The organism is Lysinibacillus sp. CTST325 (genome assembly GCF_054665055.1).
On record NZ_BAAFHO010000005.1, the window covers coordinates 1 to 56,355 of the forward strand.

General features: G+C 34.6%; 68 protein-coding genes and 5 pseudogenes (1 of these 73 only partly in view). 23 read left to right on the top strand and 50 right to left on the bottom strand.

The window, feature by feature from the left end:
- Window positions 1-147: 147 nt before the first annotated feature.
- Window positions 148-819 (bottom strand): DUF4085 family protein, encoded by a 672-nt coding sequence (locus tag ACYQ73_RS13200; protein WP_460012914.1) that lies wholly within the window; start codon window positions 817-819, stop codon window positions 148-150.
- Window positions 820-917: 98 nt separating this feature from the next.
- Window positions 918-2,135, bottom strand: coding sequence for an ROK family protein (locus ACYQ73_RS13205; RefSeq protein ID WP_460012915.1), 1,218 nt, complete (start codon window positions 2,133-2,135; stop codon window positions 918-920).
- A gap of 284 nt (window positions 2,136-2,419) precedes the next feature.
- On the opposite strand from ACYQ73_RS13205, the gene ACYQ73_RS13210 reads away from it, so the two are divergent.
- Together ACYQ73_RS13210 and ACYQ73_RS13215 are read left to right on the top strand one after the other, a co-directional pair.
- Window positions 2,420-3,238 carry a purine-nucleoside phosphorylase gene (locus tag ACYQ73_RS13210; protein ID WP_460012916.1) on the top strand — a complete coding sequence of 273 codons (819 nt, stop codon included), beginning with the start codon at window positions 2,420-2,422 and terminating at the stop codon, window positions 3,236-3,238.
- Window positions 3,239-3,471: 233 nt separating this feature from the next.
- Window positions 3,472-4,719 carry a nucleoside permease gene (locus tag ACYQ73_RS13215; protein ID WP_460012917.1) on the top strand — a complete coding sequence of 416 codons (1,248 nt, stop codon included), beginning with the start codon at window positions 3,472-3,474 and terminating at the stop codon, window positions 4,717-4,719.
- Window positions 4,720-4,827: 108 nt separating this feature from the next.
- Here ACYQ73_RS13215 and ACYQ73_RS13220 read toward each other — a convergent pair whose 3' ends face one another.
- The 3 genes from ACYQ73_RS13220 to ACYQ73_RS13230 form a co-directional block, all read right to left on the bottom strand.
- On the bottom strand, window positions 4,828-5,328 hold the full coding sequence (locus ACYQ73_RS13220) for a hypothetical protein (RefSeq protein ID WP_460012918.1): 501 nt from the start codon (window positions 5,326-5,328) through the stop codon (window positions 4,828-4,830).
- Between the two features lie 73 nt (window positions 5,329-5,401).
- Entirely contained in the window at window positions 5,402-6,067 is a 666-nt protein-coding gene (locus ACYQ73_RS13225; RefSeq protein WP_460012919.1) for an HAD family hydrolase, read from the bottom strand.
- Between the two features lie 32 nt (window positions 6,068-6,099).
- Entirely contained in the window at window positions 6,100-6,288 is a 189-nt protein-coding gene (locus ACYQ73_RS13230) for a transmembrane Fragile-X-F protein (protein ID WP_460012920.1), read from the bottom strand.
- 223 nt (window positions 6,289-6,511) lie between these two features.
- Here ACYQ73_RS13230 and ACYQ73_RS13235 point away from each other — a divergent pair, with 223 nt between their 5' ends.
- From ACYQ73_RS13235 to ACYQ73_RS13250, 4 genes are all read left to right on the top strand, one after another.
- On the top strand, window positions 6,512-7,666 hold the full coding sequence (locus ACYQ73_RS13235; protein ID WP_460012921.1) for a hypothetical protein: 1,155 nt from the start codon (window positions 6,512-6,514) through the stop codon (window positions 7,664-7,666).
- Between the two features lie 510 nt (window positions 7,667-8,176).
- Window positions 8,177-9,322, top strand: a complete 1,146-nt coding sequence (locus ACYQ73_RS13240; protein WP_460012922.1) for a hypothetical protein — start codon at window positions 8,177-8,179, stop codon at window positions 9,320-9,322.
- A 355-nt stretch (window positions 9,323-9,677) separates the two neighbouring features.
- Complete coding sequence (locus ACYQ73_RS13245; RefSeq protein WP_402873391.1) at window positions 9,678-9,866, top strand: hypothetical protein; 189 nt, start codon at window positions 9,678-9,680, stop codon at window positions 9,864-9,866.
- Window positions 9,867-9,945: 79 nt separating this feature from the next.
- A complete protein-coding gene (locus ACYQ73_RS13250) occupies window positions 9,946-10,257 on the top strand; it encodes an RNHCP domain-containing protein (RefSeq protein WP_460012923.1) in 312 nt (103 codons plus the stop codon).
- A gap of 75 nt (window positions 10,258-10,332) precedes the next feature.
- On the opposite strand, the gene ACYQ73_RS13255 is transcribed toward ACYQ73_RS13250, so the two are convergent.
- Entirely contained in the window at window positions 10,333-10,770 is a 438-nt protein-coding gene (locus tag ACYQ73_RS13255) for a hypothetical protein (protein ID WP_460012924.1), read from the bottom strand.
- A 164-nt stretch (window positions 10,771-10,934) separates the two neighbouring features.
- Here ACYQ73_RS13255 and ACYQ73_RS13260 point away from each other — a divergent pair, with 164 nt between their 5' ends.
- On the top strand, window positions 10,935-11,180 hold the full coding sequence (locus tag ACYQ73_RS13260) for a YkuS family protein (RefSeq protein ID WP_132358618.1): 246 nt from the start codon (window positions 10,935-10,937) through the stop codon (window positions 11,178-11,180).
- Window positions 11,181-11,395: 215 nt separating this feature from the next.
- On the opposite strand, the gene ACYQ73_RS13265 is transcribed toward ACYQ73_RS13260, so the two are convergent.
- The 4 genes from ACYQ73_RS13265 to ACYQ73_RS13280 are packed head-to-tail and all read right to left on the bottom strand — an operon-like array spanning window position 11,396 to window position 12,940.
- Entirely contained in the window at window positions 11,396-11,590 is a 195-nt protein-coding gene (locus tag ACYQ73_RS13265; protein ID WP_460012925.1) for a chorismate-binding protein, read from the bottom strand.
- Complete coding sequence (locus ACYQ73_RS13270) at window positions 11,584-12,228, bottom strand: AMP-binding protein (protein ID WP_460013217.1); 645 nt, start codon at window positions 12,226-12,228, stop codon at window positions 11,584-11,586. Before ACYQ73_RS13270 ends, ACYQ73_RS13265 begins: the two co-directional genes overlap by 7 nt.
- On the bottom strand, window positions 12,225-12,452 hold the full coding sequence (locus tag ACYQ73_RS13275; RefSeq protein ID WP_460013218.1) for an AMP-binding protein: 228 nt from the start codon (window positions 12,450-12,452) through the stop codon (window positions 12,225-12,227). The genes ACYQ73_RS13270 and ACYQ73_RS13275 overlap by 4 nt, the downstream gene beginning before the upstream one ends.
- A complete protein-coding gene (locus ACYQ73_RS13280; protein WP_460012926.1) occupies window positions 12,449-12,940 on the bottom strand; it encodes a hypothetical protein in 492 nt (163 codons plus the stop codon). Before ACYQ73_RS13280 ends, ACYQ73_RS13275 begins: the two co-directional genes overlap by 4 nt.
- A 301-nt stretch (window positions 12,941-13,241) precedes the next feature.
- On the opposite strand from ACYQ73_RS13280, the gene ACYQ73_RS13285 reads away from it, so the two are divergent.
- The 5 genes from ACYQ73_RS13285 (at window position 13,242) to ACYQ73_RS13305 (ending at window position 19,509) form a co-directional block, all read left to right on the top strand.
- Window positions 13,242-13,829 carry an MptD family putative ECF transporter S component gene (locus ACYQ73_RS13285; protein WP_460012927.1) on the top strand — a complete coding sequence of 196 codons (588 nt, stop codon included), beginning with the start codon at window positions 13,242-13,244 and terminating at the stop codon, window positions 13,827-13,829.
- The gene (locus ACYQ73_RS13290; RefSeq protein WP_460012928.1) at window positions 13,830-14,540 is read left to right on the top strand and encodes an energy-coupling factor transporter transmembrane component T; all 711 of its coding nucleotides are present in this window, start codon (window positions 13,830-13,832) and stop codon (window positions 14,538-14,540) included.
- Window positions 14,537-15,961 carry an ABC transporter ATP-binding protein gene (locus tag ACYQ73_RS13295; RefSeq protein WP_460012929.1) on the top strand — a complete coding sequence of 475 codons (1,425 nt, stop codon included), beginning with the start codon at window positions 14,537-14,539 and terminating at the stop codon, window positions 15,959-15,961. Before ACYQ73_RS13290 ends, ACYQ73_RS13295 begins: the two co-directional genes overlap by 4 nt.
- Before the next feature lie 70 nt (window positions 15,962-16,031).
- Window positions 16,032-17,765: an ABC transporter ATP-binding protein gene (locus tag ACYQ73_RS13300; RefSeq protein ID WP_460013219.1), complete on the top strand. Its 1,734-nt coding sequence runs from the start codon at window positions 16,032-16,034 to the stop codon at window positions 17,763-17,765.
- The gene (locus ACYQ73_RS13305; RefSeq protein ID WP_460012930.1) at window positions 17,758-19,509 is read left to right on the top strand and encodes an ABC transporter ATP-binding protein; all 1,752 of its coding nucleotides are present in this window, start codon (window positions 17,758-17,760) and stop codon (window positions 19,507-19,509) included. Before ACYQ73_RS13300 ends, ACYQ73_RS13305 begins: the two co-directional genes overlap by 8 nt.
- Before the next feature lie 74 nt (window positions 19,510-19,583).
- Here ACYQ73_RS13305 and ACYQ73_RS13310 read toward each other — a convergent pair whose 3' ends face one another.
- The gene (locus ACYQ73_RS13310; RefSeq protein ID WP_460012931.1) at window positions 19,584-19,883 is read right to left on the bottom strand and encodes a YfzA family protein; all 300 of its coding nucleotides are present in this window, start codon (window positions 19,881-19,883) and stop codon (window positions 19,584-19,586) included.
- 56 nt (window positions 19,884-19,939) lie between these two features.
- Complete coding sequence (locus ACYQ73_RS13315; protein WP_460012932.1) at window positions 19,940-20,131, bottom strand: hypothetical protein; 192 nt, start codon at window positions 20,129-20,131, stop codon at window positions 19,940-19,942.
- A gap of 79 nt (window positions 20,132-20,210) precedes the next feature.
- On the opposite strand from ACYQ73_RS13315, the gene ACYQ73_RS13320 reads away from it, so the two are divergent.
- Window positions 20,211-20,555 carry a tubby C-terminal domain-like protein gene (locus ACYQ73_RS13320; RefSeq protein ID WP_460013220.1) on the top strand — a complete coding sequence of 115 codons (345 nt, stop codon included), beginning with the start codon at window positions 20,211-20,213 and terminating at the stop codon, window positions 20,553-20,555.
- 197 nt (window positions 20,556-20,752) lie between these two features.
- Here the strand turns inward: ACYQ73_RS13320 and ACYQ73_RS13325 are convergent, their stop codons facing one another.
- The 4 genes from ACYQ73_RS13325 to ACYQ73_RS13340 all read right to left on the bottom strand — a co-directional run bounded on the left by ACYQ73_RS13325 (window position 20,753) and on the right by ACYQ73_RS13340 (window position 23,959).
- Window positions 20,753-20,980, bottom strand: a complete 228-nt coding sequence (locus ACYQ73_RS13325) for a hypothetical protein (RefSeq protein WP_460012933.1) — start codon at window positions 20,978-20,980, stop codon at window positions 20,753-20,755.
- A gap of 258 nt (window positions 20,981-21,238) precedes the next feature.
- Window positions 21,239-21,994, bottom strand: coding sequence for a hypothetical protein (locus ACYQ73_RS13330; RefSeq protein WP_460012934.1), 756 nt, complete (start codon window positions 21,992-21,994; stop codon window positions 21,239-21,241).
- 275 nt (window positions 21,995-22,269) lie between these two features.
- Entirely contained in the window at window positions 22,270-23,205 is a 936-nt protein-coding gene (locus ACYQ73_RS13335) for a PD-(D/E)XK nuclease family protein (protein ID WP_460012935.1), read from the bottom strand.
- 13 nt (window positions 23,206-23,218) lie between these two features.
- On the bottom strand, window positions 23,219-23,959 hold the full coding sequence (locus ACYQ73_RS13340; RefSeq protein ID WP_460012936.1) for a sulfite exporter TauE/SafE family protein: 741 nt from the start codon (window positions 23,957-23,959) through the stop codon (window positions 23,219-23,221).
- Between the two features lie 91 nt (window positions 23,960-24,050).
- Between ACYQ73_RS13340 and ACYQ73_RS13345 the strand changes: the two genes are divergently transcribed.
- Window positions 24,051-24,548, top strand: a complete 498-nt coding sequence (locus ACYQ73_RS13345) for a DUF1648 domain-containing protein (protein WP_460012937.1) — start codon at window positions 24,051-24,053, stop codon at window positions 24,546-24,548.
- Between the two features lie 102 nt (window positions 24,549-24,650).
- Here ACYQ73_RS13345 and ACYQ73_RS13350 read toward each other — a convergent pair whose 3' ends face one another.
- From ACYQ73_RS13350 to ACYQ73_RS13390, 9 genes are all read right to left on the bottom strand, one after another.
- A complete protein-coding gene (locus ACYQ73_RS13350; protein ID WP_460012938.1) occupies window positions 24,651-25,514 on the bottom strand; it encodes a hypothetical protein in 864 nt (287 codons plus the stop codon).
- Window positions 25,480-25,998: an RNA polymerase sigma factor gene (locus tag ACYQ73_RS13355; RefSeq protein ID WP_460012939.1), complete on the bottom strand. Its 519-nt coding sequence runs from the start codon at window positions 25,996-25,998 to the stop codon at window positions 25,480-25,482. Before ACYQ73_RS13355 ends, ACYQ73_RS13350 begins: the two co-directional genes overlap by 35 nt.
- A gap of 122 nt (window positions 25,999-26,120) precedes the next feature.
- Window positions 26,121-26,744, bottom strand: coding sequence for a hypothetical protein (locus tag ACYQ73_RS13360; RefSeq protein WP_460012940.1), 624 nt, complete (start codon window positions 26,742-26,744; stop codon window positions 26,121-26,123).
- Between the two features lie 8 nt (window positions 26,745-26,752).
- Window positions 26,753-26,920 carry a hypothetical protein gene (locus tag ACYQ73_RS13365; protein WP_460012941.1) on the bottom strand — a complete coding sequence of 56 codons (168 nt, stop codon included), beginning with the start codon at window positions 26,918-26,920 and terminating at the stop codon, window positions 26,753-26,755.
- Window positions 26,913-27,098 carry a helix-hairpin-helix domain-containing protein gene (locus ACYQ73_RS13370; RefSeq protein WP_460012942.1) on the bottom strand — a complete coding sequence of 62 codons (186 nt, stop codon included), beginning with the start codon at window positions 27,096-27,098 and terminating at the stop codon, window positions 26,913-26,915. Before ACYQ73_RS13370 ends, ACYQ73_RS13365 begins: the two co-directional genes overlap by 8 nt.
- 578 nt (window positions 27,099-27,676) lie before the next feature.
- The gene (locus ACYQ73_RS13375) at window positions 27,677-28,285 is read right to left on the bottom strand and encodes a CPBP family intramembrane glutamic endopeptidase (protein ID WP_460012943.1); all 609 of its coding nucleotides are present in this window, start codon (window positions 28,283-28,285) and stop codon (window positions 27,677-27,679) included.
- A gap of 344 nt (window positions 28,286-28,629) precedes the next feature.
- Window positions 28,630-29,031 (bottom strand): hypothetical protein, encoded by a 402-nt coding sequence (locus ACYQ73_RS13380; protein ID WP_460012944.1) that lies wholly within the window; start codon window positions 29,029-29,031, stop codon window positions 28,630-28,632.
- 62 nt (window positions 29,032-29,093) lie between these two features.
- Window positions 29,094-29,522 carry a GNAT family N-acetyltransferase gene (locus ACYQ73_RS13385; protein WP_460012945.1) on the bottom strand — a complete coding sequence of 143 codons (429 nt, stop codon included), beginning with the start codon at window positions 29,520-29,522 and terminating at the stop codon, window positions 29,094-29,096.
- 15 nt (window positions 29,523-29,537) lie between these two features.
- Entirely contained in the window at window positions 29,538-29,978 is a 441-nt protein-coding gene (locus ACYQ73_RS13390) for a GNAT family N-acetyltransferase (protein ID WP_460012946.1), read from the bottom strand.
- A gap of 113 nt (window positions 29,979-30,091) precedes the next feature.
- Here ACYQ73_RS13390 and pdxR point away from each other — a divergent pair, with 113 nt between their 5' ends.
- Window positions 30,092-31,483 (top strand): MocR-like pyridoxine biosynthesis transcription factor PdxR, encoded by a 1,392-nt coding sequence (gene pdxR / locus ACYQ73_RS13395; protein WP_460012947.1) that lies wholly within the window; start codon window positions 30,092-30,094, stop codon window positions 31,481-31,483.
- A gap of 76 nt (window positions 31,484-31,559) precedes the next feature.
- Here the strand turns inward: pdxR and ACYQ73_RS13400 are convergent, their stop codons facing one another.
- The 4 genes from ACYQ73_RS13400 to ACYQ73_RS13415 form a co-directional block, all read right to left on the bottom strand.
- Window positions 31,560-31,760 carry a hypothetical protein gene (locus tag ACYQ73_RS13400; RefSeq protein ID WP_460012948.1) on the bottom strand — a complete coding sequence of 67 codons (201 nt, stop codon included), beginning with the start codon at window positions 31,758-31,760 and terminating at the stop codon, window positions 31,560-31,562.
- Window positions 31,747-32,970, bottom strand: coding sequence for a GNAT family N-acetyltransferase (locus ACYQ73_RS13405; RefSeq protein ID WP_460012949.1), 1,224 nt, complete (start codon window positions 32,968-32,970; stop codon window positions 31,747-31,749). Before ACYQ73_RS13405 ends, ACYQ73_RS13400 begins: the two co-directional genes overlap by 14 nt.
- Window positions 32,967-33,698, bottom strand: a complete 732-nt coding sequence (locus tag ACYQ73_RS13410; protein ID WP_460012950.1) for an AAA family ATPase — start codon at window positions 33,696-33,698, stop codon at window positions 32,967-32,969. The genes ACYQ73_RS13405 and ACYQ73_RS13410 overlap by 4 nt, the downstream gene beginning before the upstream one ends.
- Window positions 33,699-34,325: 627 nt before the next feature.
- Window positions 34,326-35,348, bottom strand: coding sequence for a trypsin-like serine peptidase (locus tag ACYQ73_RS13415; RefSeq protein ID WP_460012951.1), 1,023 nt, complete (start codon window positions 35,346-35,348; stop codon window positions 34,326-34,328).
- A gap of 422 nt (window positions 35,349-35,770) precedes the next feature.
- On the opposite strand from ACYQ73_RS13415, the gene ACYQ73_RS13420 reads away from it, so the two are divergent.
- The 3 genes from ACYQ73_RS13420 (at window position 35,771) to ACYQ73_RS13430 (ending at window position 38,610) form a co-directional block, all read left to right on the top strand.
- On the top strand, window positions 35,771-35,986 hold the full coding sequence (locus ACYQ73_RS13420) for a hypothetical protein (RefSeq protein ID WP_370083458.1): 216 nt from the start codon (window positions 35,771-35,773) through the stop codon (window positions 35,984-35,986).
- A 381-nt stretch (window positions 35,987-36,367) separates the two neighbouring features.
- The gene (fumC, locus tag ACYQ73_RS13425; protein ID WP_460012952.1) at window positions 36,368-37,759 is read left to right on the top strand and encodes a class II fumarate hydratase; all 1,392 of its coding nucleotides are present in this window, start codon (window positions 36,368-36,370) and stop codon (window positions 37,757-37,759) included.
- Between the two features lie 335 nt (window positions 37,760-38,094).
- Window positions 38,095-38,610, top strand: coding sequence for an Ig-like domain-containing protein (locus ACYQ73_RS13430; protein ID WP_460012953.1), 516 nt, complete (start codon window positions 38,095-38,097; stop codon window positions 38,608-38,610).
- 40 nt (window positions 38,611-38,650) lie between these two features.
- On the opposite strand, the gene ACYQ73_RS13435 is transcribed toward ACYQ73_RS13430, so the two are convergent.
- The 9 genes and pseudogenes from ACYQ73_RS13435 to ACYQ73_RS13475 form a co-directional block, all read right to left on the bottom strand.
- Window positions 38,651-39,004: an aconitate hydratase gene (locus tag ACYQ73_RS13435; protein ID WP_460012954.1), complete on the bottom strand. Its 354-nt coding sequence runs from the start codon at window positions 39,002-39,004 to the stop codon at window positions 38,651-38,653.
- A gap of 28 nt (window positions 39,005-39,032) precedes the next feature.
- A pseudogene (gene tnpC / locus ACYQ73_RS13440) lies at window positions 39,033-40,156 on the bottom strand (IS66 family transposase); the annotation flags it as partial.
- A 387-nt stretch (window positions 40,157-40,543) separates the two neighbouring features.
- Window positions 40,544-40,786: pseudogene (locus ACYQ73_RS13445) on the bottom strand (P27 family phage terminase small subunit); the annotation flags it as partial.
- Between the two features lie 125 nt (window positions 40,787-40,911).
- Window positions 40,912-41,214, bottom strand: a complete 303-nt coding sequence (locus ACYQ73_RS13450; RefSeq protein WP_460012955.1) for an HNH endonuclease — start codon at window positions 41,212-41,214, stop codon at window positions 40,912-40,914.
- Between the two features lie 5 nt (window positions 41,215-41,219).
- Window positions 41,220-41,483: a hypothetical protein gene (locus tag ACYQ73_RS13455; protein WP_460012956.1), complete on the bottom strand. Its 264-nt coding sequence runs from the start codon at window positions 41,481-41,483 to the stop codon at window positions 41,220-41,222.
- Window positions 41,484-41,583: 100 nt separating this feature from the next.
- Entirely contained in the window at window positions 41,584-41,805 is a 222-nt protein-coding gene (locus ACYQ73_RS13460) for a hypothetical protein (RefSeq protein ID WP_460012957.1), read from the bottom strand.
- Between the two features lie 224 nt (window positions 41,806-42,029).
- Window positions 42,030-42,401 (bottom strand): hypothetical protein, encoded by a 372-nt coding sequence (locus ACYQ73_RS13465; RefSeq protein WP_460012958.1) that lies wholly within the window; start codon window positions 42,399-42,401, stop codon window positions 42,030-42,032.
- Between the two features lie 249 nt (window positions 42,402-42,650).
- Entirely contained in the window at window positions 42,651-42,821 is a 171-nt protein-coding gene (locus tag ACYQ73_RS13470; RefSeq protein ID WP_460012959.1) for a hypothetical protein, read from the bottom strand.
- A 237-nt stretch (window positions 42,822-43,058) separates the two neighbouring features.
- On the bottom strand, window positions 43,059-43,322 hold the full coding sequence (locus tag ACYQ73_RS13475; RefSeq protein ID WP_460012960.1) for a hypothetical protein: 264 nt from the start codon (window positions 43,320-43,322) through the stop codon (window positions 43,059-43,061).
- A gap of 476 nt (window positions 43,323-43,798) precedes the next feature.
- Here ACYQ73_RS13475 and ACYQ73_RS13480 point away from each other — a divergent pair, with 476 nt between their 5' ends.
- Together ACYQ73_RS13480 and ACYQ73_RS13485 are read left to right on the top strand one after the other, a co-directional pair.
- Window positions 43,799-44,512: a tyrosine-type recombinase/integrase gene (locus ACYQ73_RS13480; RefSeq protein WP_460012961.1), complete on the top strand. Its 714-nt coding sequence runs from the start codon at window positions 43,799-43,801 to the stop codon at window positions 44,510-44,512.
- Between the two features lie 106 nt (window positions 44,513-44,618).
- Window positions 44,619-45,125: pseudogene (locus tag ACYQ73_RS13485) on the top strand (site-specific integrase); the annotation flags it as partial.
- A 52-nt stretch (window positions 45,126-45,177) separates the two neighbouring features.
- On the opposite strand, the gene ACYQ73_RS13490 reads toward ACYQ73_RS13485, so the two are convergent.
- Window positions 45,178-45,531: a hypothetical protein gene (locus ACYQ73_RS13490; RefSeq protein WP_460012962.1), complete on the bottom strand. Its 354-nt coding sequence runs from the start codon at window positions 45,529-45,531 to the stop codon at window positions 45,178-45,180.
- A 315-nt stretch (window positions 45,532-45,846) separates the two neighbouring features.
- Here ACYQ73_RS13490 and ACYQ73_RS13495 point away from each other — a divergent pair, with 315 nt between their 5' ends.
- Complete coding sequence (locus ACYQ73_RS13495; RefSeq protein ID WP_460013221.1) at window positions 45,847-46,008, top strand: exonuclease domain-containing protein; 162 nt, start codon at window positions 45,847-45,849, stop codon at window positions 46,006-46,008.
- Window positions 46,009-46,441: 433 nt separating this feature from the next.
- Here ACYQ73_RS13495 and ACYQ73_RS13500 read toward each other — a convergent pair whose 3' ends face one another.
- A complete protein-coding gene (locus tag ACYQ73_RS13500) occupies window positions 46,442-47,191 on the bottom strand; it encodes a hypothetical protein (protein WP_460012963.1) in 750 nt (249 codons plus the stop codon).
- A gap of 304 nt (window positions 47,192-47,495) precedes the next feature.
- Here ACYQ73_RS13500 and ACYQ73_RS13505 point away from each other — a divergent pair, with 304 nt between their 5' ends.
- Window positions 47,496-48,089, top strand: a complete 594-nt coding sequence (locus ACYQ73_RS13505) for a YdeI/OmpD-associated family protein (protein WP_460012964.1) — start codon at window positions 47,496-47,498, stop codon at window positions 48,087-48,089.
- 164 nt (window positions 48,090-48,253) lie between these two features.
- Here ACYQ73_RS13505 and ACYQ73_RS13510 read toward each other — a convergent pair.
- The 5 genes and pseudogenes from ACYQ73_RS13510 to lepB form a co-directional block, all read right to left on the bottom strand.
- Window positions 48,254-48,480: pseudogene (locus ACYQ73_RS13510) on the bottom strand (transposase); the annotation flags it as partial.
- Window positions 48,386-48,637 (bottom strand): hypothetical protein, encoded by a 252-nt coding sequence (locus ACYQ73_RS13515; RefSeq protein ID WP_460012965.1) that lies wholly within the window; start codon window positions 48,635-48,637, stop codon window positions 48,386-48,388. The pseudogene ACYQ73_RS13510 and the gene ACYQ73_RS13515, both read right to left, overlap by 95 nt.
- A gap of 429 nt (window positions 48,638-49,066) precedes the next feature.
- A complete protein-coding gene (locus ACYQ73_RS13520; protein ID WP_053482180.1) occupies window positions 49,067-49,261 on the bottom strand; it encodes a helix-turn-helix transcriptional regulator in 195 nt (64 codons plus the stop codon).
- The gene (locus tag ACYQ73_RS13525) at window positions 49,227-49,922 is read right to left on the bottom strand and encodes a DUF6773 family protein (protein WP_460012966.1); all 696 of its coding nucleotides are present in this window, start codon (window positions 49,920-49,922) and stop codon (window positions 49,227-49,229) included. The genes ACYQ73_RS13520 and ACYQ73_RS13525 overlap by 35 nt, the downstream gene beginning before the upstream one ends.
- A gap of 70 nt (window positions 49,923-49,992) precedes the next feature.
- Window positions 49,993-50,583 carry a signal peptidase I gene (gene lepB / locus ACYQ73_RS13530; protein WP_460012967.1) on the bottom strand — a complete coding sequence of 197 codons (591 nt, stop codon included), beginning with the start codon at window positions 50,581-50,583 and terminating at the stop codon, window positions 49,993-49,995.
- A 127-nt stretch (window positions 50,584-50,710) separates the two neighbouring features.
- Here lepB and ACYQ73_RS13535 point away from each other — a divergent pair, with 127 nt between their 5' ends.
- Window positions 50,711-50,803, top strand: coding sequence for an IS3 family transposase (locus ACYQ73_RS13535; RefSeq protein ID WP_460013222.1), 93 nt, complete (start codon window positions 50,711-50,713; stop codon window positions 50,801-50,803).
- 54 nt (window positions 50,804-50,857) lie between these two features.
- On the opposite strand, the gene ACYQ73_RS13540 is transcribed toward ACYQ73_RS13535, so the two are convergent.
- From ACYQ73_RS13540 to ACYQ73_RS13560, 5 genes and pseudogenes are all read right to left on the bottom strand, one after another.
- Entirely contained in the window at window positions 50,858-51,493 is a 636-nt protein-coding gene (locus ACYQ73_RS13540) for a TetR/AcrR family transcriptional regulator (RefSeq protein ID WP_460012968.1), read from the bottom strand.
- Window positions 51,494-52,072: 579 nt separating this feature from the next.
- Complete coding sequence (locus ACYQ73_RS13545) at window positions 52,073-52,885, bottom strand: helix-turn-helix domain-containing protein (protein WP_460012969.1); 813 nt, start codon at window positions 52,883-52,885, stop codon at window positions 52,073-52,075.
- Between the two features lie 33 nt (window positions 52,886-52,918).
- A pseudogene (locus tag ACYQ73_RS13550) lies at window positions 52,919-54,431 on the bottom strand (aldehyde dehydrogenase family protein).
- A gap of 14 nt (window positions 54,432-54,445) precedes the next feature.
- Window positions 54,446-54,973 carry a hypothetical protein gene (locus tag ACYQ73_RS13555; RefSeq protein ID WP_460012970.1) on the bottom strand — a complete coding sequence of 176 codons (528 nt, stop codon included), beginning with the start codon at window positions 54,971-54,973 and terminating at the stop codon, window positions 54,446-54,448.
- A gap of 39 nt (window positions 54,974-55,012) precedes the next feature.
- Window positions 55,013-56,355, bottom strand: partial view of a primary-amine oxidase gene (locus ACYQ73_RS13560; protein WP_460012971.1) — the 3' portion only. It continues 604 nt past the right edge of the window; only the last 1,343 of its 1,947 coding nucleotides appear in the window; its start codon lies off the right edge, out of view; its stop codon occupies window positions 55,013-55,015.

Genomic DNA, 56,355 nt, shown 5'->3' on the forward strand with positions numbered 1-56,355 from the left:
AATCAAAGGAAATACGGTACCGTAAGGATTTTGAGTTATTAGTTGCCTCAGTCAAAGGTTATAGTAAAAAAATGGATGTTTACTATCTCTACTTTAGTATCTTTTATTTTCTTCAAAAACGGAAGGAAAAGAAAACAGAAAATTCAATTAAAATTCGTGCGACGTTAGTGATACTGTCTCAATCTTTAATTCCCTAGCCTGTATCATTAATTCACAGAGTGGACAGTCAAATAATACGTGTAATTCAAACCCTGTTTCAGTTTTATAGATTTCATCATATAGCCACCAAGAACCTTCTAATTGTTCTGGAATCAAACATTTCTCGACATCACTAAAAGTTAGTTTTACATTTGTGCCATACCAACCTACTCCTGTTCCAGCTATAATAAGCGTAATTGTAGATTCAGTTGAAGAGAAAGATAATACTTCTCCATCGTGCAATGATTTTGTATGTATTTCAAGAACTTGAGATGGGAGCTGCTCTTTTATTTCTTCAAATTGTTCCATATACTGTTTACTTAAATCGTGACTACGACTTCGATGATTTTCATTCCACTCTTCAGCCATTTTTCGTAATTCTTTTGATGGATATTCAGTTTTTAAAGAGCCATCTAAAATATATGGATGAAATGGCGCTGGAAGAAATGTTAATAAATCATCTTTTCGCCATTCCAACTCTGCTTGTAACATTTCAATATAGCTCGTCCCATCTTCGTTTTCCCAATTTAAACTTTCTTCCCAATCTTCTCTAGAGTCAGGAAAAGTTAAAAAACCCTCGACTTGCATTTCACGATACCAATTTTGAGTGAAATATTTCACTTTAAAATCCCCCATTCGTACATTTCTTACTAATCTTTATCTTGACCTCTAAGAAAAGCTAAAGAGGTGATTTTTAGAACTCCTAGCACTTCCACTATTTAAGTCAGTAGCTCTTCAGTGAAATAATCCAATACCATACACCCTGCTCCTTGAGCAACGATATTGTAGGCTGTTGTTGATTTAATAATCTGGACATTACTATTTGGATAGTGCATTAGTCGATTTTGTGCTGTTTCAGAAGCCACTTCGTAAAAAAGCGGTTTTGGTACTAAGGTTCCTCCACAGATGACTATATCTGGACGCATTAAGAAAATTAAATTGCTAAGCCCGATGCCAAAATAATAAGCCGCATCCTTCACTATCTCTAAACAAAGTGGATCTTCTTGCTCTAAAGCATTTAATATATGGTGAAAATCGATATTTTCTACATTATTAACCTTTTCTTGAAGAGATGAAAAATTACCACGCTTCAAACGATGTACTACTTCATTACGAATGGCTGGCAAACTGCTATATGCTTGGAGACAGCCATATGCCCCACACGAACAAAGTCTCCCATGTATATCAACGATAACATGTCCAAAAGCGTCGGCCATTTCGTTTTTATTACTAACCAATCTCCCCTGTAAAATTGTCCCGCAGCGAATCCCCATATCACTTGAGACAAAAATTAAATTATCTGTTTTATTCCAATAGTTATTACGGTATTCAGCTAATGCTGCCAAATTTGTTCCATTATCTAAAAATACATGGGTAGCATTTTGTTGTTGTAAATAGTCGACAATGTTTAGATGATCCCACCCTCCCGCGGGAAACAAATGAGAATTTATAATAGCTCCGCTCTCTTTATCAATTGAATCAATGACCCCTACTCCGATTCCTAGAAGTTTATCTGTTGGAATGTTGTATTTAGCTAATAACTCATTAACGCATCGAGTTACAAAATTCAACGTGTACTCTCCCGTACAATGTAATTCCATCTTCAATTTTTCGACATCTATAATATTTAATTTTAAATCTAGGAGCAATACCGTGGTGTATAAACTAGTTATTTCTACCCCAATTAAACAGTATTTATCCGAATTAATGACGTACATTAATGGCTTACGTCCACCACTTGACTCACCAATTCCACTATCATATATAAGTCCTTCCTGTACAAGCTCATCTAATAATCGTGTACACGTTACGTGTTTATATCCCGTTAATTCAGTAAGTGTGTTTATTCTAACTGGCCCTAACTTACGGACTAAGCTATATAAAAGTTTTAGACTTTTTGTTTTCGGTGATGTTAAACCTTCAAATTGCTTTAACATATACTCCTCCAAAAAATGAATTTATCAATCACCTATATTTTATCTGATTTCTTGCTAAAGAAGAAGTTAGATAATCCAGGCTTTTTTCATTATATATAAAAAGAGCTGAGTATATCGACTATTTACCGCATACTCCAACTAAATTACTTTACACTTTTTTTCAAAATGATTTTAAGTTATTTACATTAGCTATTTTATCGATTACACTGTGTTTAATAGATTGTTATTCTAAATGGAAGATTAGTAACAATTTATAAAGAAGTTTATCTAAGGAGGAATATTAAATGCATAATTCACAGAATATTGCGGAAACTAAAGATTTTATCATGAGTAAAACTGACTATCGTCCAACAATCGGTTTGATTTTAGGTTCAGGGTTAGGAGCTCTTGCTGATGAAATTATAAACCCTTACAAAATTCCTTATAGCGAAATTCCTCACTTTGCAAAATCTAACGCAATCGGTCATGCAAACGAATTAATAATCGGAGAATTAATGGGAAAGAAAGTGGTGGCAATGAAAGGCCGCTTCCATTATTATGAAGGTTTTACTTTAGATGAAGTCACTTTCCCAGTACGTGTAATGAAAGCGCTGGGAGTAGAAAATCTTATTATTACGAATGCCTGCGGTGCCATTAATACAGACTTTTCCCCAGGTGATTTAATGTTAATTACTGATCATATAAATTTAGTCGGTACAAATCCATTAATTGGGCCAAATAATGATGAATTAGGAACTCGTTTCCCTGATGTTTCTCAAGTATATAATCTTGATTTACGCAATATTGCTTCTGCAGTATCTAAAGAACAAAACATTAACTTACAAGAAGGTGTTTATGCTTGGTGGAGTGGGCCAGCATATGAAACTCCAGCAGAAATTCGTATGATACGTACATTAGGCGCAGATGCGGTAGGGATGTCAACAGTACCGGAAGCTATCGTAGCTATTCACGGAAACATGAAAGTGCTTGGCATTTCCTGTTTAACAAATATGGCGTGTGGAATTTTAGATCAACCATTAAGTCATGATGAAGTCATTGAAGTGGCAGCTTTAGCAAGAGACAAATTTATTAAATTAGTAAAAGAAACTATTTCAAGAATGTAGTTCTTATATTTTTTTGGTTCATCACCAAAGGTTAAAACGTTGGTCATTAATTGATTCAAGTGAAAGCAAGCGAGATTCACGTCTTCAAAAAACGCCATGCTAGAACGAAAATCAACCCCACATTATGGTGATGAGCCTTTTTATGCTACCCTTTTTTTCTAAATGATAAGAAAAGTTAATTAAAGTCAAAACTTAAAATGGGCTTCATCACCTTTATCAGGAGGGGTAAAAAAATGGGAATCAAATCACGTCTTAGAATAATGATTTTTCTTCAGTTTTTTATTTGGGGTTCTTGGCTTGTTACACTTGGTGCTTACATGATCAATACGTTGAGCTTTACTGGCGCACAAGTTGGACTCGTTTATAGTTCAAAAGGTCTTGCTGCAATCCTTATGCCAAGTCTTATCGGTATTGTGGCTGATCGTTGGGTAAAAGCAAATATTTTATATGGAATTTTACATTTCCTTGGAGCGATTGCATTAGTTACAGCTGCTCAAATTTCAGACCCTTCTATTATGTTTTGGATAATGTTTTTTAATTCATTAGTTTATATGCCAACGCTTGCTTTATCGAATACGATTTCTTATGTTTCCTTAGAAAACAAAGGGCTCGATATAGTAAAGGACTTCCCACCTATTCGTGTTTTCGGGACGATTGGTTTTATTCTTGCGATGTGGATTATTAGTCTAGCAAAAATTGAATTGAGCAATATTCAGCTATACATAGCTGGGGGTGCTTCGATATTGCTTGCACTGTATTCATCTATGCTTCCCGACTGCCCAACTTCAAAGATAAAAAAGGACAAGTCGTTGGTAAGTCTTTTAGGATTAGATGCCTTTGTTCTTTTTAAACAAAAGAAAATGGCGATGTTTTTCGTTTTTGCAATGTTATTAGGTGCTGCATTACAAATTACGAATACATTCGGCGATCCATTTTTACATGACTTCGCGTTGAACCCTGACTATAAAGATAGCTTCGCTGTTAAATATCCAGCTATTTTATTATCAGTGTCACAAATGTCAGAAGTAATCTTTATTCTTACCATTCCATTCTTCTTACGTAGATATGGAATTAAAAGAGTAATCCTAATCAGTATGCTCGCATGGACGTTACGATTTGTATTTTTCGGATTCGGAAATCCAGCCGGTGTAGGATTCCTCTTGTTAGTACTATCGATGATTGTTTACGGTTGTGCCTTTGATTTCTTTAATATTTCAGGGGCCATTTTTGTAGAAAAAGAAGTAGATCCTCGAATTCGTGCGAGTGCTCAAGGCTTATTCAGCACTATGGTTAATGGGGTAGGTGCCTATGCAGGAGCTATTATTAGTGGAAAAGTAGTCGATTATTTCACTGTAGATGGTGTGAGGGATTGGCAAAATATATGGTTAACTTTTGGAGCGTATACACTCGTTCTTGCGATAGCGTTCGCGATAATTTTTAAATATAAGCATGATAGTGATGCAATGAAAGATGTAAGTTAATTTTAATAAAGCGGGGTTTTTATATCTCCAACTAAATAATGTTCCTTGCAGTTAAAAGATATAACGAAAAGGCCAGTATTCAATATTTTGAATCACTGGTCCTCCCCATTATCTCATAGAATTAATTATTTTCACCATGCCATCAACGGTAATAGCGTTTGCACTGACTTCATCAACAATAAAAGTGTATTGAAAATCATTTTTCACGATATTAAAAATGACAAAATCTAAGCTTTTATAATAAACCATTTCATTTCCATCAGGTAATTTCACTGCCCTAGCCCCCTTTGGAAATGAACGTTCATATTCATTGTCGGTTATTTCTATCATATAATGTGTTCGACCTGCATCCTCTACCAAATATCGGATGGATAGTTGAGGATGTTTATGATTAAATGATCCAAAAACATGAGTGAAAGTAATAGGTGGAAGTCGTGTTGGTAAAGGTATATCACGTTTAAAAACTGCTTCACTTTCTTGAATTGCTTTATTAACTTCTGTATACTCTCCACCTTCTAAATAGATTTTTTCTAAATCAGTAGTAATTGCTTCCGCTTGATTTATTTGAAAACATAGAAGGAGTAAAAGACATACACTCATTTTCCTCAATTGATTTTTAACCTCCTGATTTCATGTTCCTTTACTTTCTCCTAAATCAGAAGATATATGAGTTTTAGTCTTTTCAAGTCCTTTGTAAAACCTTTAAAATATCTTGAATTTCTATTAAATTATCAATGATATAATTTGCTTCAACACTTTGCCATGCATCATTTCGTTTCCAAATAGTCGTCATCCCTACTTTTTTAGCAGCTTCCACATCATTAAATGGATGATCACCAACGTAAATACTTTCATTAGCTGTTACTTCTAGCTTAGATAACGCTCGATCAAATATTTCTGCATCCGGTTTTTTGATGCCCTCCCATTCAGAGATAAGAATCACATCAAAATCATTTTCAATTCCTAACGCACGTATATTATCTAATTGAAATTGCCCATAACCATTTGTAATCATCCCAAGTTTTAAGCCTTGCTTCTTCAAATTGTGCAACATGCTATGTAAGTTAATAAATGGAATACAACAATGCTTAAATTCCTGCAGGTAATCCTCTAACATGGTTTTTGAAGATAACTCAATCGATAATTCTTCGATTAATTGTTGATAGACTCTATCTTTCCATACATAGCCATGATTATCCAGCTCAATAAAGCGTTGAACATAGTTCTCCTTTAAAATGTGTGATAGATTCGGCTTTAATCGCTCGTATTGCTGTTCAATAAATGAAAGAATTGAACGATCACGATCTAACAATGTTCCATCTAAATCAAAAATCACCGCTTGAATCATTAATATGCATCCCCTTTATTTAAATCTCCATTCTACAACTCTTTTCGTTTTTTCACTGCCACTACCGCTATCATTATCATTACTAACTTCATCACCAAAATAAATGCGTAAATGCTAAAGGATATGATTGCTGGCAAAAGCACTAACCACCAAGACCATGCGATAACATCCGTTAGCTTTAATACTATAAAGACAATTGTTAATACTTCAGCGATTCCCATATTCACACCACCATACACCTGATTTTCATCATACCGAAATTAGTTTCTTGTCGTTAATTCTTCTGAAGCATCAAACTTTATTGTTATACAACTATTTAAACACTTTACTTGAAATATTTAAAACTTTTTAACTTTTATTAAAATTGACGAACTTTCACAACTGGTAATTCGTCTAATTATTGGAAACTTTAAATTCCAGAGTAGAAAAAAAGGAGAAATGATCATGAAAAAACCGATTAAAAGAACTTGGATGATTGCTTCAGCACTAACAATAGGTATGGCTGTTCTAACACCACTTCAAGCAGGAGCTACAGCACTAGAACCAACAAATGGTGTTACTGTTCAAATCGAACAACAAGTTACAGGAACGATTAAAGGAATCAGTGATGACGGGATTTATCTAAAAGGTAGAGAAGGTAAAAATTACTATATCAACTTCTATAAATTTTCTGAAGAACAAATAGCAAAAATGAACCTAGTAGAAGGACAGGAAATCACAGTTGAAGGCAGCGCAGTAGAGGATTATTCAGATTTCTATACATTCGAAGTTTATAAAAAAGAATTGCCTAAAGAGGTAACAAATGAAGATTTAACAAAATTAGAAAAAATGTTTAACGAAGCGAAGAAGCTGCAAAAAGAAGCTACAAAAGCGGATGAAAATAAAGCGATTGAAGAGGCAGAAAAGAAATATGAAGAAATGCATAAAATTTATTTAGACATGGGTAAAATTATTAAGCCATATTATTTAGCTACTTGGCAACCTGAATCATTTGAAGAGTATATAGAAAATTACGGATTTAGTGAAAAAAATATAGTTATAGATGAAAATGATAAAAAACAGCTTAAAGCCATTTATGAAGAATGGATAAAGCTTGAAAAAGATAGTCAAGAGGAAATGGCTAACGAAAAAATGAATGAGTTTCGCAAAATTCTTCAACAGTATTTTGATAAACTTTATCCAACTCCAACATTTGAAGCGTTTATCGAAAGATTTGAGTTAGATATCCCTGCTGAAGATTTTGCAAAACTAAAAAATATTTATGATAATGCTCAAAAAGCAGAAAAAGATGACAATGCTGATGTGTCTGTAAAACTATGGGAAGAATTCTATTACATCATTGATCAATTCATAACGCCTCAAACATTTGAAGAATACATGGCTGACTATGAATTCAAAGTTAGCGAAGCGGATAGCAAGCAATTAAAACAGCTTTATGAAGAAATCTTAAAGCTAGATATAAAAGAAGACAAAGCAAAAATTGAAGAGAAATGGGAAGCATTTAACAATATTTTAGACCCCTATTTCAAAGCAAATAAAGATATTCTAATTTCACCTTCTAAACTAACAGTTAACGGTCAAGAATATCTTCCACAATAAGTAAAAGAATCGAGGAATCCCAACGATCATTTAAGATGATTGTTGGGATTCCTCTTTTTTATTCGACAATAATATTTAGGGATTTTTCCCAAAGTATATACCATACTGCAATCAGTTTACTTCTATAGAAAAGATATAAGAAAATCTTCCTTTTGCCCCTCTTCCGATATAAATCCCCTTCTCTTTTGAAACAGAGAAAACATTACCTTGTACTTTTACATCACCTCGATAGATAGTTTCTTAAATCTAATTTTAATTTCACTTTGAGGTAAAACAGAACAGTTCTTTTCAAATAATTTCTGGTGGTAGAATTTTATCAACACATTCATTGTTTATAATATTTCTCCAATAATATGTACCTTGTACTGTTTGTGCTTTATTTAATCAGACTGCTCAAACTCTAATGCTATGTTTTAAAATTTTTTTAAAAATAATGAACCTTTTTAACTGGAAATCCGTCTAAATATTGGTAACGTTAAGTTCCAGAGTAAATAAAAGGGAGAAATGATTATGAAAAAACCGATTAAAAAAACTTGGATGATTGCTTCAGCTTTAACAATAGGAATGGCTGTTTTGACGCCACTTCAAGCAGGAGCTACTGCAGTAGCCCCAACAAATGGTGTTACTGTTCAAATCGAACAACAAATTACAGGAACGATTAAAGGCATCTTTGGGGATGGGATTGATTTAAAAGGCAGAGATGGTAAAAACTACTACATCAGCTTTTATAAGTTTTCTGATGAACAACTAGAAAAAATGAACTTTGTAGAAGGACAGGAAATCACAGTTGAAGGTAGCGTAGCAGAGGATTATTTAGACTTCTATACATTTGAAGCTTATAAAAAAGAATTGCCTAAAGAGGTAACAGAAGAAGAGCTAACAAAATTAGAAAAATTGTTTAATGAAAAGAAAAAGCTGCAAAAAAAATTGTCAAATGAAATGACAGAAGAAGAATATGAAAAGATATTTGAAGAAATCAGTAAAATCTACAGAGAAATGGATAAAATTACAAATCCATATATATTAGCTAATTGGCAACCTCAAACATTTGAAGAGTTTATAGCAGATTTCGGATTTAATGAAAAAAATATAGTTATTGAAGAAAATGATAATAAACAGCTTAAAGGTATTTACGAAGAATGGGTAAAACTTCAAAAAGAGGGTCAAGAGGAAAAGGCTAACGAAAAAATAGATGAATTTTACAAAACACTTCTACCATATTTAGATAAACTTTATCCAACTCCAACATTTGAAGAATTCATGGAAAGATATGAGTTAGATATCCCTGCTGAATCTTTAGCAAAATTAAAAGATATTTATGATAAAGCTCAAAAAGCAGAAAAAGATGACAACGCCGATTTGTCTGAAAAACTATGGGAGGATTTCTATTACATCATTGATCAATTCATAACGCCTCAAACATTTGAAGAATTCATGGCTGACTATGATTTCAAAGTTAGCGAAGAGGATAACAAGCAATTAAAACCGCTTTATGAAGAAATCTTAAAGCTAGATAAAAAAGAAGACAAAGCAAAAATTGAAGAGAAATGGGAAGTATTTAATAATATTTTAGAGCCCTATTTTAAAGCAAATAAAGAAATTCTAATCTCTGCTACTAAAGTAATAATTAACGGCCAAGAATATACTCCACAATAAGTAAAAAATTCGAGGTGTCTCAACGATTGTTGGGATTCCTCTTTTTGTTAAATCCACAATAATTTTCCGAGATTTTTTCCAAAGTCTATTCCATAGTGCAATAAGTTTACTTCTATAGAAAAAATATAAGAAGAACTTCCTTTTACCCATCTTCGGGGGTGTCTCAACAATCATTGAAAATGATTGGTGGATTCCCCTTTCTTTAGACTCAAAGTAAAACTTCGTCGCAAAAATAAACTATTTAAATAATTCGATAAATTTGATAACCTTTAAATGTTTAATACGAATGCTTATATGAAAAGGAGTGATGAATTGACATTTTATCTAGCCAAAACAATTGCTCGTTAGGGGACGAATGCCGAAGTCAGTGATTATAGGAGAACACCTACTAGTGGAAGATGGAGCTGTCCGTCTTACAGTGGTTGGCACAAATATACAAAATCAATCGTGGTCCGGATCAAAAGATGAAATAAGTCTTTGTGAAGCAGGAACTAGAAGTAATCGTTTTGAAGAACAAGACGGTGAATTGGTTCATTCCCTATAAAAGCCTGATACTACTATTGTAGAAAAAGAAAACGGAACCATTTCTCCAATGTTGAAATAATATATTGGAGGAAGAGCAATTGAGTAGAAAAAATGAGAATACAGCATTTCAATGTGAAAATTGCAGTACGATGGTTGAACCATTAACCAACGGAAGTTTCAGAAATCATTGTCCAAACTGTTTATTTTCTAAACATATGGATCATGTTCCCGGAGACAGAGCGAGTACTTGTAAAGGTTTGATGAGACCAATTGGAGTCGATTATACAGGAAAAAAAGGCTTTCAACTTATCCATCAATGTACAAAATGTCAAAAGATTAGTCGAAATAAAATAGCTGTTGATTCCATTCAAGAGGATCAAGTTATTCAATTTATGCAATCAATCGTATAGTGAAGTAATTTATTATTCGAAGACACATTGGAAATTAACCTTCAATGTGTCTTTTACTATTTAAAATCAACCTATTCATTTTACCTCTATAGCAAAAATATAAGAAGAACCTCCTTTGTCCCATCTTCCAGAAATACTATATATATAAGTCCCCTTCTCTTTCGGTACAGAGAAAACATTATCTTTTACCTTTACTAGCTTAATCTCATCGCTGCTCAACCATTTATCTACTTCTATCCCATCAATCGGTGGTTTCTTAAAACTAATTTTAATTTCACTTTGTGGTGAAACAGAAAATGGGACAATTTTTTTATTAGCAATAATTTCAGGTGGTGGAATTTTATCAACACATTCATTATTAATAATATTTTGCCAACAATATGTACCTTGTACAAAAGGTACCTCTTTGCCTTCCAACAATACAACAGGCTTTGGTGGTCCAGCATTAAGTAATATAATCATCCAGATAAATGCGATAATAAATAACATGCTAATTATCTTTAGACTTCTCATTTAAAATCTCTCCTATCCAGCATATATGACTGCTAATATCATTTCATTGCAGTGGAAATTAAATTTTACTAACCCGCCATTTACATTATGTATAACAAAAAAATGAATTAAGTGAATAATTAGCAAGCCTATATGACACATTACATATAGGAGGTGGAAGAGTAATGTCTAAAATAATTGGTGTGGAACAATCATTAACAAACGTTGAAGATGCTTTAAAGGCAAAAGGTTATGAAGTTATTCAACTTCGTACTGAAGAAGATGCAAAAAAATGTGATGCCTGTGTAATCACTGGGCAGGACAGAGATATTATGGGAATTAGCGATCCTATCATGGCAGGACCTGTTATTGACGCTGACGGTCTTTCTGCTGACGAAGTACTTCAACGTGTCGATAAATATTTCCACTAATAAATGACTTGGTGCTGTCGCTGTAGTTTTTGGACTATGGAGCAGCACCTTTTACTATTTATGTGATTATAGAGTGCTCATTATTAAATTCGCCAATTCAGGTCTTTTACAATTTCTATGCTTGGATTCTTACAAATTTTATCTATTTTTTTCATAAGCTCTTACTACAAACAAAATCTTGTTGTGCTTTTTTAGAATACTTTATTTGCATCATTTTAATTCTCTTTTAGCCCCATTGCATCTAACATTGTTGTGAATTTAGCAGAGATCTCATTGAATTCACTATCCTGTAATGAACTATTAACAATTCCCGCTCCCGCAAATAATGTAATATCTTTATTATTTATCTCTGCACAACGAATGGTGATAACCCATTCCCCATCACCATTACTGTCCATATACCCTACCAAACCTGTATATAATCCCCTTTTAAATGGCTCTGTTTCCTGTATACACGCAAGGCAATGATGCCACTTTTCGGAAAAACAGATGAACACTGTTTAATCATTTTAGGTGGTACCCAATCACCAGATAACAAAATGGTTTTCATTGTATCGATATTTATCTGCTCTATTTCATCAACATTTAGAAGCATTTTCATAAGTGCTGGTACTGTATTCCACAGTGTTATCTTCTTCGTTTTGATACACTCTAGCCAGTGATCAGCATCATATAGGTGTCCTTGTTCAGGATAAACAATCGTACCACCAACGGATAATAAACCAAAAATGTCATAGACTGAGAGGTCAAAATTGAGTTTTGATAATGCCAGAACACTATCATTACTCGTAATACAAAATCGTCTATTAATATCTTCAATTGTATTCATAGCTGAGGCATGGGACATGGCTACACCTTTTGGTTCTCCGGTTGAACCAGAAGTGAAAATAATGTAAGCGAGAGCGTCTGAATCCCCTTCATAAACTTCATATAATGATGTTTCAACTTCTTCAAATTGATTGTAGAGTATTAGTTGTTCCTTTAAGCTGCCATATAGTGGATCTGGTCCATCAACTAAAATGGCCGTTACTTGACTTTGATCGATTATTTTTTTATTCGCCTAATCGGCTGTGCCTTATCAATTGGAACATAGACTGCGCCTAAAGATAATAGTGCTAACACACTAGTAACTTGATATACAGATTTATCGGAGATGATCGCTACTTTAGTGCCTTCTTTCACCTGATACTGCTGAAGTAAGGTTCCCAATTTATACACCATGTCGCGCAGTTCTTGATATGTATAATGATGATCACCATCGATAATCGCTATTTTATTTGGCTGTAGCGATGAAAATGGATATGTTTAGGCCTTTGAGGTGAACTATACGCTGAAACAACAAAAGGTAATTCCCTAGGAGACATGGAGAAAAATCCGTAAGTTACAATTTCTCCTGTCGGCTTCTTCCTCCTACCGTTCAGCACTTTAGAAGTTCTAATTCCTAAATTATTTATTTCTTTCCTAACTACCTGTAAATTATCTTGCTTAGCTATATCTTCTTTATATCCTTCTAAAGCAAAATCTATTAAGCCTTCCCGTTGATCCATCCATTTCATCCAACGCTCGTGCATCGAATTTCCATAAATGATACCTAGAGGAACACTAATAGGTGACATAAACCATTTCATTTCAAACAATTCAATAAAAGGACCTTGTTCAAACCATATAAAAGCATTAAGTGAATTTTTAGGGTTCCTCCCCCACTCAACTTGAAATCCAGCCTTTTCGAAATTACTAACAGCCTTTTTAATATTGTTCACTCTGCATTGGATATGACTGATTTTTAACAAATAAATTCCACACTTTCTAATATATTTTAGAATATGGTAAACTTAACAAACTAATTGATAATGAATATCATTTTCACTAGTTTGTATTAAATACTAAAATATTCTAAAAATAATTACAATAGTATATATTAGTTATTTTTGTTAACTATTTTCCATTTTTATTATTAGTTGACATTGATAATCATTATCAAATATACTCGATTTGGATATACCCTAAATATTCCAAATAACAAATCAATTTTTATTTCTTATTTTGAAAGGAGTAATTACTATGCAAAAAAAAATTGCATTACGGACAGAAGACTTTATGACAGTTGGAATTTATACGAGTATTTATTTCGTTATTCTATTCGCAATCTCGTTACTAGGTTACATGCCCATTTTTAATGCTATCTTACCTGTTCTAATTGGCATTTTTGGTGGAGTTCCATTTATTTTGTTTTTAGCAAAATCTGAAAAGTTCGGCATGATTACCTTAAGTGGGGTTATATGTGGATTAATTATGATGTTGATGGGTGGAAATGGTTTCTATCCTCTTCTAGCTGGGCTGATCTGTGGCCTTATTGCTGACGTACTTTTTATAAAGCTTAGATCAAATTCTTTCACTATGTCTCTCTCATATGCTGTGTTTAGTTTATGGACAATTGGCATGTACCTTCCTATTTACATTCATAGAACAACTTATTTTTCTAATATTACCGCTCAATATGGTGTTGAGTATGCAAATACATTAAACAGTTACATTCCCGATTGGACATTATTTCTTTTCGTTTTTGTGACATTTATTGCAAGTCTTATAGGAGGCGCAATTGGTACGAGACTTTTATCAAAGCATTTTATGAAATCGGGGATTGTATAAATGGAACGAAGCAGCTTTCAGATAGATCCAAGGACCAAATTATTGTTGACACTTACTATCAACATTGTCACAGTGAGTGCTCCCCAAATCGGTTGGTTCCAATACATACTTCCAATCTTATGGTTTATTCCAGTTATTTTATTGTTCATTTATCAAAAATATAAGGTAGCATCTTATTATCTGATTTTACTGTTGTTTGTATCAATCTTTCAGTTTACTATTGCTCCTTATTTACATGGTTTTATTTTTTATTTGTCACTAGGGATAATCTCCATTTCCTTACGATTACTTCCCGGTATCATGATGGGCTATTTTTTATTGACTACTACGTCTATAAGTGAGCTTATTGCAGCGATGGAGACATTACATTTCCCTAAAGGTTTAATTATTGCACTATCTGTTATGTTTCGCTTTTTCCCCACACTCAGTTATGAGTATCTATATATTCAGCAGGCAATGGCATTCCGTGGGCTGACAGGACCCTCCGTGTTATTTCATCCCATAAAAGCAATGGAATATCGTCTCATTCCGCTCATGGTGTCCGCCTCAAAGATTGGGAATGAATTAACGATGACATCATTAACACGTGGATTATCCGCGCCAGTAATGAGAACAAATGTATGCCAGCTTCATTTTTACGCGCAAGATTTTTTGTTGATCTTCATAAGTACTTTAATATGGTTAGTATTCTTTTGGGAGGTCCTTTTATGATTCGACTCAAGAATGTTTCATTTCAATATAGCAATCAAACAAAAATGACATTACGAGATATTAATTTAAATATCTCACAAGGCGAAGTAATTGTACTATGTGGTAAATCCGGTTGCGGAAAAACAACAATTACAAGATTATTGAACGGTCTTATCCCCCATTACATAGGTGGACATTTGGAAGGTTCAATACTTTTGGATAATGAAATCATTCAAGATTTGGAGATTCATGAAATTGCTAAACGCACCGGTTCAGTCTTTCAAAATCCTAAAACACAATTTTATAACATCGATACCGATAGTGAGCTTGTCTTTACGGTAGAAAACTTTGGATTGCCGTCAGAGAAAATACTCGATAGAAAAGCTGCAATCGTTGAACAGCTTGGCCTACATCCTCTTTTAAAACGGAATTTGTTTCATCTATCAGGTGGTGAAAAACAGCTTATAGCATGTGCTTCTGTTGCTATTCATGATCCCCCAGTTATCATCCTTGATGAACCCTCAGCGAATTTGGATGATGAAGCAACAACAAAACTAAGAGAGATGATTGGTTTTTGGAAACGTCAAGGTAAGACCATTATTATATCTGAACATCGACTTCATTACTTAAAGACACTCGCTGACCGATTTGTTCTAATGGAAGAAGGTAAAATTAAACATATCTTTCTACAAAACGAGTTGCTCAATATGTCTAATGAGGTGCTTTATCAGCTTGGTCTTCGAGCTATTCATCTAGAAGAATTGGTATCTCAACAGACTTCCCCTTTCAATCAGAGCTCACATTTTAAAGCTGATGCACTCACTCACTTCAATCATGATTTTCAACTTAATATAAAAGAGTTCGATCTTCCGTTTCCAACAATATTTGCTGTTACTGGTCACAATGGAGCAGGTAAATCAACGTTTGCTAAATCTTTAACAGGCCTCTACAAGAAATCCTCTCCTAGATTTCAAATAAACAAAATGACTTATAAGAAAAAACAGTGCCTTAAAGCAAGTAGTATTGTGATGCAGGATGTACATCATCAATTATTTACAGAAAGTGTTTTATCAGAAATCCTTCTTTCCATGCCTGAACCTAATGAAAGCCAGGCGCTTGAGCTGTTGTCTCTACTGGATGTCATTCAATTTAAAGATGCTCATCCTATGTCGCTATCTGGTGGTGAAAAACAGCGTGTAGCCATACTTTCAGCAATTGCAGCAGATAAACAACTGATTATTATGGATGAACCGACAAGTGGACTCGATTATCATCATATGAAACAATTTGCTGATTGCATGAACGTTTTACGAAATCAAAACAAGCAAGTATTCCTTATAACCCATGACCCTGAGATGATTTCGCTCTGTTGTGATGGAACAATTGAATTGGCTCATGGCACTATCAAGAAAATAACAATATTCAACGAACAAAGGATGTGAAACCTTGGAACATAATGAAAAAAAAGAACATTGGATAAAGTCAATCATTCAATTTGCAGGTAGTTCCAAAATGCCCCTGACCCAATCTGTGATATTAGCTATTATTAGTGTAATTGGCGGGCTTGTTCCATATGTAGCAGTTTATCAAATACTTACACATTTAATTGATGGAACACAAACGATGCAAGTCATTTTCCTCTGGATTGCGATTGCAACAATAGGTTACTTTGCTCAAACATTATTTCATGCAATATCAAGTTATTTCTCACATCGAGCCGCTTATAATATCCTTGAAGAAATACGTCTACAGCTTGCTGAAAAATTATTACGAGCACCCCTTGGCGATATCCTTAACCAATCCGTTGGAAAGACCAAAAATGTCATCATCGACCGGGTTGAAACACTGGAATTGCCACTTGCTCATATTATTCCAGAAGGCATCTCAAACTTATTATTGCCAATTGGTGTCTTCATCTATATGCTAACAATCGATTATCGGCTAGCACTAGCGTCACTAGTAACAGTTCCAATTGCTTTTATCGTTTACGCCTTCATGATGAGGAACTTCAACACGCAATATCAACATTATATGGATGCTAGCAATCATATGAATAGTATCATTGTAGAATACGTTGAAGGAATCGAGGTTATCAAAACATTTAATCAGACAAATGCTTCTTATGAAAAGTTTTCCAATACCATTATAGACTTTAAAAATTATACGATGAAATGGTTCCACAGTACATGGCCATGGATGACATTAGGTAATGCTATTTTACCTTCTACCCTTGTCGGAACTCTTCCAATCGGCTTATGGCTTTATCATAGCAATGCCATTGACCCAGCACAGTTAATTATTTGTCTTATTTTATCAATGGGACTTATTTACCCGCTTATGAAGTTTACCGTTTTCGTCAATGATTTCAAAGCAATTGAATATGCGATTGATGACACAAAAGCATATTTAAATCTAGAATCGCTTCCTATTGTTGATAAGGAACTTGCTGCAACTCCAACAAATTATGATATTGCGATTAACGATGTATCATTTGCGTACGATGATAAGCGGAAAGTGATTGAAAACCTGTCATTAACTATACCTGAAAGAAGTTACACCGCACTTGTCGGCCCGTCAGGAAGTGGTAAATCAACCATCGCCAAACTGCTTGCACGCTTCTGGGATGTGACAGATGGCGGTATTACCATTGGAAATAAAAACATTAAAGATATTCATCCAAATAACCTTTCAACACTGATTAGCTATGTTGCTCAGGATAACTTTTTATTTAAAACAAGCCTTTTAGAGAATATTCGAATGGGTAATCCGCATGCTAGTGATGAAGAAGTTTACAGAGCAGCACGCCTAGCAAAATGTGATACATTTATTTCTCGTTTAGAAAATGGCTATGATACTGATTCCGGTGAAGCTGGCAATAAACTGTCTGGCGGTGAAAAACAGCGTATTGCTATTGCCCGAGCTATCTTAAAAGACGCACCTATTATTATACTTGATGAAGCAACAGCTTTTACAGATCCTGAAAACGAATCAGAAATTCAAAAAGCTTTTAATGAGCTTGCGAAAGATAAAACGCTTATCGTTATTGCTCACAGATTATCAACTATTAAGCATGCTGATCAAATTGTTGTCTTACAAGATGGTAGTATCCAAAGTATTGGTACTCATGAGGAACTGCTCTCAAATAATGAACTTTATCGAAAATTATGGAAGGCACATATCGGTTCTAAGGAGAACGGGCTCCTATCTGAATCGGTTCACTCGCAGGAGGTATCACCAAATGATTAAAATTATAAAGCGAATCATTCATTGGGTTGGTCCATATAAAAAACGTTTATATTTAGGTTTTGTTTTCTCATTTTTCCATTCTATTTGTATTGCCCTTCCTATCGTCATCACCGCTACTGGTTTGCAATTTATGCTTAATGATTATTACGGAATAAAACCGTTAGAAATAAACACTATTTGGTTCCTTTTATCTTTTTTAATACTAGCAATTATAGGTCGATTTATCTTCGCCTATATAAAAGCTATTTACCAGGAAAGTATCGGATATGAGATAACAGCCGACCATCGTATTAAAATGGGAAATACATTGAAGAGAGTTTCTCTAGGATTTTTTCATAAACATCGGACAGGTGACATTAATAGTGCGGTTACAACGGACCTATCATTTTTTGAAATGATGGGCATCAAAATGATCGATGTTGTAGTGAATGGATATATTATGACATTCACGATGATTCTTTTCTTACTACTTTATCAACCAATTATGGCTTTAGTTGCTATTAGCGGTGTTGCCGTCTCTTCTCTCTTCTTAAAACGAATTCAAAATCATAGTAGAAAAAATGCTGTTTATCATCAAAAAAGTCAACATCAACTTGTGAGCGCTACATTAGAATATTTACGTGGGATAGCAGTCATTAAAAACTTTAATCAAGAAGGAATTGCATCTCGTAATGTACAGGAAGCCTTTCGCAATAGCAAACAAATCAATTTGACGATTCAGAAAGGCTTTGGCACTTTCAACGTTGGACATCGAATGGCTCTGAAGTTTTCTTCCGTACTTCTCGTATTTGTTGGAGCCTACTTGGTTACAAATGGGGAAATGGTTCTAGCTGATATGTTTTTAATTACACTGTTTTCATTTGTGATGTTTGATAGCATTGAACCAATTAGCGATGCTATACATGTTCTAGAAACAATAGACAATACACTTGATAAACTTGAAACAATTGAAAACACGACATTCATTGACGAGAAAGGAGAAAATATTAATCTTAAACACTATAATATTCAGTTTGATAAAGTTTCCTTCGCATACGATGAAAGACCCATCATTCAAGATGTAACTTTTACTATTAAAGAAGGGACAACCACTGCGATTGTCGGCCCATCAGGCTCAGGTAAAACGACTTTGTGCAATTTGATTGCTCGTTTTTATGATGTGAATAAAGGTTCTATATCTATTGATGGTATCAACATTCAAACGATAAAGCTAAATAACCTATTATCATCCGTCAGCATGGTATTCCAAAAGGTATATTTGTTCAACGATACCATTTATAATAATATTCTTTTCGGAAATCCGAATGCTTCGAAAGTCGAAATCATTGATGCAGCGACAAAAGCACAATGCCACGACTTTATTATGTCACTTGAAAACGGTTATGATACAGTTCTCACTGACGGTGGCTCTTCTCTATCAGGGGGTGAGAAACAGCGAATCTCTATTGCACGTGCTATTTTGAAAAATGCACCCATTATTATATTAGATGAAGCGACTGCAAGTCTTGATCCTGAAAACGAAACGCTCCTTCAAGCTGCACTAGATGAATTGATTCAAGGAAAAACAACAATCATCATCGCTCACCGTCTATCCACGATACAAAATGCCAATCAAATTATTGTCATTGAAGACGGTAAAGTTATCCAAAAAGGGACGCATCATTCACTTATTAAAGAAGAAGGTGTGTATCGTCATTTTATTAATATTCGACAAGCTGCTGAGAATTGGAGGCTTTCAACATAGTTTATAGAAGGGGCTGTCTACCGACAGCCCCTTTAATGGGTGAATGCTCTATTTATGTTGTCACTAGCCTTTACTTATGTAGTTCTTGGTGAAAAAACGTTTTTTATCGCACCAATTATTCCCGGCATGAGAAATACGACACCAAAAAAGATAGTTAGTAAATTAAAATGTTGTGTTTCATAAAAAGAAAACCACTCTCTGAAAATTGACGCTTCAGTAATTCTTCCAAATAATGTTCCACTAAAATCTCTATAATTAGGTATCCACCCTGTTACTTCAAATGTAATAAAGATGATTTGTGACAATACGAATACACCAATAGAAGATACCCAAGGTCTTTTCAAAAATGAAATATGATGTTGTTTTTTAGCCATGTAATCCCCCTCCTCCATTTCTTCAAAAAAGACGTCAAAATGAAATATAACTAGTATTACTCTGAAAACCCATCTCTAAGATATTCCAGTATTTCTTGGCCAAAAAACGAAACAGTCAACAGAATCAAAATTAGGAAAATAGCTAAACCACCGAAAATAAACGAGAACACTATTCCCCATTTTTTATCATTCAATAAAACCTCTCCTATTCCAGCATTTTGTTCCTCGATAAAAAAGACATCTTTCATTTAATAATACCTCAAATCAGATGCATTTGCATAAATATTTCCATTTATACACAACATTTGAAGAGACTTCTGTTAATTGTTGAATCAAAATGAGTTACATTTCCTGCATCGAATCAATTGCATATTTACAGGTATTCGTTATACACTATATAGCCGAAATGCAATGGAGAAGGTTTCAATTATACAAAAGCGTGTGCAATTAATTGAAAAGGTGCAAACTTTTCTGATCAACGGGGACGTATACCAATTTGAGAAAGATTACACTAATTTAGGAACCTTAACGTTAAATGGTGAAAAGATTGCTGTAATTAAAAATTTAGATAGTTCAAATACAAATTTAACGAATCGTATTCACATTGAAGCAATCAATAATGACATCGCATCTCTAACTGCTATAATGTATCAAACATTTGTACGTAAATAATATTTGATAGCAAAAGTTTAATATTTCAATGAGCCTTGTGCTTCAATTTATGAAAAATCAAAAAAAGACAGAATTAAATCTACAAAAATTTGTAGATTTATCCTGTCTTTATTTTTTAACAGCAACATATTTTTAGAAAACAACCTTTTTTAATGCTAAAAAGCCACACCAAGTTAGATGTCCCTTCATACATTTGATTAATCAAATTCTAAAATATTTTTTTCTACTACTACTTGATAAACTTCTTTAGTACTAATTAAAATCGATTTATAATGTTCTGTTTCAGTAAATGAATACCAAGACTTCTCATTGAAACCATTAGAAAGTTCTTCTGTAAATGTTTCTTGTTCAATATTATTTTTGATTTTATATTCTTCTTCACGGCCTTCGTCAAAGTAAAACTTTACTTTATATTCATACTCCATAAATCAACACCTCCCATCTACTTATATAATGGGTTGTAAGTACAAAAATTATGAAACATAATAAAAAGCCACACCTAGTTAGGTATGACATTCTATCTTCTTCATTTTCTGCTCAATTCTGCATACATTCTCAAAATCCACAAAGTTCCAGCTAAGCCCAAGTCATCATCAAACATCCTGTTCGCATATCAACTAACCATAAAAAATAGCCCTCTTAACAAATATTTATTAAGAGGGCTTTATATAATTCCTAATCTATCACTTATCTCCAACTGGCTTTAATAAATTCATCGGAAGCCAAACAGCACTATCGTGTCTTCCTTCTAAGTTATCGACTACATAAATATAACCATTAATTTCATTATACCATGAATAAACAATACTTCCCTTTTTCATAAATCTTTCAGTTTTAGATTCTTTTAATGGAACGCCTTTCCCTTCTGCATCTCCTGTTAGTTCATAAAGTACACCTCTTTCTCTCGATATTGTCTCAGCAATTTTAAGGTCTGTACCAGGATACTCATAACAAAATTCGTAAGTACCATCACCACTGTCGCAATACTTCAGTAGTTGACCATTATTTGTATCCTTGAAATAAATACCCCATAATCCTTCTTGTCTGAAGTAACTTCCGTAACTATGAGCAATACCATCACGATTAATATAAATATAAGTTGGATTGTTATAGAAAGATGAACGAATTTTTATTGGTACTTCTTTGAAAACTACCAAATCCGTTGCTTGTACGCGATATTGCCCCATCTGGTAAAATGTTTTGCCATCATATTTTTCAATATCATACGTTCTAAAGAAGTTATTTCGCTTTACGACTAACGAATCAAACGTACCATTTGGATTTTTCTTGTATACCTTAATGTCTTTTTTAAAGGTTATTTTTCCCGTTTGCCCTTTTACAACTTCTGCTCCATCATATATCACTTTTGCTTCTGATTTTGCTGGGTTTACTACAGCTAATACAAATGCTGCTAGTAACACAAGAAATAATTTTTTCATTATTCTCCTCCTACTCAGCTTTATTATAGAAAACACAATTTCTTAGTATAATATATTAACAATCCAATATCCTACCAATTAAAAAATGATGATGGAAGTGTTTTAACAAAATTAGAGTGTTTTTCCTTAAAATAATTTCTTATCTCTAGGTACTCTGATATGAAAATGATGGTTTACATTTAAAGACTTTTAACTAGTAAAGATATAAGCTAGTGACTATTTTGATGACTTCATTTAGTTGGTCACTTTTTTTGATTACTTACTCCATTTTCTGCTCAATTCTGCACACATAACTCTTTAAAATTACACCCTTTACAGTGCCATTTTTCAAGGGTTTGCTCAAAATCCTCAAAGTCCACGGGTTCATTGGAGAAAATATCTGCTTGATACTTTTTCATTTCTAGTACACTTCGCTGAAACGTATGTAAAATATTGTCCATATCAAATGCTGTAAAGGCATATTTTTTTCGTTTGCCTGTCAATAAATATTCATTATAGACATCAATTTGGTCAAGAGATACGCGATATTTCTGCTGAATATAGTATGCGTAGAGCGCTAATTGCTGTCGATCATCATCGGACTCTCCGCCTGTTTTCCAGTCGATAATAATCCACTTGTCTGCTATTTCATCATAATAATGGAAATCCATTACGACGAAAACTTGTATCCCCTCTATTTTCATGGAACGAAATTGTTCAGGCTCACCAATTCTTAGGGAGCCTTTTTGAGCGGTAATTTGCTGGAAAGTTTCACTGTTAAGAAAGTTGTCAAAGACTGCGGTCATTCGCTCCTTATAGTCCTGTACAAGTTCAGGATTTAACTGCCCTTCGTAATAAATATCCTGCATCATATAAAATTTATTCGGCTTATGTCTCCATAAATCTATATGGCGTGTAGAATCGATAAAAGCGGCATTAAGCTGGCCACGTGCACGGTTTACTAGTTCATCAACAGTCGGCGCTTTGCCGGTTTGCAAATAATCATTGATCGATTGCTCTATTAAATGATGGACAATTTGCCCAAATAAAATCGGCATAGATTGCAGCTTTTTTAGGCGATAGACATGTTGATGATACGGCTCCACATTGTAACTTAGCCAGCCATTATGAGAAAAATAATATTCATAGCCATATTTTCGCGCACAGCTTGTTAATGTTTTATGACGTGACAGAGACCACGAAAAAGATGGAAAAGGTGTGATTTCAAACATGGATATCGCCTCCCTATATCTGTTTGATAAAATCATATATGAGTTGTACTATTAGCACAATGGTTACAATACGTAGTAATAGCTTTACTTGATTTGCTTTAACCTTTCTTGCAAGGATAATTCCTATTTGCGCACCAATGACAGAACCAACCATTAAAACAATGGTCAATGGCCAATCAATTTTACCTGTGGCAATATACGTAATTGCGGCTCCTGAGCACATCGCAAAAACACCTACACGTGACAGACCTACAGCTTTCATGTAAGAGATTTTCTCATGAGCATATGTATAAAGTGCCAGCGTGCTGCTTCCAGGACCGAACATCCCATCATAAAAACCAACACCAAGAAGTATTGGACCGTTTTTGCGATTCATTGTAAAGCTTTCTTTTTCTCCAAATTCAGCCCCACCTATAAAGGACATAATAAGGGCAAAGCCTAATAAAATAATCGCGATGAACGTCAATGTTTGACTGCTCATAAACGATGCAAACAGCCCCCCAAGGGTACCACCTATTAGGGAAACAAGTAGTACTGAACGCATTTCCGACCATGACAGTTCTTTTCTTTTATAAATCGTGTAGAAGCTTGAAAAGGCGCTGACCATATTTGAAACCTTATTCGCACCGATCGCTGAATGGACCGGTATCCCCATTAACATCATAGTCGGTAATGTAATTAACCCACCACCTCCAACTAATGTTCCAATGACGTTGCCAGTGATGCCTATTAGTAAAAACAACAAGTATTCCATCTCATCCTTCTTTCTATGACACACATGATGGTATTCATATGATACAGTATAACAGACTGCTACTTTTTAAGAAAAACTACGAGGTGAACGAATGCTTGAACAACAAAAAACACTTACACCGCGTTTTTGTAAGCCACTAACGCTTATTGTCGCGACCATTTTTTTAGCTGGCATTACGGCAACGCTTATCCAATACAGTAAGCTCCCCGCAACTATACCCGTTTTGCAAAGCTTTACAAGTGAACATGCGCAATTTGGTCCGAAAATCGCTATTTTTTATTTACCCTTTATTGCCTTCATGCTATTTTTACTTTTACAATACTTAGAGATTAGAGCTGCTTATCCTATCCCACGTAAAAATAAGGCTACCTTATCTCATACAGAGCGACAAAATGGGATCATTATTTTTTGTCTCATCAAAAATAGTATACTACTGTACTTTACATATTCACTTTTCAATGACTTAACAGTAGCTTTAGGCCATAACCGTATTTTACAGCAGTGGCATGCTTATTTATTTCTATTTGTACTGTGTACTATATTAATCATGGGAGTCGTTCGTGGGATTTTATTGAATAAAAAGGAATAGAGCATACCTCGTTCCTAAACTGTGTTGATGGGTAATTAAAACCACCTATACCTTTGCAATTGTCTCTTATGCAAAAGGTATACGTGGTTATTATTAAATCAATTAATAAAGCATAATAATTAAAACAAGTGTTGCACTAATAATACTAATTTTTATTGTTTCTACTTTATATATGGAATATGTCTGTACCTCTCGCTTTAGATTAAGCCAAATAATGAAACCATATAAAAATGCAAACATAATCATTAATGGTTTATACAATGGACCGACCCATGTTGCCCAAGCAAAAATGCTTGAAAGCATCGCAAGTACAAGTACTAACAGCCACCAAATACGCTTAGATGGTTTAGATCCTTGTAGATTATGACGTTTATAATAGTACATAGAGAATATATTTACAGATACCATAATAAGTGGCAGGATATATATCCATGGTATTGTTTCTACAGAGTATAATGTTTGAAATACTTCATCATACATGTCAGAATTCCCAATAAAAAACTGGCCCGAATCAACATTTAGCATGCCTGTATCTGAAATCTGATAGCGCTCTTCCCGATGATCTTTAACAACGACTACATCTGCAATATGATTACCTAACTTTCCATCTGCCTTTTCGACATACTGTGTTAAGTCTTCCAAAAAGCTATAAACTTTTATATCTTCAACCTTCTTTATAGAAATATACAAACTTGAACTTCGCGCAAAGAATTTCCCTTCTTTTCCTCCGAAATGCTTATAAATTGCTTGGATGGATTGATTATCAGCAGTTTGAGGTGGTGATGAATTTTGTGGGATTAAAATTAAAAATAGAGCAATCATGGCAATCGTTAGTAGTAAAAAACTTTCCTTCCATAACGTTAAGCCATTTCTTTTCTTATGGTGAATGTGTTCATAAATACGGGCCTTTACAGCCTGATCCTCTGGTAATTTATTGAGTTCCTTCAGTCGATTGTTTAAATCCAAATTCATCACCCCCAAGTATTTTCTCTAAAGCCTTCATAGCATTTCGCTGTGTATTCGCTATTTTTACTGTAGACCACCCTAAAATTTCACTAGTTTCGGCTAAATTCAACTCTTCAATTTTTCTGTAAATAAGAACCTCTCGATATTCAGGCTTTAATAATTGGATTGCTTCATATAATAGCCGACGCTCCTCAGACTGCATAATCCAATCATGCGGTACATATTGTGTCTCCCTTTTTTCATGTTCTTTTTGAAATGGTAGCCATTTAATAAGTGCTTTTTTTCTATATGTATCATAGACAAGGTTTCGTGCAATTCTCCTTATATAAGTGCCCATAGAAGCCTCATTTCTAAACTGTCCTTTATAAACACGGATAAAGGTTTCCTGCGTTAAATCCTCCGCTAAACCTGGATCCGAGACCATATAGTAAATAAATTGATAAATGCATTGAAAATATTGTTCATAAAGCTCATCAAACTCCATCTTCTCACCTCTCTTACTTCATTAGACGAATGAGTAAACAAGATTTGTATGTTTAAGTGTAAATTTACTAAGTTAAAAAATAGGCTACCTGACACCATATAGTATCAAGTAGCCTAAATTTTTTAAAGATCCGTTTTCATATTTTCAAATGTATGTATTAACACATATTTTTGTACACCACGAGCCATTTCAATGCTTTCCTGGGCATGATGATGAAGGGCTGTTTCATTCTTTATTTTGTATGCATAAACCGCTTCAATTGCTGGCTGCATCCACGGCTGTGTAAGCTGATCACTTCGCATGTCTGTTGTTCGTCCTTCAAATGCTGCGATATAACATTTTGCATAGCTAGTTAAAGGCTCTTTATTTATTTTATTAGCCGCATCTTTTGCTTCCTCTAAATTCTCTTCCATGATTGCCTTTATAAATTTACAGTTATACTTCATTGCTGGCTGCTTATATTTTACGATGGCTGTTTCTAATGAATGAAGCTGGTCTTCACTTGTACCATATGCAACAGCGTAAAGATAGGCAAAAAACGGATCATTTTTACGATTTTTTACTAATTTATCTACCATCGTCATATTATTTGTCCTAAATAAAATATGTATATGTCTATAAATCATTACGATCACAATAAGAGCAATAATGCCGATTGTAATGGATAGGCGAACTCCTGCTAATGATAGTAATAATGTTAAAATAAAAATGAACAAATAAAATATGGTTAGTTTTATAATTTTCATAATTCCTCCTACTGTAGTTTCTTCCGCATTTTTCGAGAAAAAATAAAGCCAGCTCCAAGGAAAAATACTAACGCCATAAACTTCATGAGAGGAATAATAAATAACTTACTAATTACGAGAACAACAAGGATATAATAAACCACCATTGCCACTAATAATAATGTTAGTTTATTCACTGTTCTCCCTACTTTCATTTAATGCTGCTTCAATGGCCGTTAATGCTTTCGGTCCCATCCCGTGTAATTTTTTTAACGTCGATAAATCAACCTTTTCCAATTGCTCTAATCGTGTATATCCTGCCGCATTTAATGCACGTATAGCAGGCTTCGCTACGCCCTTTGGCCATTCCGTCATTTATGCTCGTCCCTTCTTTTCTCGTCTATTGAATAACTCTGTTCCTATAATACCTATTAAATAGTATAGCTAGTAAGACGACATGATAATCAACAAAAAAAGTCGTAAATGCTATATGATAATAACGGCATATTGCGGTGATATTACGCCCTCCGAATCAATTATGCCTCGGCATAATTGCGTCCTGAATCGGCTTTGCGCTTAGGCCTGCACATGTTTTTTGTGCAAAAGTGCAGTGCTAACGTAGCGGTAGCAACGTGTCTTTGTCTGTGCGAAAGCGAAGCGACAGCAACACAGTCGTTTTTGCGCGAAAGCGTAGCGACAGCAACACAGTAACGATGCAAGTCAGTTAGCCGTTATCGCATGAATGCGATGATTTTAGGCTAACATCCTTTATTAACTCCTTTCCGATTTCGTGACATCCGCCGGAGGCTTTAGCTTCTTTCAGCTGCTGAAAGAAGTTAATATAAATCCAACAATCAAGCATCCTTTTACTATCTGCTTGATGAACTGCACTTCAATCACCTCTCTGCTTTATTATGCAATCGAACATGATGAAATGCAAATGAGCCAAGTCTTCATAGCACATTAAACATTGCTAGGAAGGAGGCAATCAGATTACTAATGCCATGTATACCCCAGCTTGTTAGGATAGAGCCATTAGATTTTCGTTCATTGATCCACCCCATTAAATAACCTGCAAACGCGGTTGCCATAACAATTAGCACGACGACTCCAAAAGGAATAAAAGAAAACATCATCAATCCATGTAAAATGCCAAATAGTAAACTTTGTACGATATTTCCTATTTGAAAACCAAACCTATGCATGAATCTTTTCAGTAAAAAACCCCGGAACAACAGCTCTTCTGACAATCCTGTTTGTACAATAGCATAGAAAAAGGCTGGTATGAGGGCTGAAAAACCAAGTCCTGTAAAACGATTTGACGCTAAGATTGTACTGTCTAGATAGAAATAAGTAATTGGCAAGATTGAACCGAACATTACAACAATAATGAATAAAAACCATACAAAATAATTCCCTTTATTTTCAATGACAGGCTTTTGGAGTCCTAGCCATTTTAGAAATGATTGTTCCTTTCTTGCTGAGAAAAACCACCAAATAAACGGTATACCCGAAAATAAAATCACCTGAAAAATTGCGCTTATTGCACTTTCCAAAACCATAATTTTTCCCCCTGTTCAAAATGTTTTACATGAAGAATGACAAGTGATGGTAAGCTGTTTTCCGGAAATCGCTGGTTGATGTTTGAAGTTCACCGGTAACTTCCGCTTTTCCGCCGCTTAATGTTTGAATTGCGCCGCTAACTCCAGCTTTTCCGCCGCTTGATGTGGAAACTTTGTCGGTACTCTATATTGCGTCCTTCTTCATGTTAAGCATATTAAATAGCAGAGTTGGAATCAAGATATTTTTAATGATAATCATTAAATAATTATCTTTTATAAATAAAAATTAAATATTATTCGGTGAATAAACCTTTAAAAAGCGACTAGAAAAAATCTAGTCGCTTTCACTCTTTATTCGGATTTCGTTCAATAAATTCTGTAATTTCATCTTTTAATTCATAAACTAAATGGAAATAATGACGCTCATTCATTGGACCCTTCTTGCGCCATTTTTGCATTTCTTGATAGTGGAAAGTGATAAAATAACTTTCAATCTCACGGCGTTCTATCCCTTCCTTTTTTGCCATATCGACAATTGAAAGTCCTTCTTTCCAGTATTGATCATACACGTCTTGCGTGATACCAAGAACATTACATATAGCAGCATAGTCGTACTTTACGTGGTAAACAAGCTGTCCTTCATCACCATTTGCATGTTGTTGAATTACATTATTTGCATAACCAATTGGTGTAAAGCTCATTATAAGTATGCTCATGAGAAATAATTTTTTGAACGATGCTTTCATTTTAAACCTCCTGCATGTTTCCACTAGTGTGTGAGGTTTTAAAAAATCATATTCCTTTTAGATCACAATGCTTTTCGGAAAGAATAGCACCATTTTTCATACCTTAATCGATCTTCATAAAAGCGATGTGCACTCACCCTTTGAATACCTGACTCTAAAGCAATATAGTGTGCGCCATTTTCTTTGCCCCATTGGTGAAGATAATGCAATAATTTTTCACCATAACCTCTTGAACGATAGGCCTCATCCGTTACTAAATCATAGACAAACATATGACGTTCACTGTAAAAGTTGACTCTCCAACTTAATCCGGCGACAGCCACAATCTTCATATTTTCGTATAAAGCAAATAACATATAGCCATCTTGGGTCATTTCCTTTAATAGTTGAAGGTACTTTTCTACTGTTAATTCCGTACGAAGCTGCACCATAACGTCATATGCTTCCATCCACCCCTGCTGTGTTGTTAATTGTTTGATTGTTATGGTCATTATTCGAACCACCTCTTACCAATATTTAATATAATGAAATACTCCATCGTCTATTTTCATTCCGAGCTTCTCATATAGTTTTTGAGCACGAACGTTGTCTGTCGCTGTTTCTAACCCAATATACCGTGCATCATTCTGTATACAGTATGAATAACACTGTTCAATTAGGTCCTGTGCTACGCCTTGCTTCCTAGCATGCTCTGCCACAAATAAATCGTTTAAAATAAACGCCTGTTTCAATGCCACAGATGAAAAAATAGGATAGAGCTGGACAAAACCAACTGGCTGCGCATCCAAATAAGCAAGAAAAATAACTGACTCCCCTTTATTTAAACGCTCCATCAGAAACTGCTCAGCCTGTTCTAAATCTGATGGCTGACCGTAAAATTCTCGATAAGCATTAAATAATGGCACTACGTCTCCAACTGTTGCTAAGGTTACTGTACAAATCTCCATTATCGTTTCTCCCCCATTTCTTTTAATATGTAATTCTTGTATTATGATAAAAAACTAACTGACATTTAAAAAGAAACAGTTCGCTACATTCCAACATGTCAAGGAGGCGCTTTATGGAGGATTTTATTTTCTTATTCACAGACGAAGAGGCAAAATATAAACAAATTTATCAGCAAATCAAATGGTTAATCGAACAAGGGAGATTGACAACGAATGATTCTCTTCCTTCTATTCGAAGGCTAGCCGAAACTTTACATGTCAGTCGGAATACAACTTTAATTGCCTATGAGCAGCTCGTAGCGGAAGGATATATACGTGGTGAAGGGCGAAAGGGATATTTCGTGAATGAATTTGAAAAAGTTTTTCTTCAGGAGGAAGAGTGGCCAAGCCTTACGCAAGAAATTAAAACTAACAGTGGAGATGTCATCATTGACTTTCGGGCTGGCGCCGTCGATCAACAGCATTTTCCACTGAAAGTATGGCGTCAAATGGCTAATCAAGTGTTACCTTTACAAAAGTGCTATGAATATGGCGAACCTTTCGGTGAGCCACTTCTAAAGGAACAGCTTATGCATTATTTACTTCAAGCTCGTGGTGTTCATGTAAATGAAGAGGACATTGTTATCGGTAGTAGCACGCAACAAATGTTAATTTATCTAGGATTTCTATTAAAGCAGGATTTCCCAAGTGTTATTTTAGAAGACCCTGGCTACAACGGTGCACGAGAAGCGTTCAAGCTGCATGGCTTTCAGATAGAGACATTACCTGTGTCGGAAAACGGTGCACGGCTTGAGCATTTAAAGCATTTACATTCGCGCTTACTCTATGTCACACCTTCTCATCATTTTCCATTCGGCGTTTCTATGAGCATACAGCAGCGGCAAGCTTTAATTCAGTGGGCTAAAAAAGTGGATGGTTATATACTTGAGGATGATTATGATGGTGAATTCCGTTATACGCAACAGCCATTTCCTGCTCTCGCCTCAATCGACAAGTCACGTGTTATTTATATGGGGACATTTTCAAAATCGTTTTTACCAGCAATTCGTTTAAGCTATATGGTGCTACCGAAAGCACTTGTTCAGCCATATAAAGAACGCTTTGCTCATTTTGAACATAATGCTTCGTTCTTACATCAATTAACAATGGCGAAATTCATGAAACAAGGTGAATGGACACGCCATATTAAAAGAATGCGTATCACCTATAAACATAAAATAAATGCTCTTGTAGAGGAGCTTAACAAACAGTTTGGAAAAAAAATTACGATACTCGGAGAACAATCTGGGCTTTATATATTGGTCAAGGTTCATACACAATTTTCAGAAGAGCAGCTCATTCAAAATGCACAACAATACGGAGTCAAGGTCTACCCTACCAGCCCATATTTTCTACAACAGCCAAGCTCTGTGCCCATTATACAATTAGGCTTTAGTAAGCTAAAAATGGAGGAAATCATTCTCGGTGTACAACTGCTAAGAAAAGCTTGGATAACGGAATTATAAGTCATAACTGCTATGGTTATGGCTACTCTTTATCTCGATCATCATATGTTGCATCAAGCACATTCAACATAGTTGCTCAGAAATTGTATTCTCCACTTTCTCGATATTGCCAATATGCTTTTAACCCGAGCGAGCCTTTGGGTGAACTGATTTCGGTTTTCTCTTGGATTTGAGCTGTTCTTGCGATGACCTGAGCAGTTTTCTTTTGAACCCATAAAAAAGGAATCTGCACAGCTGTCTCTGCACAAATTCCTCTTAATTTTTTAAAAATAATCAATAAACGTTGGGATGCCTACTGGTAGTACCGTCTCTAGTAGTGCAATTTCAATGGCATTACCCTGTAAACGCTCGATTTTTTCTAAATAGCTTGGTCGTTTATAGCCTAGTAACATCGTGGCAAGTGTTTGAACCGTTAGTTGAATAGCATTTTCTGATTGTGTCTCACTTACCTTTTCAACTGCAACTTTTCCGTCGTGCTTCGTTATAACAAATGTGCCATTATTCCATGCCACAATGCGATCACTAACAGCGAGTCGAAGCTGAAAATCATTTCCCGTAAATGGGTAGCGTAACAGAAATTCTTTTACATCTACAATTCGCGCCATAAAATAAGGGGATACCTTTTGTATAATTTCACTATCCTCTAATAGAAAGGCAACGGCTTCATTGCCAGTTGTTTTACCATAGACATTATAAATCATCGAGCTATGTGCTGAGACAAAGTTCCATAAGCCTTTACGCGCCTCTTCCTGCAAATAGACAATTTCATCGATGTAATAATTTTCCTCCATAATACGGTAAAACATATAACCCTGTGGCATATCATCTTCGTCATAATACACAGCTGCCTGGAGGTTCACATCACTATCGATAAATTTTTCCTCCCAAAAATCTTCTTGAAACTTTTCGTTCCAAGCGATACTATTACGAACCATGACACCGTGCGTCTTCTTGGCATAGTGCGCATAAATGGTCACAACATCTTCATGTTTCGGATCGACACGACGAATTTTCCCGTTTAAGCCTTTATAGTGTGGAAGCTGTGTATCCTTAATTTGAAATTCCACAATATCACTCATAATTTCCCAGCCTTTTTTTCGGTAATACGGGATAGAATATGGAAATAAATAGGATATACACAATCCCTCGTTTCGCATCCGCTCTAGGCTCTCGATAATAAGGCTCTCCATCAAACCATGCCTAGAATATTCAGGGTACGTTCCGACCGCCGTAATGCCTCCCATTTCATAAATCCTACCATGAACATTTACTTCAAATGGTAGGCTTAAAATTTGAGATACAAGATGTGAACCATCGAACCAACCAATCGCATGTCCCTCATTAAATTGCTTACTTTTAGCATTCACAAAGCGACGATCCTTGTGAATGGACATGGACATTTGAAAAACATAATTAAGCAAATCTATTGACTGTGCCATTTCATCTAATCGAATTTCTCGCATGACTAAGCCTTTACGTTGATTCATGATTCTCTCTCCTCATCAAATAACTCTGAAAAAATGGTTTCCGGTGCATTTAAAAAGCGCTTCGTAACAATATAATGTATAGTATCCTCATAACGAATAGATTCAATCTCCCCATTATCAAAACTATAGATTGTAGCATTTGGATAACCAAGCAAAATAGGTGAATGTGTAGCGATAATAAATTGTGCCTCATGCTCTAAATCTTTGATAATTTTGAGTAGGCTCAGCTGTCTCGTAGGTGACAAAGCCGCTTCAGGCTCATCCAATAAATAAATTGCCTTACCTTTAAAGCGATGCATAAATAGTGATAAAAAGGACTCCCCATGTGATTGATGATGTAACGACTTACCACCAAAAGCGGCATACTTATTAGGATGATTATCCAACAAATCAATATGACTCGCAAATTGATAAAACGTTTCCGAACGTAGAAAAAAGCCATTTGAAACCTTTGGCCACCAGGATAAACGGATGAATTCTCCAAGTGCAGATTCCGCTTTATGTACTTCATATAAATTTTGACGGCCGCCCCCCGCTGTATTAAAATCACAGCGATCAGCTATAGCCTCCAATAAGGTTGATTTCCCAGAGCCATTTTCCCCTACGAAGAAGGTCACGTTCGTAGGAAACTCTAGCTCCTGTAAATCCTGCAAACTGGGTATATTAAAGGGATACTGGTCTTTATCTACAATATCTCTCTGTATTACCTTACATGATTTTAAATACATTTCGTTTCCTCCCTTACTACTATTATAACGTGCCTACGCTTTTTTCCAAACATAAGCCACGTATAGCTTTAAAGGAAATCAATGATAATAAAAAACCAAAGGCAAAAAAATCAAAACATTAGAACAAATCATAAACTCATCTTTGAACTTGACCTATAACAATACCTATTCACTAGCTATAAAAAATATATTATGAGCATTAATAACACTGCTGTAACGATAAATATCTATGAAATATTTCCCGAGAAATAAATAAAAAACATGTCGAAAGTTGCAATAAAAAATAATAAAATTATGCCATAATATAGCGATTTACAAAAAACAATGAAATAGCATAATCAGACTCACTCAATCTTTAAACATAAACAGTACAAAGAACAGCTCATTTTGAACTGGTATTTTTCTCTCTATAGCTAATATTAATTTAGTACTTGCAATAAATGTACCTATAACATCATCTGTAAAAGCTAGGATAATGACAGTTCAATTGAATATTTTCTATTTCAATGTCCCGAATACATAGCACCACCTTTTGGTTTGGGATGCCCAATTTAGTTAACTCTTATTTTTCAGCGTCAAAAAAATAGACAAACCGAAATTCTCAGTTTGTCTACATTATTAGTAATTTTACTCTAAAGCTTTGGAAATAAAATTAAACATATAAGAGTTCATCTTAGGTCCCCCGTTCATAGGGTTCCCATTAATAACGAATGAACCTCTATGAACACCTACAATTTGATTATCGGTGTTTATTAATGCTGAACCTGATTGTCCTGGTGCAGTATCAATTGTATAAAAGGCTACAGATGCATCCTCTCTAGTAATATTTCCTCTCGTACCAAATTGAGAAATTTCACCACTTGCCTGCATTAAATCTCCCGGATAACCATAAATACCGATATTTTGATTAAGAAGATTATTCACCTGTTTGATTCCAAGAGTTCCTGCAACATCTCCCGCCTGTTTACTATCTTTTGATACATCTAAAACAAGAATAGCGAAGTCTTCAGAGCTCGAACCAGTTGAAGCCCAATTAGCAGCTACATAATAATCATTAACATTATAAGAACCAAATAATCCAACACTATTACTTACACCAGGGTAAACCTTTGCACTAGTTATAGTTTCTTTTGTTTCCGGATTTATTACACAATGTCCATTTGTTAAAACTTTATTTTTGCCAATTAAAGAACCTGTACAAGAACCACCTTTTCCATCAGGCCAATTTATTTCAATATACGTAATTGCACTATATGGCAATTCTTTAGTATTCTCTACTTTTTTTCTACTATCGTCACCGATGACAATCCGTGGTGATATTTGTAATGGTCCTCTAGCAGTAGAATCATTAATAACAACTGGTGGTGGTGTGATATCGATAAACGAGTGACCTTCCATTATTGAATCAATTTGGACGGGCGAAATTTCTCCCGAACCCTGAACACTTGGTATTTCATTAATTAATTGCGAATTGCTTACATTAAACTCTTCATACTTAATGATTTCACCTTTCGAGTTTACCATGTCATAAGGATGTGACATTTTACTTGGATCAAATGAAAATTCACCTAAAGACTCCTCAGCAAAAACATTCATTGGTACTAATAAAAAGATAAGCATAAAGAATAACCTAATAGTAATTTTTTTCATTTTACTCCTCCTTTTGGTTTAGTCTATTTATAGTTTAATAGAATTGAAAGGAAAAATAAAGAGAAAATATTAAAAATTGGTAAAATATAAATAATTCTGAATATATTCAAAATCCTTTTGATAGCTTTAATTTTCGCTATTTGGACTTAATACTTCAGTCCTATAAATTTAATGCCAAGAGACTGACGTCTATCTTAGGAGAACTAAAAATAGCAATGCTACAATTTAGTGTTCTTATTATCCATTTCAAACTTCAGGAATAAAATCTTTTCTCTACGAATTAACATTATGTAAAATGTTCTAGATTTTAAGCTCTTTTCATACATTGAGTAAAACCTTCCCCCTGCTAATTATCCTCGTAGAGCAACTAACATGAATGGTTTTTTTCCAGGTTCATTAAAAAAGTTATAAGGAGAAGAATAATGTTTGTAACTCATTTTTATGAAAACAAGACGTCCGTTTTAAGTCAGCTGCTCGTAAATTTACCTACTGTCGAAGAGAACATTAAAATTAAAGGGCGTAAAGCAAAAGTTGTTCAGATTGTTCAAATTGACGACAACAACTATCAGGTAAGTATCATTTTTGAAAAAATACCTAAAAAACAACCCTTAAAAGAAATTGGCAAGAAGAAGCGATAGCTCTTCCCTATTTATCTTCCGACGCTATCATTTAATGATAGCGTTTTAACTTTTTAAAAAACGGGAATCGAACTCTAAGAGAAAAATACATTGCGAATTATTCTCAACGATAAAATCTATTCAAGAAAAGTATTTGACTTTTTAATTGATAACAATTATCATTATCAATAGATTATTTCTTCACTCCGCAATGCTTAGTTCAGAATCCCCCCTATTTTTTTGAAATAAGCATGTATCAAACGGATATTCTTACATCAGACTAAGAATATCCGTTTTTTAACTTCTTTCAGCAGATGTTTGACACCCGTTGAAAAAAGTTAAGTTCTCCGTCGGATGTTTTATTAATTGGAGAGATTTACATATATAAAGGAGCTGTTTTACATGGATTATCGTATTGAAAAAGATACTATGGGTGAAATAAAAGTACCTGCAGATAAAATTTGGGGTGCTCAAACACAGCGCAGTAAAGAGAATTTCCAAATCGGAACAGAACAAATGCCTATTGAGCTAGTTCAAGCAATGGCCATTTTAAAGAAAAGTGCTGCAATGGCCAATAATAAATTAGGTAAGCTTTCAGATATAAAATCAAATGCGATTGTGCAAGCAGCTGACGAAATTTTAAATGGTCAATGGGACGATCAATTCCCTCTTGTAGTTTGGCAAACTGGTAGTGGTACACAGTCAAATATGAACGTCAATGAAGTAATTGCGCACCGTGCAAACCAACTTCTACAAAATGCTGGAGAGGCTGAACGCATCCATCCAAACGATGATGTCAATAAATCTCAAAGCTCAAACGATACTTTCCCAACGGCTTTGCATATTGCTGCAGTGTTAAAAGTTGAAGATTATTTACTGCCGCGACTACGTTTACTAAAAGCTACACTTGATAACAAAGCAGAGAATTTTAAAGATATTATTAAAATTGGTCGTACACATTTACAAGACGCCACACCTTTAACTTTAGGTCAAGAAATTAGTGGCTGGGTAGCAATGCTTGCAAAATCTGAGCAAATGATTGCCCAAAATATTGAATATATGAAGGAACTAGCGATTGGTGGAACAGCAGTTGGTACGGGTATTAACGCACATCCCGAATTTGGTGAGCGTGTAGCAGCAGAAATTAGTCAATTAACAGGAAAACATTTTACTTCTGCAGCAAATAAATTCCATGCACTGACAAGTCATGATGAAGCTGTTGTCGCACATGGCGCATTAAAGGCTCTTGCAGCTGACTTAATGAAAATTGCCAATGATGTTCGCTGGTTAGCGAGTGGTCCTCGTTCTGGCATTGGTGAAATTACGATTCCAGAAAACGAGCCAGGCTCATCCATTATGCCTGGTAAAGTAAATCCAACTCAAAGTGAAGCGATGACCATGGTCGTTACACAAGTTGTTGGCAATGATGCAACCATCGCCTTTGCCGCTTCCCAAGGTAATTTTGAGCTAAATGTCTTCAAACCAGTCATTATCTATAATTTCTTACAATCAACTCGCCTACTAGCAGACACAATGAAATCATTTAATGATCATTGTGCTATCGGTATCGAGCCAAATAAAGAAGTGCTTAACCACAATTTACAAAATTCACTAATGCTTGTAACTGCATTAAACCCTTATATTGGTTATGAAAATGCGGCAAAAATTGCGAAGCAAGCCCATAAAGAAGGCACAACATTAAAAGAAGCAGCAATTGCATCTGGTTTACTAACAGAAGAACAGTTCGATGAATATGTGGACCCTGCGACGATGATTTATCCAAATGTAAAATAACAGGAATGCAAGTTCATCACACAGCACCTTCAAAACAATGATATATCAACGTTTTTAGATAATAGCTCCATTATGTACTTAGCAAGGTAGTGTATATTACTGCATGTTTTTGGGGCTTAGTGGGGCTAAATTGGGGCTAATAAAATACGGCGAGCGTGTGTACAAGAATGTGTGAGTAAGAAAGATTGGGGCTATTTGCTTCAATCTTTTTTTGGTATGTGATGAAATATAAAAAGCACCCTCAGTTGAGAGTGCTAACTTTTAGTAATTACTTTTCCGTATTGTCTATATAAAAAATAAACAATGCTATTAAACGTTTCATATAGCGTTTTCCCTTGAAGATTTTTCACGTATGCTTCACGAGCCCTCTTATATTTAGGATCACAAGGAATATCTTTTATATCCAACCACACATTCTGCACTATCACACACTCTTTATCCTCTGTTTTTATAAAAGGCTTATACCTCCTGATACTGCAAAAGTAGTATGGTCATCAAGTGATGAATCTATTGCCACTGTAGATCAAGATGGTAATGTAACAGCTATTCGCGAAGGTGAGGCAATAATTACTGTAACGATAGAAAATACAGATATTTCAGCAACAAGTTCGGTTATTGTTAAAAAACCAGGTAATGCATTTTCGAATGCTATTCTTAGTATCACTTTGGTTAATGGGATAACAAAAGAATATGATGTAACGAATACAGTTTTGAACAATTACTTAAATTGGTTTGAAAGTGCACAAGGCACATCAACATTCAAATTTTCTAAAACAATATCTCCTTATAAAAAAGTAACGGAGTATATTGTTCATGATAAAATTGCTTCATTTGAAGTAAGGGAATACTAAGACAAAAAACCAGGTACTCAACTATTAATGAGCGCCTGGTTTATTTATTTTGGTGACTTAATAATAATTTTTCAACATGTTTTTTTAGTGCCATATTAGCATATCGTAGAACCACATCATTGCCGGGTTTAGCTATATGCACATCAGTAAAATACTCGTCTATCTTTCCCAGCTTCACCAATCTTATTTTGCCTTTTGCTAACAACCTTTTTGAATCGTAATAATCTTGGGTAATGTCTTTTAGTAACCTTTCGAGGATTGGTAAATAAACTTTACTCATTTTCAAATTTTCAATTACTGAGAAATCACGTTGCAACGACTGTACTGCCATTTCTAGAGTAAGCCCGAAATATAAAAAAAGCGCACCTTCTCGGTACGCACGACGAATAGCCATCTATCTGAATTTTTTTTCGGATAGATGGCTATTTTGCACATGTGACTTGGATTTTTTTCGACCAAGGCATGTAATTATTTAAAATCTCTGGTTGTTGGAAATCGGTAAATTTGGCAATTCTGTCATTAACGTCACTAGGTATTAATAGAAATCGATGCCGTTTGCTTTTGCCGTTTCAGCCAAACTTAAACAGATCGCATTTGCTTTAGCGCCTGCTTCACTAACAGAGAAAAGCCAGTTCTTACGACCGATCACATTTGGACGAATCGCATTTTTAACTGGATTATTATCGATTTCAATTCGACCATCGAATAGAAAAGCCTTTAATCCGTGTACACGATTTAATGTGTATTCGGCAGCTTTTGCGAGCGCATTTTTCCCGAAGAAAGGTGATTCGTCAACCCATTTTAGAAACTTCTCTACAATCGGCTTTGAATGTTTTTGCCTTGCTTTTCGGCGTTTACCTGGTGAAAGATGCTTGAATTGACGTTCTAGGTGATACAGTTGATCACAGTAATCCACGCCAATTTGCCCGTTTTTGCTATCAGCTTTCAGCCAATAACGTCGCACATGCGCCCAACAATTGGCAAACGTGACATTAGGTAGATTCCCGTATGCCGAATAACCATCACAAATCACGGTTCCTTTAAAGCCCTCTGTAAATTCTTCTAGTACAGAACGACTTCTCGATAATGCACTTTGAAAAAGAACGATGATCGGTCCTTGACTTGGCACGCTTCGGAACACCCAATTATAGGCGTTCGATTGACCGGATTTTCCGTCTGAACGTTTGATTATTTGCGCATAGGTTTCATCCACATGTAGAACAGATTTTGCTGTTAATGTCTGCTTCATCTGTTCATAAATCGGTAGAAGCCAATCTTCAGCTGCACGGATTACCCAGTTTGATAAGTTCTTATCATTCGTAAGCAGGCCATATCGTTCCCACTCCTTTACCTGGCGGTAAAGAGGTAAGTATTGGATGAACTTATCATAGATGAGTTTTGCTAGAACGGTAGGTCCCGCAATGCTTCGCTGAATGACAGCTTGTGGGGCTTTCCCACGTTTCATTTGTGCTTTTTGTGTGGCATCCATTTTGCAGTGCTTGCACTCGTAGGCATGTTCAATATGCTGGATGCGCATCATTTTTGAACGCCCTGTTTTACCACCACCGCGCCCTTCATAGTCCAAATGTTCATCAAACACCAAAGAGCCGTCATTGTAGTATAAAAAAATAAAACACGTTTTAAACTTTTGCGTCAATGTAAGTGGGAAGTAATATTTTTCGGTGAATGTAATGTAATTTTCGATTTGTTCCTCATCGAAATACATATCATCAACAGTAAGGATGTCACGCTCAATTAATTCAACTAATTTAATACGTCTTTTATTTAAAATTATTTTGCCGTCACGCCACAGCTTGATATATTCATCAATGTACTTATGACTAATCAAAATCAAACTCTTCCTACCTTTGTCATCCACAGTTGAGGGGGTTGAAGAGGAAGATGGTATGTCTTCATTTTTTATCCCAAGCGCATCCTCCAACTTTTCAATCTCTTTCGAAATTGACAGCTTCGTTGCAATCGCTGGATGCTGCTTTAAAAAATTCTGTGTACCATTTTCAATCTTTATAGTCGTTCCATCTTTATCAATATCATCATCACATTTTAAATCGATTTTCAAAAATCGTATATAACGATGTACTTTTGATAATTTAATTGGATCGTCGGCGTGACGTGCTAATAAATCCTTTTCGATTTTTTTAATTTCTTTGTCCATGTCTCCCCCTCCCTCCTATGAGCGTTTTTTAACAATATATTTTCAGAGAGTTGACCCCACGCCGGTCCCAGGGGTTTTATGAATCGCAAAACCTTTTGACCCGGGGGTATCATACTTTTATTTCTTTACCACTTCTCGTCATAGATCCATTTGTTTTTCTTTCCACCGAAACGGTTGTGTCGTTTGTTGTGACAGGCTTTACATAATGTTCGAAGGTTATCTAATTCAAGTGCGAACTCTGGATGATATTCAATTTCTTTTATGTGATCGATTTCTAAAATTGCATCATGTTGTGTTGTTACTTTACCTTCTTTTGCACACCATACACATTCGTGGTTATCACGCTCGAGTGCTTCAAGACGTAGCTTCTGCCACTTGGAAGATTTATAGAACTTCATTTGTTCTTGCTTTGTTTTGTATTGCTGCATGGTTGTTAGTAGCTGCCTTCTAATCGTGTTGGTAATTGATGATTACAATCAGAACATTTTACAATTCCACTAATAGCTTCACATGCTTCTCCATCTGTTAAAGTTACTGTTGTTGTTTTGTATGAACCACATGCCGGACACTCTTTCATATTCTCAATCCTATCCAACTCATCAGCCAATGCTTCAGTATGCTTTGAGATTGCTCGTAACCTTAATTTAGATTTGTCATCAAAGCTTAGATTGATTGTAATATCTCCTACTTTTGCCATTGTTCAGCCCTCTTTCTTGTTATGTTTATATAACCAATAAGAAATCGTGAAAATAATTAAAATCGGAACTGTTACCCACTTGGTTAGGAACCAACCTAATTCAATCATTGTTCATCCATCCACAGTATGAGACTTCTAATAAACCTTTGTTCATTCGTCTTTCAAGTTGCTCCACTAACCAATCGAAATCTTCTTTGAGGACACAACTAACAATTTCTCCAGGACCATCTGTATTCGTTCTTGTAAATCTACCAAAGGATTTAATACACTCTAATCGCTTTAAATCAGCTTCTCTTTTAGAGTCAGTACATTGCTTCGTCAAGTCGTGGTAATAAGGTAATTTAATGTCTCATCTTCATCCATACCTGTAGGCAATACTGGACATTGACAAAAAGGACAACACACTCCATCCATGTGTTTGCTTCTAGACTTAAATGAATGATCTCGATTATCCATACATCTATAGCCAATCTTCATTGTTTATCCCTCCACAACACTTAGTTAATTACATAATAAAAAGCCATCTCGAAATGAGATAGCTTATAGTTACAACATTGGTTTGAATAAAAGAAAACCATAGGCTAACCCTTTTACTCCATAGAACAGACTTGGAGCGAGTATAAACCATGCTAATTTTTCATCCAATTCTTCAACTTTTTCTTTACTAGTCTTTTTCTCTATAACTTTTTCTAATAACAAAGCAATGATAATAATCATAACTGCCAAAAGTAATGAAAAAATCATTTTCCACATTAATGAAGAAGCTAAGAAAAGATAAACTTCTGGGAACAGTATGAAATCGAAAATAGGTACGATCCAATCTATTATTGTTCCATCTAAAATGTTCTTAATTGATGGTTGTTCGTTTGTTAGTTGCCTTTTAACTTCTTTAAGAATTTCCTTTAAAAAATCTCTCATTATCTATTCACCCACAACTCATTTTTTGTTTCCAATTATTTCTACGGAATTGGAGATAAAAAGTTTCGTTGCAGATTTCAATACCATCTCTCAAGGCATAATAAAAAGCACCTCGTTTGAGATGCTTGAGTATTAATTAAATTTTTCTACTGTATTTAAAACTTCCTATTGGTAAGTTTTCAGCTTCTGAAATCTTCTGATTAATAATTTGAATTCCTTCTAAAGTATCATCATTGATTTCTCTAATAATTATTGAATTGGGCAAGGTTTTTTGACACAGCTTGGTGGCTTAGATGAACCTCCACCTCCCTCAGTTCCATGATGTGGTTTGCTTGCATTCGTCGCACTTGCACTACTAGCTAATGCTAAGCTTAAAAATAAAACACCTAAAATAGACAACATTGATTTATTCTTTTTCATAATTTCCATCCTCCATATATTCCACATTTTAGCTTACAATTGTTATATTCTACATAAATTTGTAAATACCTTTTAAATTTTTAGAATTTTTAATTTCTTGTTTCGAAAAGCACCTAGACATTTTTTTCGAAGGAAGAAAACTATTAAAGAACTTATGCGCGGTTCTTTATACTCTTATGATAAATGAGAATTACAAAAGAAAAAGCCACGCTCGCATATGAACGTGACTTTATGGTATTAAATTTCCTTTTCATATCTGTAACAAACTATAGTAAGAGCTATTACAAAAATTACCATGATAGAATACTTTAGAAATGGGATGAAATAAGAAACTAATATATCTCCTTCCATTCCTTTCAACACAGCTCTTTCTCCTGCTAATGTTAGCATCACTATACTAAATGCTAATAGTCCTAGATGAATCCAATGTATTAAACTTGGGTTAAACTCTTTTATTTCGTATGATGCATTATTTAGTTTTTCAATTATCCAATTATTCATCATTCTCACCTCCCATCACCTACAATTGTAGATAGATTTGAAATAAAAGTATGTAATACAATTTTGATAATAAAAAGCCACACCTTGTTAGATGTGACTTCTTTTAATCCTAATTAGCAAAATGACTTTCTACAAAATCAATTCCATCTACTGTAATTATTAACGATAAAGTATCAACAGATCCTTTATTTTTGACGAATCCTTTGTTAACTAGGTAAGTGTATGCCAATTCTTTTTCAGAATCTACAACTAGTTTTTCACCTTTTATTCTTAGGTAACGGTCTTTACTTTAGTGTTCATTATTAAAATAATGTTCATACAGATTGATTAATAACTGCAATCGTAATTCTTTTCTTTTTTCAACAGTTTCTTTGTTCATTTCTACACCTCCTCTTAACCTAATCATAGATTAAAAGGAAACTTTTGTAACATAACATTTTATAAAAAGAGACTACCTATTTAGTAGCCTCTCCTGCTTGTTTCTGACATACAAGAAACTCACTTTACTTCAACTTGCTGAGAGAGCTGGTACGTCGGATGCGTATTTATCTCAAGTTGAAAACGCAAAAAGAAATCCACCTAAACCCAGCATGATTGAAAAAATTGCAAGAGGACTTTCTAATGATAATGAAGTTGAATATGAAGATTTATATAATACTTTAATGATTAAAGCTGGTTATGTAGATGAAAAGACTAGCCTTGAAAGAGTAGTAACTGAGTACATCAAACTTTTGGAATTCATTCGTTTTATCATTAGAGTTAATAAAGAAGAAAAAGGACAAATGTTGGAAGTAAAGGTTTCAACGCTGCGTGGTGAAACTAAACATATAGAAAATGATAACCTAACTGTCGGACAATGGCTAGATATGTGGTTTGAAATGAATAAAGGAAAATGGAAACCTGCTACAATTGAACAACGTGAGATTTTTATAAAACTTTATTTAAAGCCCTACCTTGGGTCATATAAGATTCAAAAACTAGATAAAAATATTTATCAAAAAGTTTTTATTAATGCCTTAGAAACAAAATTAAAGCCTTATTCAATTCATTTCTTGCATAAGACTTTTAGAACTGCCATTAATGCAGCTGTAGCAGATGAAATTTTATTACGTAACAAAATACATGGTGTTGCCCTACCTTCTATAAGAAGTAGAGAAACGAAAAGAATTACCTTACACCACTGCAACTAAATGTATTGCTAGATCATATTAAGCGAAACGAAAATACAGCCTACTTTACTTTATTTTTAACAATTGCCTATACTGGTATGCGCAAAGGTGAGCGTTAGGCCTTCAATGGAGAAATATTGACTTTAATAGTCGAACAATTACTATTGAGCGTCAAAGAGGGAATAACGGTGTTGGAACCACTAAGACACAAAACAGTGAGCGCACCATAAAAGTTGATGATATTGTTTTGCAGCAGTTAAAGAGTTATAGAACGGCAGTCAAAGCTTTGTTACTGTCATATGGCCGTAGATTAAATGACGATATTTCGAAGGATGATTCTTTTATTTTCATATCACCTTATACTGGTGATCCTTTCATTCCAACAGGATTAAACGCGAAATTTAATCGTGCTGTAAAGGCAGCTGGACTTCCAGCAACTACAATACATGGATTACGGCACACTCATGCTACAATCTTGATGAATAACGGTATCCCTGTTAAAGCAATTGCTGAGCGTTTAGGAAATACTCCTGAGATGATTCATACAGTTTACGGTCATGTTCTTAAGGAAATGGAGGAACACACTATATCAGTATTTAGTCAAAGCTTAAAAGAAAGTGGGGCTAACCTATAACTAAAACCTCTCTAACACTAGATATATCAACATTTCTAAGCATTCAATTATTTTACCAAATGTAAAATAACAGGAATGCAAGTTCATCACACAGCACCTTCAAAACATAATGCTCAGACTCCATAATACTTTCAAAAGAATATACAATAGAATTATTATTCTCAAACTCTATAAAAAACTTAAAGCTTTCAAAATTACACAATAGATTGCTAATGCTTTCAACACTTCCAAGATCTTGATTTTTCTTATAAATCTCCACCGCCTTTTCTAACGATTCTTTCAAAACAACCCTCGTCATTTCTGTAAGTTCTTCTTTTTTAGATAGTTTGCTCGTCTTTTGATGATCTTTTAATAAATTCATTATTTCACTATCACTTAAAAGTTCAGAGTTACGCGTAATTTTCAAAGAACATCCTCCTAATTCATAAATAAGTCTTATAACTATGATGTTACCAGTTAATCGTTTTTTATAGATACTTTTACATGTTTTAGCCTTTATTTCTACACTATTACTTTATGTTTCTTCTGCGTTTTTCTCAAACTCTTTTTGTATATAAATCTATATGATGTAACACCGTATGAAAACTCATACATTTCCTGAAAGCATTGCTCCGCTGATCGTTTTAAATACTTGGCCAACTCTTTTGATGTCGCTTCCTTCCACTAGTGACAAGCTTTAAATTATTCAAAGATTCGAAAGCTCGTTAGTGATTTTGTAGTACTGAATTTTGAAACTACAGGGCTTAGTGCTGAAAAAAATTCAATCATCCAAATAGCGACGGTTAGGTATAGAAATTTTGAGAAGATAGATGAATTTTTCACTTACATAAATCCAATTTTAGAGACACCTCCAAAAATAACTAGAATATCAGGTATCGCTTAAGAAGTTGTTATGAATGCTCAACTGCCTAATTGTATAAAAATTGCTATGAGCAAAATCTAGTTAAAATTTAGTTACTCAAATGAATAGCTTTTAAATAGGGGATTGTATATGAGGTTTATAATGGGAATAATAGGTATATTATTAATTACTGTTGGGCCAATGTTGATAGTCATAACAATTAACGATTCTTTATTAATCAAAAATATACTGTTAATAGTTTTAGAGACGTTTTGTATTTTTATTGGCGCAGTTACAATATTAATGGAATCTAGTGTGGAATTATACAGGAAAATAAAATTAAACGTCTGAGCCTGATATAAAATATACCCTCTAAGATAGACACTAAAAAAGTCTCTCTTAGAGGGTACCTTTATTTACAATTAACATAAAAAAACTAGATGGAGCAGAACTTAAGAGAGCTTTGTAAAATTAATTACTTATCTCCAACTTGTTTTAATAAATTCACTGGAATCCAATGTGTAGACTTGTTGCCGTCATCTTTTTTCCAAGTTACATTTAGATAACCATTAATTTCAAGACCTTCTGAATATAAAATACTTGCCTTTTTCAATGTACTTATCGTGGCAGATCCTTTTATTGGATCCAGTTTCAAATCTGCATCTTTTGTTAGCTCAAAACGTACGCCTATTTCGCTTCTTTTCGTCTCAGCGATTTTAAGATCTGTACCAGGATACTGTATACACTCTTTAGAACTAACATCATTGGGACCACAATAAGAAAGTATCTGTCCATTATTTGTAAAAGAAAAACCTGGGTTGGTTCTTTCATTGAACCACATTCCGTAAGTTCCAGTATTACTATCACGATTAATAAAGATATAAGTTGAATTGTTATAGAAAGATGAACGAATTTTTATTGGTACTTCTTTGAAAATTACCAAATCCGTTGATTGTACTCGATATTGCCCCATTTGGTAGAACGTTTTGCCATCATATTTTTCAATATCATACGTTCTAAAGAAGTTATTTCGCTTTACCACTAACGAGTCAAACGTACCATCTGGATTTTTCTTGTACACCTTGATGTCTTTTTTAAAGGTCATTTTTCCGGTTTGGTCTTTTACAACCTCTGCTCCATCATACACCACTTTCGCTTCTGATTTTGTTGGATGTACTACGGCGAATACAAATGCTGCTAGTAACACCATAAAAAACTTTTTCATTATTCTCCTCCTACTAAGCTTTATTTTAAATAACACATTTCCTTAATTATTATATACCAAATTTCTAATATTTTACCAATAATATAATGTTATACCAATAATATAATGTTATACCAATAAGAATATACAAAAAAAGATTGAGGGCTACATGTTTCAAAGGCGCTTTTTCAACTCATCATTATTCTTTGTAAATTAGCGATATTAGTCCCCTATTTTTAACTAGACATGACACTAGTTAATGTTTTATTATAAATCGATTAGAGAATATCAGCTGATTTAAAAAATTGTAGAGGGGTGTTCCTTGATGACAAATAGCAAAATGAATCCAAAGGTTGATGAATTTTTAAGTAAAGCTAAAAAGTGGCAGGAAGAATATTCGGCGTTGAGAAATATCGTTCTTGACTGTGAACTGACTGAAGAATTTAAATGGATGCATCCTTGTTACACGCTTGAGAAAAAAAACATCGTGTTAATACATGGATTTAAAGATTATTGTGCCCTTCTTTTTCACAAAGGTGCTTTATTAAAGGATGCCAATGGGATATTAATTCAACAAACTGAAAATGTACAGGCTGCGCGCCAAATTCGTTTCACTAACGTTCAAGAAATAGTTGGCATGGAAACCATCATAAAAGATTATATTCTTGAAGCCATTGAAGTTGAAAAAGCAGGTTTAGAAGTACCAATGAAAGAGCATAAGGAATACATAATTCCTGAAGAACTTCACAATAAATTCAATGAAATGCCTACCTTAAAAACTGCTTTTGAAGAATTGACGCCAGGACGACAAAGAGCATACATTCTACATTTCTCTCAACCTAAACAATCCAAAACCCGCGTGTCAAGAATTGAAAAATACACGCCACACATTCTTGATGGAAAAGGATTAAATGATTAGGTTTATTCGTGGGAAAATAAATAATTCTGTTATAAAAAGATTGGAGCAAATTGCGAGGGCACTGAAAAACTTACGTTTTCATAAAAGCGAACCTTTATCAGATAAAAATAAGGCACTTCTTGTTCAATTTTGAACAGGAAGTGCCTTATTTCTGTCTCTATTCCTTATTCATTTTCGTTTAGTAGCGTTAATATCCGTTTCAAATTGACAGCGAATATCGTTGTAGCACTTTGAATTTCCATGCCAAATAGACCCGCAGTCGATGCCGTATCGTACCCGTGTCCGTTTTTAATTCACTATTCTTCACTTCTACTTTGTAGCGATTTGCGGCTAATTGCATAAATGCTTCCGTATTTTGAAATGCCTCTTGTTCGGCATGTGTATCCGACTTTTAATAATAAGTACTTAAGAGGAATGGCATTACGTCCATTGTCTACACAATATTTTGTTTTTAACTCTTCTAAAATGAATGAAAAATCATTTGGCACAACAATATCGTAGATCGCCATATATGGACTTAAATGAAGGGGTTTTTGATTTGAAATCATCGGGGGCACCACCTGCACATTAATTCTTTTATTATAGAGGAAAGCGTGACTAAAATAATAGTGTGATACATTGCGTTGTTTGGAGAAGCATCGCTCGACTCCTGCGGGAAAGCGTGACAGACGAGCCCCCGCACGAAGTGAAGCGTAGGAGGAGGCTCGGCACTCGCCCGCGGAAAGCGAGCGCAATGCTTCGGAAAACAACAGTAGAGTCACAGTGCCAAATGAAAAAAGCGAAGTATTCAACGATTTAATCGTTGAATACCTTCAATGTGAGAAGATATAGACTTTTTCAGTGCCCTCGTAAATTGCTTCGATTTTTTTATTTCGGCTGTACTAGAAATCCAAAGAACAAAAGAGACTATCTGTTTAGTTGATAGTCTCCTCTTTAAATAATAACGGACATTTCTTAACATCATGAACCAATCAGTTTTACTCCTCCCAGAACAATTCATCTAGGGTTTTATTTAAAGTTTTACATATAGCAATACATAAATTCAAAGTCGGGTTGTATTTACCTAATTCAATCAAACCAATAGTTTGCCTAGTGACCCCCACTTTTTCAGCCAATTCACCCTGTGATAAATCATGTTCAATTCGAGCCATTTTTAAGCGTATGTTTTTCACATTGATCACCACTATCTTCATCTTCTAACATTCTTTGAATAACTCGATCACTTTTCTTTTTAGCAAGCCCATAAAATAAGATTAAAAGTCCGGCAATAAAAAATGAATACATAAACAGTGTTACAAAAAATACCATAAAGAAATAATATATTGCTTGTGGAGTGCTATCTGCATAGTTGAATGCACTGTTAACACCCATAATAATTGCAATAACCATGCCAATAGCCACACCGAAAATAATAAGTTTAGTACTTAATTTAAATTTACTTGCACTATCGTGAATCTCTACTTCTTCAGTAAATATGCCGAGATATGCTGCTCTGCCACAATAATAAACAGCTGAGAATAATATAATCAACCGTTCTGTTAATACATTTTGTGAGGACACTCCCTCTGTTATGAATTTTATTAGGATCGATATTAAACATATTACTATGACAAAGAAAAAAATCTCTTTGAAAATTTTATTTTGCTGATTTCTAATTCGTTCATCGACGTATTTGCTTTTCCAAAACATCAATATTTTACCTCCCATTGTTTTATGATTTTTATTATACAGAATATTTGTCTTTTTGCAATGTATATATTGCAAAAAGTTAATTATATTTTTCTTTAGTGAAATGATACCCTTTGTACGTCCGTCTCCTAGATCAAATGACAAAACAAAAAAACCACTCATTGTAGAGTGGTCATGTTTATTATCTTTATCTAGTTTTTAAGCTTTCGATTGATCAGTTAAATCTGAAGTCAATGTGCTCTATCGGCCAACAGATGATACTTGTTGTACCCATTATTTTTTCTTTAGGGATGAACCCTAACTCAGGATTTCTACTATCATTACTCTTACGACGATTATCACCTAATACAAAGTAATACCCTTCAGGTACGGTAGTTTCACCTAAGTCTTGGTCTAGTGTAAAATCATAAGTAAGTGACCCAGGATCTTTTAACTCCTTCTTGTACTGATCTAAATAAGGTTCACTGTACTTCTCTCCGTTTATGTATAATTGATCATCCTTATACTCGATCTTATCTCCTGGTAGACCAATGACACGTTTAATAATATTTTTTTCTTCATTGTTAATCATAATATTATTAATAACAACAATGTCAAATCGATCAATTGACTTAAATTTCGGACCGATTTTATTAACAATAACACGATCGTGGTCTTCCAGTGTCGGCTCCATCGAAGCACCTTTTACGAGTACTGGTGTAAATAAAAACTGCTTGATTAAAAATGCCACCAATAAAGCGAACACAATTGCCTTTAACCATTCAACAAACTCATTTGTTTGTTTTTCCTGTATTTTTTCTTCCAAAATTTCACCTCCTAGTGTTTCTCTTAATTAATACGTAAAAAAAGGAAAATAGTTTCAATTTTCTGTTCAAATAATTTATATTTTTTTTTGATATTCACAAACAAAAGTCAAGAAGCCATTTTATGCGATTAACGACTATATCCATCCCTATAATCACTGTCGCTATCAGAAACGATTAAACGACCTGAGCCCATTAAAATTCAGAGATCAAGCCGCATAATACATTTTATTATTAATTTTTCCCCATAGTATCTCCCCCCATTTTAATCTTTGTTTATGCTAGATGACACCATGGCTCTTTATGAGCATTTTTGTTTTCTAAAGAAGATGAAATTGCAAAAATTTGATTGATTGAACTATCAAGTAGAAAGTTGAATATTTCACACTTGTTATAAACTAAATCTTTTTTCATCGCTGCAGTATATAATAATGTATTAACGATTCCATATGCTTTTTCTTTTGGTATTCTCATTGTTAAATTTAAACGCTCCAAAACTTCATCAAAAAAATTCTTATCATTTTCTCTTAGATTTTCAATTTTTTCTACAGGTAACTTTTTAAAAAACAAATGAAAATCTGGATTATTGAAATTATATAATGTAGGATGCTTTACATACTCTTCAAAAAGCCAGATCATAGCTTTTTTAAACCCTTCAATACCTGAGTCAGTTTGTATCATAGCGTACCATTGTTCTTTCAATTGATTTTGAATCATTGACAGTACCTCTAGAAACATCTCCTCTTTTGTTTTATATAGCCTGTAAAAAGTTTCGGTTGATATTCCAATTTCATTAGTAAGAGTAGCGATAGTAGTTAATTTGTATCCTTTCGTTTCCCAACTCTGAACACAGATTTCACGTAGCTTCTGTTTAAGTAATGAAATATCTTCTTCATTCATTTTTTTAGTCATGAGATCGGTTCCTCTAATTAGTATCATTTAGATCAGTCCCTTTCGTTTCGTACTTTCATTGTACGAATCGATTTTCTCTTTTTTCTTACCCATTCCTTACGATTTTATTAATTTGGAAGATAAAAAGGCCTTCCACAGAAGATTGTAGAAGGCAATAGAAAAATTTATTTACGATAAGCACATCCCTCGGGGTATTTACCCTCTCTTAATACAGCGTACTAAGACTTCTACCGCCGTCATTCTCCCAACGATCAATGTCCCAAACAACATCAACATCTTCCCAGCCGTCATGTATTTCTCCGTTAGGAAGGGTATCAGTTCTTACTATAGAAATAATACATCATCCTTTTAATAATATTTCATGTTTCTATATTATGAAATGTTATTTGTTTTGTTCATCACCAAATATGGGGGGTGTTTTGTAGCGAATCATCCAACAGCCACAGAACATAGAACCATTTCTATGGTTGCATACTATTTAATACCGATAATACGCACTCTCTGTTAGGGTAGCGAATCGTTAATGTAGTTAAACTAACTGATATGTTTTTTATAAGAATGAGTGAAAGCTTTGAGGGGCTAATAAGATAGAAACTTTCGTTTTATATTTTTCCAACCTAAAAATTCTTTTATATATTCAGCAGGTGTTATGACAAGTAAGCTTTTAAATTCTTTGTAATAATGTGAAGAATCATAGTAACCATATTGGTCAATGTTTACAGGTGTCTCTTCAAAAGAAAAATGTTGAAGTAAGAGCTGAATACGTATGAATTTACTTAGTTTTTTTGGCCCAAAACCTGTTTTTTTGTAGAAAAGTTCTCGGATATATCGCTCAGAATATCCTGTTTTATGCTGAATTACATCTGGTAAGAACAGCCCATTATTTTCAATAATAGAATCAAAACAAGTAGCGAATATTTCATCACCCAAGTTTTTTTCCTTTTTTTGAGAACCAAAATACTCATTACAAATATGCACTCTTTGTTCGAAATCTCCTGCTTCAAAAACAGCTTGTATAAATTTAGAGTCTAGTGTGCAGCCAAATTCAACATTAACAAACGGTTGTTGAACAATTTGTTTTAATGCACAATTATATTGAATAACTGTTTGTTTTGGATTTAGACGAACCCCAAAATATTTACCTTTTGGGGTAAATGAATAAATTTCACGTGTAGTCGGGGTATTCCCTAAAACAACCTTTTGATCTTTGCCCATGTAAAACATTAAATCTTGGCAAGCATCAGGAATAACATGAATATCACTATTAATGCCTATTGGTTCAAACTCATAATAAAATAGTATATCCTGGATTAAATTGATGTTTGGAGCCAGTTCTCTATAAGAATACGTTTTTTGGACCAATTCAGGTTGGATTGGATAATAGCTACTCAATAAACCGCCCCCTCACTTCACTCTTAGGTAAAATTAAAAGAATCCTTGCGCTTGTTCATTGTAACTAGCTAAGACACATTTAGTCGATTGATACGATTCTAAAGCTTTTAAATGATTTTCTCGACCGATACCTGACTTTTTGTAGCCGCCAAATGCTGCACCAGCAGGGTATTGGTGATACGTATTTATCCAAACACGTCCTGCTTGGATCTCTCGACTTGCTTTATAGGTAACGTTTGTATTACGTGACCATACAGCAGCCCCTAATCCATACATAGTATCATTTACAATTTCAACCGCTTCCTCGAAGGTTTTAAACGTAGTCACTGCCAATACAGGACCGAAAATTTCTTCTTGGAAAATACGCATTTTGTTATTGCCTTTAAAAATAGTTGGTTTAATAAAATAACCATCTAAATGATCAAGGTGATTTTCGGCGCCACCGATTAAACATTCTGCGCCATCTTGTTTGGCAATTTCAAAGTAAGAAAGAATTTTTTTATGTTGTTCTTCTGAAGCTTGTGCACCCATCATTGTTTCAAGTTCGAATGGATCACCAACTTTTATTTGCTTTACTCGTTCAATGGCTTTTTCCATGAAACGATCATAAATAGACTCATGGATCAAGGCTCTAGATGGACAAGTGCAAACTTCACCTTGATTTAAAGCAAACATAACTAATCCTTCAATCGCCTTATCTAAATATCCTTCATCAGCATCCATGACATCTTCAAAGAAGATATTAGGAGATTTACCAACTAACTCTAGTGTAACAGGAATTAGATTCTCAGATGCATATTTCATAATCAGTTTGCCGACAGCTGTAAAACCCGTAAAGGCTACTTTGGCAATACGTGGGCTTGATGCTAACTCTTTCCCTGCCTCTTCACCAAAACCATTAATGACGTTTAATACACCTTTTGGTAATAGGTCTTGAATAAGTTCAACTACGAATAAGAATGATACTGGCGTTTGTTCTGCTAATTTTAATACAACACTATTTCCTGCAGCAAGTGCTGGCGCCAATTTCCAAACTGCCATTAAAATAGGGAAGTTCCATGGAATGATTTGGCCAACTACACCAATTGATTCTTGGTAATGATAAGCTACTGTATCCTCATCAAAAGGTGTCATTTGCCCTTGTTGTGCGCGAATGGCACTTGCAAAATAGCGGAAGTTATCAATTGCCAATGGAATATCAGCATACATAGTTTCACGAATCGCTTTCCCATTATCCCAAGTTTCTACTCTTGCAATTTTTTCAAGGTTTTCTTCCATACGATCTGCAATCGCTAGTAAAATACGTGCCCGTTCTGCTACGGGCGTTTTCCCCCAAGTTTTTTGGGCTTCATGAGCGGCATCTACTGCTAGCTCTACATCTTCTTTTGTGGAACGAGCTACACATGTAAATATTTCTTTCGTGATAGGCGTTATTATCGAAATACTCTCCATTTACAGGTGCTACCCATTCACCACCAATAAAATTGTCATATTTCTTTTTAAATTGAATGCCAGACTCTTTAATATTCGGTTTAACATTTAGCATAATTATCGACCCCTTTAATGATGATTATGATGCTGTTGTTCTTCTTTTACAGGTACCTCATGTTGAATCTCAAAACTACTTAACACTAGTACACAAATCATTAAACCAGCCACAATGTAAATATGCTTTGGAATGGCTTTTATAAAGATAGGAAACATCTCACGATTCCATACGCCGATAGAAATGATAGCACTTACAATAAACATCATTGTAAAAAAGATAATGCTTACCGTTAAATATTGGGTAGTCATTAATGTTAGCATCGCGCCCATCATTGCTCCCATAAAACTAGATCCTAGGCTTTCCATGAATAGGTACATTGGTAAGCCTATTGACAGTAAATAGCCTAATGCAATAGAAATAAAAATAGATGCTATTGCACCTAGTACCATATCGGGAAGCCAGGTAGCCATATTCATCCCAACAGCAGTACTCATTGTCATAGAAATGAGCATTATACAGCACTTGGCCATGCCATGATTAGCAAAACGCTGTTTTAATAAACGGTTAGTGATTACCGTAAAAGTAACAATTACCAACATGCTTAGGAATGGTAGCATATAATCACCCCTTTAAGAGTTTTATTGTCTATGACAAGACGAAGTTGTGTGACACTTCTTGTCGGGTCTAGGGACGTCTATTGCTGGGTTTCGATCAAAGAATCCAACCGGCTTTAATTGGAAGTTAATGTATGCAGTTGGCATTACAGGCCAATCTTCAGGGCGCGGGATATGATGATGGCCCATTGTGTACCAAACGACAATATCTTCATCATCAATCGAACGGTTATTCTCAACGTATTTTGGAAGTCCATCGCCTCCAGCATGTTGATTTGGATACATACCTGTTGCATATTTTTCATTTTCATCAAATTGCGTAACGTGTAAATGGTGTTTAAGGAAACCAGCACGTTTCATAACGCTTGCTTCTTCATGAGCAAATGGGAAGCAATTTTCGCCAGGCAAAATTTTATATCCAACAGGTTGATTCACTCGGTTAAGTGAGTTTTTATTGATAATTTTCCAAGTACGCTGCGTTTTTAAATCTAAATTACGTAATGCTTCCTTCTCCGTTTTAAAGATACGTGAAATAGGATAGAAACCATTGCCGTTAGGATTGTGTTCTCCCAATGTTTCGGATACTGTTTCTGTTTCAACTACAGAGTTATTTTCACCGTCTAACATCGTATCAAGTCGGAAATTAAAGAAGTGTTGATGATGTGATGCGTTTAATCCTGGAGAAATCTCAGATCCATATTTTGTTTGGATGCCATCTACACATGTACCAGTGTTTAAAATACCTGTTAGTTTAACTTCAGCTTCAATCGTACCGTCTTGGTAGAAACTCCAATAGAAGCCGTAATCATAATTTCCAACTGTACAGAAGAATGAAATCACTAGTCGACGTGAGCGCCGTACTTCTACATGGCCAGTACGCCAATCTGTATGTTTCCAACCAATCCCGTAATCTTCTTCGTGTAAGCAAATCGCATTTTTGATCGTACGCGCATTCCCTTTAACATCAGCTACAACACCATCAAAGTATTGAATTTCGCCAAAGCAGTCGCAGCCTAGTTCTAGCGAAGTGGCTAATTGACCCATTCCATATTCACCCGCATCAAAGGCATTTTGTGTGTTATGCGAAAATGTTGGTTCACCATAAGGGACAACCATTTCTGATAATGCTGCACGATAAAGAACTGGACGATCCTTGCCTTTGTCATGGTAATTAATTGTGTATAATACAAGGCCCTCACGTGGTGTAAATCCATAGCGGAAACTCCACTTTTGCCATTTGATCAAATTGCCTTCAATTGTAAAGCTTGGACCTTCAGGTTGAATGATTTCCAATGGTTTTAAGTCATTTCTAAACACAATTGTTTCATCAACTTCAGGATGGTAATTACCTGATGTTGTTGGAATTG

What these genes read in the sequence shown, in the direction of transcription:
- ACYQ73_RS13315 (WP_460012932.1), bottom strand. Translation starts at nt 20,131, where the DNA reads ATGAAAGATGTCTTTTTTATCGAGGAACAAAATGCTGGAATAGGAGAG.
- ACYQ73_RS13390 (WP_460012946.1), bottom strand. Translation starts at nt 29,978, where the DNA reads ATGGAGATTTGTACAGTAACCTTAGCAACAGTTGGAGACGTAGTGCCA.
- ACYQ73_RS13325 (WP_460012933.1), bottom strand. Translation starts at nt 20,980, where the DNA reads ATGGAGTATGAATATAAAGTAAAGTTTTACTTTGACGAAGGCCGTGAA.
- ACYQ73_RS13235 (WP_460012921.1), top strand. Translation starts at nt 6,512, where the DNA reads ATGAAAAAACCGATTAAAAGAACTTGGATGATTGCTTCAGCACTAACA.
- ACYQ73_RS13375 (WP_460012943.1), bottom strand. Translation starts at nt 28,285, where the DNA reads ATGGTTTTGGAAAGTGCAATAAGCGCAATTTTTCAGGTGATTTTATTT.
- ACYQ73_RS13330 (WP_460012934.1), bottom strand. Translation starts at nt 21,994, where the DNA reads ATGAAAAAATTATTTCTTGTGTTACTAGCAGCATTTGTATTAGCTGTA.
- ACYQ73_RS13385 (WP_460012945.1), bottom strand. Translation starts at nt 29,522, where the DNA reads ATGACCATAACAATCAAACAATTAACAACACAGCAGGGGTGGATGGAA.
- ACYQ73_RS13360 (WP_460012940.1), bottom strand. Translation starts at nt 26,744, where the DNA reads ATGAAAATTATAAAACTAACCATATTTTATTTGTTCATTTTTATTTTA.
- ACYQ73_RS13470 (WP_460012959.1), bottom strand. Translation starts at nt 42,821, where the DNA reads ATGAAAAAGAATAAATCAATGTTGTCTATTTTAGGTGTTTTATTTTTA.
- ACYQ73_RS13245 (WP_402873391.1), top strand. Translation starts at nt 9,678, where the DNA reads ATGCCGAAGTCAGTGATTATAGGAGAACACCTACTAGTGGAAGATGGA.
- ACYQ73_RS13340 (WP_460012936.1), bottom strand. Translation starts at nt 23,959, where the DNA reads ATGGAATACTTGTTGTTTTTACTAATAGGCATCACTGGCAACGTCATT.
- ACYQ73_RS13475 (WP_460012960.1), bottom strand. Translation starts at nt 43,322, where the DNA reads ATGAATAATTGGATAATTGAAAAACTAAATAATGCATCATACGAAATA.
- fumC (WP_460012952.1), top strand. Translation starts at nt 36,368, where the DNA reads ATGGATTATCGTATTGAAAAAGATACTATGGGTGAAATAAAAGTACCT.
- ACYQ73_RS13450 (WP_460012955.1), bottom strand. Translation starts at nt 41,214, where the DNA reads ATGCAGCAATACAAAACAAAGCAAGAACAAATGAAGTTCTATAAATCT.
- ACYQ73_RS13240 (WP_460012922.1), top strand. Translation starts at nt 8,177, where the DNA reads ATGAAAAAACCGATTAAAAAAACTTGGATGATTGCTTCAGCTTTAACA.
- ACYQ73_RS13225 (WP_460012919.1), bottom strand. Translation starts at nt 6,067, where the DNA reads ATGATTCAAGCGGTGATTTTTGATTTAGATGGAACATTGTTAGATCGT.
- ACYQ73_RS13310 (WP_460012931.1), bottom strand. Translation starts at nt 19,883, where the DNA reads ATGGCTAAAAAACAACATCATATTTCATTTTTGAAAAGACCTTGGGTA.
- ACYQ73_RS13515 (WP_460012965.1), bottom strand. Translation starts at nt 48,637, where the DNA reads ATGATTTCAAATCAAAAACCCCTTCATTTAAGTCCATATATGGCGATC.
- ACYQ73_RS13540 (WP_460012968.1), bottom strand. Translation starts at nt 51,493, where the DNA reads ATGACTAAAAAAATGAATGAAGAAGATATTTCATTACTTAAACAGAAG.
- ACYQ73_RS13300 (WP_460013219.1), top strand. Translation starts at nt 16,032, where the DNA reads ATGCCCCTGACCCAATCTGTGATATTAGCTATTATTAGTGTAATTGGC.
- ACYQ73_RS13555 (WP_460012970.1), bottom strand. Translation starts at nt 54,973, where the DNA reads ATGTTGGTAATTGTTACTTTTACGGTAATCACTAACCGTTTATTAAAA.
- ACYQ73_RS13370 (WP_460012942.1), bottom strand. Translation starts at nt 27,098, where the DNA reads ATGACGGAATGGCCAAAGGGCGTAGCGAAGCCTGCTATACGTGCATTA.
- ACYQ73_RS13500 (WP_460012963.1), bottom strand. Translation starts at nt 47,191, where the DNA reads ATGAAAAAGTTTTTTATGGTGTTACTAGCAGCATTTGTATTCGCCGTA.
- ACYQ73_RS13305 (WP_460012930.1), top strand. Translation starts at nt 17,758, where the DNA reads ATGATTAAAATTATAAAGCGAATCATTCATTGGGTTGGTCCATATAAA.
- ACYQ73_RS13210 (WP_460012916.1), top strand. Translation starts at nt 2,420, where the DNA reads ATGCATAATTCACAGAATATTGCGGAAACTAAAGATTTTATCATGAGT.
- ACYQ73_RS13465 (WP_460012958.1), bottom strand. Translation starts at nt 42,401, where the DNA reads ATGAGAGATTTTTTAAAGGAAATTCTTAAAGAAGTTAAAAGGCAACTA.
- ACYQ73_RS13335 (WP_460012935.1), bottom strand. Translation starts at nt 23,205, where the DNA reads ATGTTTGAAATCACACCTTTTCCATCTTTTTCGTGGTCTCTGTCACGT.
- ACYQ73_RS13415 (WP_460012951.1), bottom strand. Translation starts at nt 35,348, where the DNA reads ATGAAAAAAATTACTATTAGGTTATTCTTTATGCTTATCTTTTTATTA.
- ACYQ73_RS13215 (WP_460012917.1), top strand. Translation starts at nt 3,472, where the DNA reads ATGGGAATCAAATCACGTCTTAGAATAATGATTTTTCTTCAGTTTTTT.
- ACYQ73_RS13355 (WP_460012939.1), bottom strand. Translation starts at nt 25,998, where the DNA reads ATGGAGTTTGATGAGCTTTATGAACAATATTTTCAATGCATTTATCAA.
- ACYQ73_RS13405 (WP_460012949.1), bottom strand. Translation starts at nt 32,970, where the DNA reads ATGAATCAACGTAAAGGCTTAGTCATGCGAGAAATTCGATTAGATGAA.
- ACYQ73_RS13505 (WP_460012964.1), top strand. Translation starts at nt 47,496, where the DNA reads ATGACAAATAGCAAAATGAATCCAAAGGTTGATGAATTTTTAAGTAAA.
- ACYQ73_RS13260 (WP_132358618.1), top strand. Translation starts at nt 10,935, where the DNA reads ATGTCTAAAATAATTGGTGTGGAACAATCATTAACAAACGTTGAAGAT.
- ACYQ73_RS13380 (WP_460012944.1), bottom strand. Translation starts at nt 29,031, where the DNA reads ATGAAAGCATCGTTCAAAAAATTATTTCTCATGAGCATACTTATAATG.
- pdxR (WP_460012947.1), top strand. Translation starts at nt 30,092, where the DNA reads ATGGAGGATTTTATTTTCTTATTCACAGACGAAGAGGCAAAATATAAA.
- ACYQ73_RS13285 (WP_460012927.1), top strand. Translation starts at nt 13,242, where the DNA reads ATGCAAAAAAAAATTGCATTACGGACAGAAGACTTTATGACAGTTGGA.
- ACYQ73_RS13345 (WP_460012937.1), top strand. Translation starts at nt 24,051, where the DNA reads ATGCTTGAACAACAAAAAACACTTACACCGCGTTTTTGTAAGCCACTA.
- ACYQ73_RS13420 (WP_370083458.1), top strand. Translation starts at nt 35,771, where the DNA reads ATGTTTGTAACTCATTTTTATGAAAACAAGACGTCCGTTTTAAGTCAG.
- ACYQ73_RS13290 (WP_460012928.1), top strand. Translation starts at nt 13,830, where the DNA reads ATGGAACGAAGCAGCTTTCAGATAGATCCAAGGACCAAATTATTGTTG.
- ACYQ73_RS13435 (WP_460012954.1), bottom strand. Translation starts at nt 39,004, where the DNA reads ATGGCTATTCGTCGTGCGTACCGAGAAGGTGCGCTTTTTTTATATTTC.
- ACYQ73_RS13410 (WP_460012950.1), bottom strand. Translation starts at nt 33,698, where the DNA reads ATGTATTTAAAATCATGTAAGGTAATACAGAGAGATATTGTAGATAAA.
- ACYQ73_RS13455 (WP_460012956.1), bottom strand. Translation starts at nt 41,483, where the DNA reads ATGGCAAAAGTAGGAGATATTACAATCAATCTAAGCTTTGATGACAAA.
- ACYQ73_RS13295 (WP_460012929.1), top strand. Translation starts at nt 14,537, where the DNA reads ATGATTCGACTCAAGAATGTTTCATTTCAATATAGCAATCAAACAAAA.
- ACYQ73_RS13255 (WP_460012924.1), bottom strand. Translation starts at nt 10,770, where the DNA reads ATGAGAAGTCTAAAGATAATTAGCATGTTATTTATTATCGCATTTATC.
- ACYQ73_RS13230 (WP_460012920.1), bottom strand. Translation starts at nt 6,288, where the DNA reads ATGGGAATCGCTGAAGTATTAACAATTGTCTTTATAGTATTAAAGCTA.
- ACYQ73_RS13205 (WP_460012915.1), bottom strand. Translation starts at nt 2,135, where the DNA reads ATGTTAAAGCAATTTGAAGGTTTAACATCACCGAAAACAAAAAGTCTA.